The sequence below is a fragment of the Fulvivirga sp. M361 genome (assembly GCF_007097395.1).
Classification (GTDB): Bacteria; Bacteroidota; Bacteroidia; order Cytophagales; family Cyclobacteriaceae; genus Fulvivirga.
The window spans coordinates 230,685-284,322 of sequence record NZ_VKDC01000003.1; the positions used below are offsets into that span (position 1 = coordinate 230,685).

56 protein-coding genes (1 of these 56 running past the window's edge) are annotated in these 53,638 nt (G+C 40.3%); 29 read left to right on the plus strand and 27 right to left on the minus strand.

The annotated features are described in order from the left end of the window. Both pbpC and FNH22_RS03425 read right to left on the minus strand, forming a co-directional pair. Window positions 1-847, minus strand: the start of a protein-coding gene (gene pbpC / locus FNH22_RS03420) for a penicillin-binding protein 1C (RefSeq protein ID WP_143396916.1). 1,484 nt of this gene lie to the left of the window's left edge; only the first 847 of its 2,331 coding nucleotides appear in the window; its start codon is at window positions 845-847; its stop codon lies off the left edge, out of view. A gap of 131 nt (window positions 848-978) precedes the next feature. Continuing rightward, complete coding sequence (locus FNH22_RS03425) at window positions 979-6,585, minus strand: alpha-2-macroglobulin (RefSeq protein WP_143396917.1); 5,607 nt, start codon at window positions 6,583-6,585, stop codon at window positions 979-981. Window positions 6,586-7,199: 614 nt separating this feature from the next. Between FNH22_RS03425 and FNH22_RS03430 the strand changes: the two genes are divergently transcribed. Then, complete coding sequence (locus FNH22_RS03430; RefSeq protein WP_143396918.1) at window positions 7,200-7,448, plus strand: DUF6520 family protein; 249 nt, start codon at window positions 7,200-7,202, stop codon at window positions 7,446-7,448. 290 nt (window positions 7,449-7,738) lie between these two features. After that, window positions 7,739-7,861 (plus strand): T9SS type A sorting domain-containing protein, encoded by a 123-nt coding sequence (locus FNH22_RS32840; protein WP_143396986.1) that lies wholly within the window; start codon window positions 7,739-7,741, stop codon window positions 7,859-7,861. 117 nt (window positions 7,862-7,978) lie between these two features. Here the strand turns inward: FNH22_RS32840 and FNH22_RS03440 are convergent, their stop codons facing one another. From FNH22_RS03440 to FNH22_RS03455, 4 genes are all read right to left on the minus strand, one after another. Beyond that, the gene (locus FNH22_RS03440; protein WP_143396919.1) at window positions 7,979-8,404 is read right to left on the minus strand and encodes a hypothetical protein; all 426 of its coding nucleotides are present in this window, start codon (window positions 8,402-8,404) and stop codon (window positions 7,979-7,981) included. Window positions 8,405-8,747: 343 nt separating this feature from the next. Then, the gene (locus FNH22_RS03445; RefSeq protein ID WP_143396920.1) at window positions 8,748-9,686 is read right to left on the minus strand and encodes a PorP/SprF family type IX secretion system membrane protein; all 939 of its coding nucleotides are present in this window, start codon (window positions 9,684-9,686) and stop codon (window positions 8,748-8,750) included. After that, a complete protein-coding gene (locus FNH22_RS03450) occupies window positions 9,628-10,206 on the minus strand; it encodes a porin family protein (RefSeq protein WP_143396922.1) in 579 nt (192 codons plus the stop codon). Before FNH22_RS03450 ends, FNH22_RS03445 begins: the two co-directional genes overlap by 59 nt. A gap of 176 nt (window positions 10,207-10,382) precedes the next feature. After that, window positions 10,383-10,877 (minus strand): DUF3788 family protein, encoded by a 495-nt coding sequence (locus FNH22_RS03455; RefSeq protein WP_185154066.1) that lies wholly within the window; start codon window positions 10,875-10,877, stop codon window positions 10,383-10,385. A gap of 324 nt (window positions 10,878-11,201) precedes the next feature. Between FNH22_RS03455 and FNH22_RS03460 the strand changes: the two genes are divergently transcribed. After that, on the plus strand, window positions 11,202-11,474 hold the full coding sequence (locus FNH22_RS03460; RefSeq protein WP_143396925.1) for a hypothetical protein: 273 nt from the start codon (window positions 11,202-11,204) through the stop codon (window positions 11,472-11,474). Window positions 11,475-11,534: 60 nt separating this feature from the next. Next, window positions 11,535-11,825, plus strand: coding sequence for a hypothetical protein (locus FNH22_RS03465; protein WP_143396926.1), 291 nt, complete (start codon window positions 11,535-11,537; stop codon window positions 11,823-11,825). A 128-nt stretch (window positions 11,826-11,953) separates the two neighbouring features. Here FNH22_RS03465 and FNH22_RS03470 read toward each other — a convergent pair whose 3' ends face one another. Beyond that, window positions 11,954-12,586: a hypothetical protein gene (locus FNH22_RS03470; RefSeq protein ID WP_143396928.1), complete on the minus strand. Its 633-nt coding sequence runs from the start codon at window positions 12,584-12,586 to the stop codon at window positions 11,954-11,956. A gap of 321 nt (window positions 12,587-12,907) precedes the next feature. On the opposite strand from FNH22_RS03470, the gene FNH22_RS03475 reads away from it, so the two are divergent. Beyond that, complete coding sequence (locus FNH22_RS03475) at window positions 12,908-13,729, plus strand: hypothetical protein (RefSeq protein WP_143396929.1); 822 nt, start codon at window positions 12,908-12,910, stop codon at window positions 13,727-13,729. 96 nt (window positions 13,730-13,825) lie between these two features. Here the strand turns inward: FNH22_RS03475 and FNH22_RS03480 are convergent, their stop codons facing one another. Then, the gene (locus FNH22_RS03480; RefSeq protein WP_143396931.1) at window positions 13,826-14,701 is read right to left on the minus strand and encodes a bile acid:sodium symporter family protein; all 876 of its coding nucleotides are present in this window, start codon (window positions 14,699-14,701) and stop codon (window positions 13,826-13,828) included. Between the two features lie 602 nt (window positions 14,702-15,303). Here FNH22_RS03480 and FNH22_RS03485 point away from each other — a divergent pair. From FNH22_RS03485 to FNH22_RS03520, 8 genes are all read left to right on the plus strand, one after another. Beyond that, window positions 15,304-16,431 (plus strand): P1 family peptidase, encoded by a 1,128-nt coding sequence (locus FNH22_RS03485; protein ID WP_143396932.1) that lies wholly within the window; start codon window positions 15,304-15,306, stop codon window positions 16,429-16,431. Window positions 16,432-16,821: 390 nt separating this feature from the next. Beyond that, entirely contained in the window at window positions 16,822-17,445 is a 624-nt protein-coding gene (locus FNH22_RS03490; protein ID WP_143396934.1) for a hypothetical protein, read from the plus strand. A gap of 272 nt (window positions 17,446-17,717) precedes the next feature. Then, window positions 17,718-18,146, plus strand: coding sequence for a hypothetical protein (locus FNH22_RS03495; protein WP_143396936.1), 429 nt, complete (start codon window positions 17,718-17,720; stop codon window positions 18,144-18,146). Beyond that, on the plus strand, window positions 18,143-18,451 hold the full coding sequence (locus FNH22_RS03500; protein ID WP_143396938.1) for a hypothetical protein: 309 nt from the start codon (window positions 18,143-18,145) through the stop codon (window positions 18,449-18,451). The genes FNH22_RS03495 and FNH22_RS03500 overlap by 4 nt, the downstream gene beginning before the upstream one ends. Beyond that, entirely contained in the window at window positions 18,427-19,983 is a 1,557-nt protein-coding gene (locus tag FNH22_RS03505) for a reprolysin-like metallopeptidase (RefSeq protein ID WP_143396940.1), read from the plus strand. The genes FNH22_RS03500 and FNH22_RS03505 overlap by 25 nt, the downstream gene beginning before the upstream one ends. Further along, window positions 19,955-20,353, plus strand: a complete 399-nt coding sequence (locus FNH22_RS03510) for a T9SS type A sorting domain-containing protein (protein WP_185154067.1) — start codon at window positions 19,955-19,957, stop codon at window positions 20,351-20,353. Before FNH22_RS03505 ends, FNH22_RS03510 begins: the two co-directional genes overlap by 29 nt. 545 nt (window positions 20,354-20,898) lie before the next feature. Next, window positions 20,899-23,718 (plus strand): T9SS type A sorting domain-containing protein, encoded by a 2,820-nt coding sequence (locus FNH22_RS03515; RefSeq protein ID WP_143396943.1) that lies wholly within the window; start codon window positions 20,899-20,901, stop codon window positions 23,716-23,718. 513 nt (window positions 23,719-24,231) lie between these two features. Further along, window positions 24,232-24,846: a hypothetical protein gene (locus FNH22_RS03520; protein WP_143396945.1), complete on the plus strand. Its 615-nt coding sequence runs from the start codon at window positions 24,232-24,234 to the stop codon at window positions 24,844-24,846. A 206-nt stretch (window positions 24,847-25,052) separates the two neighbouring features. Here FNH22_RS03520 and FNH22_RS03525 read toward each other — a convergent pair whose 3' ends face one another. Together FNH22_RS03525 and FNH22_RS03530 are read right to left on the minus strand one after the other, a co-directional pair. Beyond that, window positions 25,053-26,000: a GyrI-like domain-containing protein gene (locus FNH22_RS03525; protein ID WP_143396947.1), complete on the minus strand. Its 948-nt coding sequence runs from the start codon at window positions 25,998-26,000 to the stop codon at window positions 25,053-25,055. A 112-nt stretch (window positions 26,001-26,112) separates the two neighbouring features. Continuing rightward, entirely contained in the window at window positions 26,113-26,532 is a 420-nt protein-coding gene (locus FNH22_RS03530; RefSeq protein WP_143396949.1) for a hypothetical protein, read from the minus strand. A 345-nt stretch (window positions 26,533-26,877) separates the two neighbouring features. Between FNH22_RS03530 and FNH22_RS03535 the strand changes: the two genes are divergently transcribed. Next, a complete protein-coding gene (locus tag FNH22_RS03535; protein ID WP_143396950.1) occupies window positions 26,878-27,462 on the plus strand; it encodes a hypothetical protein in 585 nt (194 codons plus the stop codon). 152 nt (window positions 27,463-27,614) lie between these two features. Here the strand turns inward: FNH22_RS03535 and FNH22_RS31935 are convergent, their stop codons facing one another. Further along, window positions 27,615-27,776 (minus strand): hypothetical protein, encoded by a 162-nt coding sequence (locus FNH22_RS31935; protein ID WP_185154068.1) that lies wholly within the window; start codon window positions 27,774-27,776, stop codon window positions 27,615-27,617. Between the two features lie 721 nt (window positions 27,777-28,497). Between FNH22_RS31935 and FNH22_RS03540 the strand changes: the two genes are divergently transcribed. From FNH22_RS03540 to FNH22_RS03575, 8 genes are all read left to right on the plus strand, one after another. Then, window positions 28,498-29,814: a TolC family protein gene (locus FNH22_RS03540; RefSeq protein WP_143396951.1), complete on the plus strand. Its 1,317-nt coding sequence runs from the start codon at window positions 28,498-28,500 to the stop codon at window positions 29,812-29,814. Window positions 29,815-29,816: 2 nt separating this feature from the next. Further along, window positions 29,817-30,893 carry an efflux RND transporter periplasmic adaptor subunit gene (locus FNH22_RS03545; RefSeq protein WP_143396952.1) on the plus strand — a complete coding sequence of 359 codons (1,077 nt, stop codon included), beginning with the start codon at window positions 29,817-29,819 and terminating at the stop codon, window positions 30,891-30,893. Window positions 30,894-30,911: 18 nt separating this feature from the next. Then, window positions 30,912-34,103, plus strand: coding sequence for an efflux RND transporter permease subunit (locus FNH22_RS03550; RefSeq protein WP_143396953.1), 3,192 nt, complete (start codon window positions 30,912-30,914; stop codon window positions 34,101-34,103). A 1-nt stretch (window position 34,104) separates the two neighbouring features. Then, window positions 34,105-34,410 carry a hypothetical protein gene (locus FNH22_RS03555; protein WP_143396954.1) on the plus strand — a complete coding sequence of 102 codons (306 nt, stop codon included), beginning with the start codon at window positions 34,105-34,107 and terminating at the stop codon, window positions 34,408-34,410. Window positions 34,411-34,425: 15 nt separating this feature from the next. Further along, window positions 34,426-34,611 (plus strand): DUF2892 domain-containing protein, encoded by a 186-nt coding sequence (locus FNH22_RS03560; RefSeq protein WP_143396955.1) that lies wholly within the window; start codon window positions 34,426-34,428, stop codon window positions 34,609-34,611. Window positions 34,612-35,294: 683 nt separating this feature from the next. Next, complete coding sequence (locus FNH22_RS03565; RefSeq protein WP_143396956.1) at window positions 35,295-35,789, plus strand: DUF302 domain-containing protein; 495 nt, start codon at window positions 35,295-35,297, stop codon at window positions 35,787-35,789. Between the two features lie 22 nt (window positions 35,790-35,811). Continuing rightward, window positions 35,812-36,015 (plus strand): hypothetical protein, encoded by a 204-nt coding sequence (locus FNH22_RS03570; protein ID WP_143396957.1) that lies wholly within the window; start codon window positions 35,812-35,814, stop codon window positions 36,013-36,015. Beyond that, window positions 35,978-36,541, plus strand: a complete 564-nt coding sequence (locus tag FNH22_RS03575; protein WP_143396958.1) for an AraC family transcriptional regulator — start codon at window positions 35,978-35,980, stop codon at window positions 36,539-36,541. Before FNH22_RS03570 ends, FNH22_RS03575 begins: the two co-directional genes overlap by 38 nt. A 186-nt stretch (window positions 36,542-36,727) precedes the next feature. Here FNH22_RS03575 and FNH22_RS03580 read toward each other — a convergent pair whose 3' ends face one another. Beyond that, complete coding sequence (locus FNH22_RS03580) at window positions 36,728-37,258, minus strand: transposase (RefSeq protein WP_143396959.1); 531 nt, start codon at window positions 37,256-37,258, stop codon at window positions 36,728-36,730. Window positions 37,259-37,716: 458 nt separating this feature from the next. On the opposite strand from FNH22_RS03580, the gene FNH22_RS03590 reads away from it, so the two are divergent. Next, complete coding sequence (locus FNH22_RS03590) at window positions 37,717-38,493, plus strand: SDR family NAD(P)-dependent oxidoreductase (protein ID WP_221420209.1); 777 nt, start codon at window positions 37,717-37,719, stop codon at window positions 38,491-38,493. Between the two features lie 172 nt (window positions 38,494-38,665). After that, window positions 38,666-39,082 carry a hypothetical protein gene (locus tag FNH22_RS03595; protein WP_143396960.1) on the plus strand — a complete coding sequence of 139 codons (417 nt, stop codon included), beginning with the start codon at window positions 38,666-38,668 and terminating at the stop codon, window positions 39,080-39,082. A gap of 20 nt (window positions 39,083-39,102) precedes the next feature. Here the strand turns inward: FNH22_RS03595 and FNH22_RS03600 are convergent, their stop codons facing one another. The 4 genes from FNH22_RS03600 to FNH22_RS03615 all read right to left on the minus strand — a co-directional run bounded on the left by FNH22_RS03600 (window position 39,103) and on the right by FNH22_RS03615 (window position 42,466). Beyond that, the gene (locus tag FNH22_RS03600) at window positions 39,103-39,945 is read right to left on the minus strand and encodes an ankyrin repeat domain-containing protein (protein WP_143396961.1); all 843 of its coding nucleotides are present in this window, start codon (window positions 39,943-39,945) and stop codon (window positions 39,103-39,105) included. A gap of 141 nt (window positions 39,946-40,086) precedes the next feature. Then, window positions 40,087-41,136, minus strand: a complete 1,050-nt coding sequence (locus FNH22_RS03605; RefSeq protein WP_255517977.1) for an aldo/keto reductase — start codon at window positions 41,134-41,136, stop codon at window positions 40,087-40,089. A 43-nt stretch (window positions 41,137-41,179) separates the two neighbouring features. Beyond that, window positions 41,180-41,746 carry a Crp/Fnr family transcriptional regulator gene (locus FNH22_RS03610; RefSeq protein ID WP_143396962.1) on the minus strand — a complete coding sequence of 189 codons (567 nt, stop codon included), beginning with the start codon at window positions 41,744-41,746 and terminating at the stop codon, window positions 41,180-41,182. A gap of 528 nt (window positions 41,747-42,274) precedes the next feature. Beyond that, window positions 42,275-42,466 (minus strand): SymE family type I addiction module toxin, encoded by a 192-nt coding sequence (locus tag FNH22_RS03615; protein ID WP_143396963.1) that lies wholly within the window; start codon window positions 42,464-42,466, stop codon window positions 42,275-42,277. 95 nt (window positions 42,467-42,561) lie between these two features. Here FNH22_RS03615 and FNH22_RS03620 point away from each other — a divergent pair, with 95 nt between their 5' ends. Then, window positions 42,562-42,777, plus strand: coding sequence for a helix-turn-helix domain-containing protein (locus FNH22_RS03620; RefSeq protein WP_143396964.1), 216 nt, complete (start codon window positions 42,562-42,564; stop codon window positions 42,775-42,777). Window positions 42,778-42,784: 7 nt separating this feature from the next. On the opposite strand, the gene FNH22_RS03625 is transcribed toward FNH22_RS03620, so the two are convergent. Next, window positions 42,785-43,324 carry a DNA cytosine methyltransferase gene (locus FNH22_RS03625; protein ID WP_221420210.1) on the minus strand — a complete coding sequence of 180 codons (540 nt, stop codon included), beginning with the start codon at window positions 43,322-43,324 and terminating at the stop codon, window positions 42,785-42,787. Between the two features lie 6 nt (window positions 43,325-43,330). Next, window positions 43,331-43,540 (minus strand): helix-turn-helix transcriptional regulator, encoded by a 210-nt coding sequence (locus tag FNH22_RS03630; protein ID WP_143396965.1) that lies wholly within the window; start codon window positions 43,538-43,540, stop codon window positions 43,331-43,333. Between the two features lie 171 nt (window positions 43,541-43,711). On the opposite strand from FNH22_RS03630, the gene FNH22_RS03635 reads away from it, so the two are divergent. From FNH22_RS03635 to FNH22_RS03645, 3 genes are all read left to right on the plus strand, one after another. Next, complete coding sequence (locus FNH22_RS03635; protein WP_143396966.1) at window positions 43,712-43,903, plus strand: hypothetical protein; 192 nt, start codon at window positions 43,712-43,714, stop codon at window positions 43,901-43,903. A 529-nt stretch (window positions 43,904-44,432) separates the two neighbouring features. Then, complete coding sequence (locus FNH22_RS03640) at window positions 44,433-44,873, plus strand: helix-turn-helix domain-containing protein (RefSeq protein ID WP_143396967.1); 441 nt, start codon at window positions 44,433-44,435, stop codon at window positions 44,871-44,873. 153 nt (window positions 44,874-45,026) lie between these two features. After that, window positions 45,027-45,551: a hypothetical protein gene (locus FNH22_RS03645; RefSeq protein ID WP_143396968.1), complete on the plus strand. Its 525-nt coding sequence runs from the start codon at window positions 45,027-45,029 to the stop codon at window positions 45,549-45,551. A gap of 183 nt (window positions 45,552-45,734) precedes the next feature. Here the strand turns inward: FNH22_RS03645 and FNH22_RS03650 are convergent, their stop codons facing one another. From FNH22_RS03650 to FNH22_RS03680, 8 genes are all read right to left on the minus strand, one after another. Then, on the minus strand, window positions 45,735-46,802 hold the full coding sequence (locus FNH22_RS03650; protein ID WP_143396969.1) for a serine hydrolase: 1,068 nt from the start codon (window positions 46,800-46,802) through the stop codon (window positions 45,735-45,737). A gap of 104 nt (window positions 46,803-46,906) precedes the next feature. Next, a complete protein-coding gene (locus FNH22_RS32585; RefSeq protein ID WP_255517978.1) occupies window positions 46,907-47,080 on the minus strand; it encodes a hypothetical protein in 174 nt (57 codons plus the stop codon). 83 nt (window positions 47,081-47,163) lie between these two features. Beyond that, the gene (locus FNH22_RS32590; RefSeq protein WP_255517979.1) at window positions 47,164-47,436 is read right to left on the minus strand and encodes a transposase; all 273 of its coding nucleotides are present in this window, start codon (window positions 47,434-47,436) and stop codon (window positions 47,164-47,166) included. A 253-nt stretch (window positions 47,437-47,689) separates the two neighbouring features. After that, on the minus strand, window positions 47,690-48,244 hold the full coding sequence (locus FNH22_RS03660) for a hypothetical protein (RefSeq protein ID WP_143396970.1): 555 nt from the start codon (window positions 48,242-48,244) through the stop codon (window positions 47,690-47,692). A gap of 1,061 nt (window positions 48,245-49,305) precedes the next feature. Then, the gene (locus FNH22_RS03665; protein WP_143396971.1) at window positions 49,306-49,779 is read right to left on the minus strand and encodes a hypothetical protein; all 474 of its coding nucleotides are present in this window, start codon (window positions 49,777-49,779) and stop codon (window positions 49,306-49,308) included. Window positions 49,780-50,326: 547 nt separating this feature from the next. Continuing rightward, a complete protein-coding gene (locus tag FNH22_RS32845; RefSeq protein WP_143396972.1) occupies window positions 50,327-50,476 on the minus strand; it encodes a JAB domain-containing protein in 150 nt (49 codons plus the stop codon). A 3-nt stretch (window positions 50,477-50,479) separates the two neighbouring features. Continuing rightward, complete coding sequence (locus FNH22_RS03675) at window positions 50,480-51,130, minus strand: toxin-antitoxin system YwqK family antitoxin (protein ID WP_185154070.1); 651 nt, start codon at window positions 51,128-51,130, stop codon at window positions 50,480-50,482. A gap of 103 nt (window positions 51,131-51,233) precedes the next feature. Beyond that, window positions 51,234-52,013, minus strand: coding sequence for a YHYH protein (locus FNH22_RS03680; protein WP_143396973.1), 780 nt, complete (start codon window positions 52,011-52,013; stop codon window positions 51,234-51,236). A gap of 713 nt (window positions 52,014-52,726) precedes the next feature. Here FNH22_RS03680 and FNH22_RS03685 point away from each other — a divergent pair. Further along, entirely contained in the window at window positions 52,727-52,936 is a 210-nt protein-coding gene (locus FNH22_RS03685; protein WP_143396974.1) for a hypothetical protein, read from the plus strand. A 272-nt stretch (window positions 52,937-53,208) separates the two neighbouring features. Here FNH22_RS03685 and FNH22_RS32595 read toward each other — a convergent pair whose 3' ends face one another. Beyond that, the gene (locus FNH22_RS32595; protein ID WP_255517980.1) at window positions 53,209-53,334 is read right to left on the minus strand and encodes a hypothetical protein; all 126 of its coding nucleotides are present in this window, start codon (window positions 53,332-53,334) and stop codon (window positions 53,209-53,211) included. Between the last annotated feature and the right edge of the window lie 304 nt (window positions 53,335-53,638).

Consider the following 53,638-nt stretch of genomic DNA (forward strand, 5'->3'; position numbering starts at 1 on the left):
TCAGTATGCGCTGGGTCTGTCTTTGGAGATTGGGTTTAAGGTTACTTTGTATTCTTTGCCCTCTGTGCCTGCTATATATTCTGTCCAATGCGTGAGGGGCTACCTGTGGCAGGGGATAGGGACGTTCTGGAAGGGGCTCTAACTTTGCCAATCGATTGGTTTCATCATCCAGGATATCTTTTGATAATAGCCTGTCGAGTAGGAAATCCCGCTTTTGTTTTAACAGCTCTTTATTTTTACCCGGATAGATCAGCGAGGGAGCATTCGGCAATACTGCCAATACCGCATATTCTGCCCAGGAAAGCTCATAAGGAGATCTTCCAAAATAGCGCCAGGAAGCGGCTTCCAGTCCTACTACATTTCCACCAAAAGGAGCATTTCCTGCATACAGGTTAAGAATTTCATCTTTGCTCAGGTTAGTCTCCAGGTGAAGTGCGATGAACGTTTCCAACAGTTTCTGCCAATAGTTTCGTGGCTTTCCGGCACGAAGCAGACGTGCCACCTGCATCGTAATCGTACTACCTCCCTGCACGATCTTACCTTCGCGAAGGTTTACGAGCAGCGAACGTAGTACCGCTACAGGGTTGATGCCAGGATGATATTCAAAGTATTGGTCTTCAAACTGAAGAATGCAAACTTTGAAACGATGTGGCACTGAGTCAGTAGCTGGGAAACGCCACTGCCCGTCTTCAGCTATACGAGCGCCAAGCAGGTCCCCATTTGATGCTTCTAATACAGTGGATGTAGGTGTTGTAAAAGAGGGTTCAGGAAGTATAAACCGAGAGATCATCAGCAAAGTCAAAACGACAATGCCAAACCACTTTATACTCTTTTTCCAATTTACCATAATATTGCTCTATGCTCCATGCCCTAAGCCCTGGCTCAAAAGCAACAGGCAAAAAGCAGTCGACAAGCACCCAATGTCAAAAACCTATACCCGGCACTTGCCCCCATGCTCCATGCCTTAAACCCTATGCCCTACTCCCCGGGCCGCACCACTTCCACCCATTGTCCTGCGGTACGTGCGAATATCTCGTTATCATACATAGATTCTGCCGATACGGCTGACAGGTAATATTTCCCCAGGTAGGCAGCATTAAGCATCACCCGAAAAGTTTTTGTATGGTTACCTGAATTATAGGTAGTATACCTGTACAGATCGAAATAAGTAAGCACTCTGTCATCACGAATATCCTGGTAATCAGGGATGTCAGCTGTATGTACGGATTGAGTGCCATCCATTCGCGTATTCAGTATTTCCCAACCTGATGGAAATATCTGGGTCAGGGCCATGTTTTCCAGTCTTAGGTTTGGATTGTTATGACTTACCGTAACCTCTGCCATGAAATCGGTTCCCTGTTCAATCTTAGTGGGGTCCAGATTTTGGTCATCCATCGTTAAGTAATTCACATATATTTCCAGGTTGCTCTGTGCGCTGGTTTCATTGCCCATAGGTGGTACGCCTGATATCGCCATTCGTGCAAAAAGTACACCCTCTCCTTTATTGGTAATACTTGCAGTTCCCTGTTTCGTTTTCGTGTTTTCAACCTGTATGAGTCTTAAAGGCAATGTAGAAGTCAGGTTGTCTTTTTGCTTCCCGATTTCATAGCTGAATTTCATCGCTTTGGAAGTACCATCCGACCCTGCAAACTTTACCATGGCCATCAGACAGTAAGCAGTAGATTGAGTACTTAACCATCGCTTGCCTGAGAGGGCAGAAGAAATACTTTTTACCAGAGTGATAGCTTCGGTGCGCCGATCCATAACACTCATAGCTTCCAGCACCATGGCATTGTCACGATCTATTGATCCGTAGGTGTAGCTGTCATTGCCTTTGGTAGGTACGTAAGTATGTACATTGGCAATCATTTTTTGAGCGGTTTGCTGCTGTCCGGCCAGGTGGTACGTCATCGCCAGGCGCCATATGCCGGTGGCACCAAGTTTGTTATCCGCTTTTAACCGGTTCATGGCCCCTATCTCCGGTTTTCCGGCAAGGGCCAGGGTGTACAAACGATAGACCTGTGCAAAATCATACCTGTAGTTGACATGACGGCCCCTGGAGTCAGTGGTTTTCACCGGGTTGTAATTTCGTGCGGTACGTTTTTGATATTGGATCCATTTGTTTTTCATGCCAATGGGAAGCGTAAAGCCCTTGGCTTCGGCCTCTAACATAAAATGACCTGCATAGCTGGTGGCCCAATCACTTGAACGCGTGCCGTTTGGCCAGTAGCTGAATCCACCATCACTGTACTGAAAAGAATTTAATTTTCGAAGCGCTGATTTAATATTGTCTGACATACGGGCCTCTACACGGCTGTCCACCTCCATTACATCCCCAATGTATAACTGAGGGAAAGCTTTGGAAGTAGTTTGTTCAATACATCCATGTGGATAGCCGATGAGGTATTTGAGCCTTCGTTCGAAGTCAATGGGTGGAATGTTGGAAAGCTCCAACGTGGCAGCATTAGTGCCATCCACGCCAAAAAAGCTATAGGCCAGCTCTGAAGTTTTGCCTGGTTCAATAACAGTTTCTACAAAATCCGTGGCTTCCGGGTTGGGGTTACGGACTTCCAGCTCTATCTCATGACTTGCTTTTTCACGGCCACTGCTTACTATGACTTTTACCGTTCCCTTACCTATAGCTGAAGCCACGTCCAGTTCAAAATTTACCACCTGATCACCTGGTTGGTCAAAACGAATGGTCTGTGTATGGGTATACCCTTTTTTGAAAAGTGTATTGGCCTCTACCTGTACTTTTACCTCTTTGATCTTTTTCTCCATAGCAAATACAGTGACCGGCAGTTTTACAGACTCTTCGGGACCAAGCACACGTGGGAGCGTAGCCAGTACCATGAGCGGTTTTTTCACCGGAGTGGTTTTTTCCGCATTTCCATAAGCCCCATCCTGACCGGCTATGACCATAGTACGGACAGAGCCTACGTAGTTAGGAATATCAATTTCATGGACATTTTTATCACCACTTTCCAATTCATAGGGGCCTAAATAACGTACCATGGGCTTAAAGCGATTCACACTTTCTTTTTCATCAGCAGCTGCTTCTTCATCACCACCAATACTTAGCAAGCGTTCCAGCTTTCCGCCATAAGCCCCGATGACCTGGTCATACAGGTCCCATGTTTTTACCCCCAATGCTTCCCTGGCATAGAAAACCGGGTGTGGATTTGGTGTGCGGAAACGAGTAAGGTCAAGTAAGCCATCATCTACTATGGCCAGAGTGTACGTCATGGGCTTACCGCCTTTTTCCGATATTCTTACCTTTATTTTGGATTCGGGCTCCAGTTCGTCGGGCATGTTTATGACCGGTTCCAGGTGGGTCTGTGGATCTTCCACCAGTAGTGGGATCACCCCATACAGTCGGATAGGCAAGTTATTTTCATGAACATGAGGCTGTAACATGGTAACACTGACAAAGGCATTAGGCGCCATATCGGGAGTTATGGTTAAATTGTGAGTAATTTCACCTTCACTCACTTCCAGCCAGCTGGCTTCTATCACTTTTGATCCCGATTCCACCGTAAGTAATGCGCGCCCATTGCCGCTGGAAGGAATGGATATTTTAGCTGTTTCCCCAACGCTGTATTTTTCTTTATCAGAAGAAAATGAAAGCATGGAAGCCCCACCGGGATTTTCGCGCTTTCCTCTGCCTGCCCATCCGGGCCAGTCCACATAGACAATTTTTCCGGTGCTATGCCCGCTTTTTCGGTCCGTAACACGGATCATATATCTTCCCCAGTCCGGGTATTCTATTTTAAAACTGAATGTTCCTTTGCCGTTGACGGTTTTAGCTTTAAACTTTTGGAGCCAGTTTTTATAGGAACTACCTACATAATTTGCCAGGTATTCATCAGAGGAATCCCACCACCATCTCCAGTTAAGTTTATACACGCTTACGTCCATGCCGTCTACACTGACGGGTTTGCCTTCCGGGTCAACCGTTACTAGTTGAATAGTGTGTAAGGTATCGGTTAACAGCATTCCTCTACGGTCACCTTTAGGAGTTTTAATGCCTACATAATGTTCATAAGGTGAGTAGGGGATAGAGAACCGGTCGATGCTGAAATCCCCACTTTCCTCGAAAACGCGTGTTACGAAGTTGGCCCGTAGCTTTCCGGGAGCGGCGTCGTTTACCCTGATATTTGCTTTCACTGTAGCTGAACCGTTCTCATCAATGTTGTCGTCAAACAATATTTGTTCATCTGCTTCAAAACGTCTGGCAGGGTCAGTGAAAGTGTATTCAGGATACTTATCAAAAGAAGTAGTACCGGGCGTCAGCGTTACGGCCACTTTAGCCCGTAGGTTCCTTGCTACGGCACCATGCAGCCAGGTGACATTCATTTCACCTCGTACATCCGGTCGATGCACGGAAAGCATGTCTACGCCAAAATCCATTTTTACTTTGAGGCGATTGGGCTTAATGGCTTCAATTTTCAATATTTTGGTAAAAGTAGCTCCACCTACTTTGGCTTTCATCGTCCAGTTGCCGGTAGGAGCTTCGGCTTCCGTTTTTACCGTAAAATTGAAAAAACCGTTCAGCCCGGTATTTTTCACCATCCGGTGAGTGATCTGACCTAATGGATTGGTCATTTCAAAGATCACCGGATGACTTTCCGGGAGCAGTTGGGCTTTATCTTCCAGCATCAGGTTGAGAAAAAGTGTATCTCCGGGACGCCAAACGCCTCTTTCTCCATAGATGTAGCCTTTTAATCCATTTTGCACGGTCTGACCACTGACATCGAACTGGCTAAGAGAAAGAGAAGAGCCGTGGTCCAATTTCAGGTAGCCTCTTTCAGTGCCATTACGGGCCACCAGCAGAAAGGGTTTGGTAGACAGGTCCACTTCCACCATACCCTGACCATCTGTTTTGCCTGAAGTGATCAGCTGGTTTTGGAAATTGTAAAGTTCAATGTCTATTCCGGACAATGCATCTGTAGTGCGAAGGTCAGTGGCAGCCACTAAGATTTTCCGGTTTTTACCTCCTTTGGCAATCAGTCCGATGTTGGACGCCAGTATGTTTCTGCTCACTTTTCGGTTTTGACGATAATACGCCTGGTGACAGGGATTGTCACGTTCATTCCAGTCATAATTGTAGCCGTACCCATAATCGTCATAATAGTAATCCTGGTAATAGTCCCATTGAGAACTCTCCTGGTCCTCATACGTATCCCAGTTTTCTTCTGTCTCAGTGTTATCTTCTTCATCACTCTCACCTTCGCAAGCGTACATCGAGTAGGCCTTTCGGAATCCCAGTTCTATCCGGTAGATAGCGCCGGGTTCTTCTTTGATGATCTCAGCAAGGTCTAAAGTGAATTTGTTCCATACCCCATAATCTATGGGGGTGTCGGAAGTAAGATTGATCTTCTTTTTAAGGATCGGCCGGCCTACGCGTGTCATTTGCGCATTACCCCCTAGTCGGTTGACCTGTAAAAACTGTTGGATATTACTTTCATAGATCTTAATGATCTTCACATCTACAGCATTCAGGTTGACGGCTTCAAATGGAAATACCATGCCGTCTGTGCCTGGCAGAATGATGCCGTTACCCGTTAAACGTACGGCAGGTTTAACTTCTACAAATGCCAGTTCTATTTTCTGGGCCTCGGCCAGTCGGTTACCCCGTATATTTTTCACCCCTTGTTCTACGATCAGGTTTTTCGTTCCTTTTTGGCGTGTGCTGGTGTATACTTTGACGGTATTTTCTTCTATTACATAACGAAGGTTAGAAACTCCATCGATACGAATGAGTCCCTGCAGGTTCTGGTCTTTTTTCAATGGGTCTGAAAAACGGACCTGTATATATTGTTCGGGCGATTGTATTACAGTAGCTTCCATCATGACAAAATCACTCAACGAGGGGATCTCGTATTCCAGATTGCCTTCTACTTCTACCTCTACAGGGTCACCAGACCACTCCAGTAATACAATGCCGGCACTTTCCTTTCGCTCTACGCTGTCTATGGTGAACTCATGGTATTTTCCGGAAGCGTAATGCGTCCATCGTATCTTGAGGCGCTGCTTGTTTTGCTCCGCATGTAAGAGTTTAACCACTTCTTCTTCTGTCATATAATCAACAGAAGTCAACTGGCCGGTAAGGCTATTCCAAACCAGGTCATTTTCATCGTACAATTGTGTGCCTTCCACAGAAAGATCAAAAGATTGAGTAGGCGTCTGGATCTGGTAGTTAAATTCATCAAATTCTGAGGTCACGTCCAGCACCTTACCTAATTCAAAGGTCACATCATATTGTGTGCCTGAGGCTAAGAATTCTTCAAAGCGAAACGCTATGGTTTGATTGTCTATCCAAAAGGCTTTTCCTTTAGCTTTGGGTGAGAAGTCAAAGAGGGTTTCTTCAATAACCCCTTCAGATTCCGTAAACTGCTGGCTTGCACTGGCCAGTCGTATGGTTAATTCTGAGTTTTTTGAGATAAATCCCGAAGTAAAGCTGCTGATGTATTCGCTGAACGCCGGATCAGGGTCACCCATTTTTTCTTTTTTACAGCTGGTAAAGGGTAAGATAAAGGCCAGAAAAAGAAAGAGAAATGGCCGGGGTAAGGGCAAAGCGATCATCAGGAATGTTAAGGTTTATATACAGTCCCTAATATGGTCATATTATTTGAATAATGGAATGATGAAAGATAGCTTTTGGCTTTTTTCAGTGGTTGGACTTACCATGAAGTTGAAATAGGCAGGACCTGTAATTTTACGGTTGCCTCTGATATTTTTGGATGGGTTTCTAACTGTTGTATCTTATAATAAAAGCAATATTTTGTACCATCCCCATAGAACACCCATTGAAAATAAAGAGCTAACAAATGTTGAAACAGGGTAAATTTCATTACGCATGATAGCCGTTCGTTTCTATATCTTTATTATTCGCGGCACGGACACAAACTAGTTGGAGTATGAATTAAAATCAACTGGCTATAACATTTCTCAACTCATTTAAATTGCTTAATTTCATTCTGGAATTTAGAAAAAAGTTCATCTCTTAGCTGCCCGTCTGTTTATAATTATTTTCAAATTCTCGGACTAATTACCATGGGTGCATCAATGATTTCATAGTAGTGATTAGCTGATATTATAGATAAGGATATTGAGATATTCCATTATGTAGTACTGTCACAGGCGACGCCGAAAACCTGTTAATAGAGTAGGTCTGAATAGTTCATTAAATCAAAATCATGAAAAAATTAAAAAGAATTTTACCGGTATTAGCTTTTTTATTTGCGATAGGTTTAGCTTTTGCTGACCCAGCCAGAGACTTTATTATTACTCCATCCGGGCAGGTTGCAGTTGTTTCTGAATTAGGTCCTGAATGTAATATAAATAACGTGGGACCAGCTTGTACAGTTTTTGGCTTGACAGTATATGATGCTGTAGATGCAAATGGAAATCCAATAAATATAAAAAGACTAGGCCTACTACCTTGACCGGGTAGTAAGTTGAGAGGCCGTCTCAAAAGTAATTTTGAATAGCCCCAGCTTTTGTATAAGAGGTACCTGAATGCATTTACCTTTTTGAGACAGCCTCTTCAGTTGTAGTTTTCACTACGCTCCAATTGCCTTAAGCTTCATAAAGCTACTGGTTACCACTTGTTTCAGGAGTAATTCAGTATAGTAATGCATTGTTTTTATAAAATAATGTACTGAAAGGAGTAATACGACAAGTGCTGGAATAAGATGGTTTTACCTTACAAAATCAAGCTAGAGTGAAATACTAAATTTCATATCGATTAGAAAATGATACTCTTCAGATTAGTGTAAGTGATCTGGGTGCAGGGGTGTATTTTGTACGAAAAATAAACGAAGAAAAAGTGGTTAGCAAAAGGCTTGTCAGACAATAGCGTATTATTAGCATGTGTCGCTTTATCAGATCTAAAACCTTGTTGAGGTTTAGTGCGGCGACCTCAAGACTAGTGTGAGGTTATATTTTATAAACAGATACTCAATAGAAAAAACTTTCAAGAAGATGATATTACTTTAACATTAACTAACCAATTTCTTGCCTCTTCCGGATCATGGAATTGTTTTAATTCATAATTAGAAACTTTTTTAATAGTATCCCTGGCAGAAAGTTTAGCAAAGATATTATTGGGAAGTACTATGGCTTGAAATAGCTCACCATTCTTAATTAATTTGGACATGATTTCCTCGGCGATCCAATCTTTTGACCCATCAAAAGAACCTTGCATATTACGCAGATCAGCCAGCCATTTTTTAATGTTCCTGGCAAGTATTTGTTCTTGTACGTAGACCAGAACTTCCTTGAAATTGTCCTGACTGCCAAATACACCGTTCCAGACATCAGAAATAATGTCTGTCTCTTCCTCGTAATGAACGATGGCATAAGCTTTACCTGAGGTGTCTTTAAACTCTTTTAGTAACATATTCTTTTGTTAAATACCAAAACTGAAAATTCAATACTGTCGTCATCATAGATGATTTGTTTTATTGATGCAGTATTAACTAAAAAAATACGAATAAGTTTTTGAAAAAAATAGATTAATTTTTACACTAACACATTCATTATCAGATTTTAATGTTAAGAGTGTTCTTTATATTATAATAGATTTTCGGAAGAGAAAACGGATCTGTTATTTGTGATATAAGCAACTTTTTAAAGTAGCCTGAATCGATCCTCCTAGCTCCTGTACTTGGAGGTATTATGCTAAACTTAATATCAGGCGAGAACTGTGGTTGGCTTAGGTTACGATCTGATCTATTACAGCTTCATTTATTTTCAATCGCAATACTGAGACTAAATTCATAATTATTCCCTGGCCCTTCATAGCCGGAGGAATAAAGAATTCCCATTAACCGGATGTTGTTTTTCCATTTAATCCCACCATTTAAATTCAGGAAGTTGTTACCTTCCGTGACCCTATAAGATCCACCTATCAACAAGAGATCGCGTATTTCGAATAAAGTATTCAGATCTGCAAGCACATTGTCATAATCTGTTTGCAAGTATAGGGAAGGGTTGATCACGACATTCGAAACTTTGAAAGAGTGATTCACATAAGCGTTCAGGAACTGAATGTTAGTTCGATTTAACCTTGAAAATTCATTGTCGTGAATTTCTGACTCCAGAACGTTACGAATGGAAATGCCAGCCTGGGTGTTCTGCCATATATACGCTATTCCAAAGTCAAGATCAAAAGCCGTGGTGGTAGATGATCGTTCAATGAGTATAGGATCATCGGGGTCAATTACTTTATACAGGTACAAGTCGTAGGAATCTGAAATCAAACCAATACCTGTCCCTATGACCAAAGTTTGATCATCAAAGGCGAATTGATAATTGTAAAGGGCTTTACCGGTGACCCTGGTGGATATTCCAGCTTGTCGGTTTTCCAATATAAGACCGATCCCACTGTTTAAGCTGGTCAACTGATTTTCATATGAGATCAATGCAAAAGAAGGATGAAAATCGACTTGGGTATTATTGGCCCGAAACTGGATATCAAATTTCTGCTCATCGAAGATTCCTGCTGCTGCTGGGTTTATGGTTTTGAAATTGTTAAAATACAATTCAAAGGGAATAACTTCCTGACCTTTAATATGTCCGGTTATCATTATGCCTATTATGACAAAAAAAACTTTTGTGATGCTATTTGGTAAGAACATAAGCCAAAGACAGTTGGAATACTCTATTTTGAAATTTATCATCGCCTGGAATCACGTTCCTTGAAGCATTTGAGATCCCGTAGTTGTACCTGGCTTCCAGACTAAGTGAGCTCGAAAGTTCATACTCTATCCCAATCACAGCTGAAAAATCAATGTTTTTAAGCTGGCTGGTTACATCCTGATCTCCGTCTGCACCTTTGGTCTTAGCGTTTAAAACCGTTCCAAATTGGACTCCAATATTGAATGCGACCGGAGTTGCCCTTTGATATTGAAGTAGTACCGGAGCATTCAGGTACCAGTACGTAAATTTTACGTCGCCATTACCTGAATTCCTGGCTCCTTGATTTGACGCGATGATCTCCGGCCGTAAACTCAGCTTTTCGGATAATTTGAGTGAGCTAAAAAAACCTCCGTGAAATCCCCATTTTGTGCTAAGGTTTTCAGTATCACCTCCGAGGCTGGAAATGTTTGTGCCTGCCTTTAACCCTATGACAGCGTTTTGTGCCTGGCCTGATTGTGAAAAAGCTACTATTAAAAAAAATAAAGTTAGGATTCTGGTCATGCGCTGAGCCTTTATCGCTGGCAATGGTAATACAGTTCTCTATTATAATCCATACTTCTTTAGTCTGAGATTTTATTAAATCATGGTAGGTGAAAATAACTAACTTTCATAACAGAAATCATGAACATTCTCACCTTTTTAATGCAAAAACAGTCATTCACTTTATTATCAATGTTTTAGTATATTAATTTTAGTTGGATCAATTTCAATACATTATCCAGATCACCTTGAGTATTAACCTGGGTCTGAATGGTTCGACCTTCTATATATTTTTTGGCCTCAGATAGGCCCTTTTTTATGGATTCAGGCAAATCACTGTTGAAGACCAGGTCAGCTGCTTTATCTCCCAATGTGAAGGCTACTCTGAAATAGTGAGGACATGGAACGATAAACAGCACATTCCTCTTTTTTGTGAACATTTTAAGGATCCAACCTGATTTCTTGTTATAAAACTTCCATTCAGGTTTAAAATCACCGTATTCACGCTCGATGAACGCAGCTATTTTATCTAAATATACCTTTGTATCAGCCAGGTCATGCGTTAGCATTTTGTCGTCAGGCTGGACTGATTTTTCCGTGTAAATACTGGCAGACATAATGTCATGACTTAAGGTTAGAAGCTCAGTGGCTTTAGCGTCTGTTTTGATCGGTGGGGTGGATATAGCACCCATACGATCAGGCTTGTAAAATAACGAAAAGAAGAGCTTGAGGCATATGATAAGCATCACTAGAAATGCTATATAATAAAGCTTTATGGCAGTATTCCTACGGACTTACTTACTATGAAGGACGTATAGAAAGAATTGATATGCCAAATAGGTGAGTGGGCCATTGGTTCAGCGCGACCGGACTATTAGGAATATTGGTATTTATGGCCACCTTAATTGAGGTGGACATTTGTGCAAAAATGATAACCTAAAAGCCTATGCTAACGTATATCCATTATCTTAAAACAAAACACGTTGAACGCAAGGCTAAGGATATTGGCAAATTTAATGAAGCACTTAATGTTTAGCACATTGGTGTTAATATTGGCGTGTGCTCCGGCCATTGCAGAGGAAACCAGCGCTGAAAAGAACGAAGCCATAGAACGGTATGTCCTTGTAGAAGAGCAGGTTGGCATCAGGGCGAAAGCCAATGGAAACAAAAAGTTACTGTTCAGGCCATTTAGCGTTTTATCCTCTTCTTTCCAGTGTGTTGATGCCTTTAATCACCTTAGTCGCCCCAAACTGTTTATTCTCTATCGAAACCTGAAATTATGTGACTGAGTAAATGAATGTTCCTTTTAGTCTTTAAGTAATTATTAATCATTAAAACATTCATTTATTATGCAGGTAAACACTATCACAAGAGTGGATAAATCGAATATTAGCCACTTGTCCTTTCGAAAAGAAGAAGTACTTTATAACACTTCGGATCAAGCCATTCGTCAATACAACCTCAACAGGGGCCTCAAGTTAGGCAACCTTTATAAAAGGAGTGTGTTAATACGATTTGAGACCGTCAACTATGAGCCCATGGAAACAGAAGCCACCATCTGGGCAGTAACGGAGAAATACATTATGTTAAAAGGTGGGGCAGTGATCCCTATTAAAGCAATAATTAACGTTATATTATAAATGATTTACACAATAAAAGGGCTGTTTCGAAAGAGACAGCCCTTTTATTGTGTTTTAGAGCATCTTTGTAAGATTTGGTTTAGCTGGGTTCATTAGAGGCTTATTTTGTGTAAAGATGTAGCCCGGTATTAAATACTTTCTTTTATATCCCGTCCTATGTCCCTGCCAATGCGTTCAAACGTCCTTGTCATTTTTTTGAATTTGGAAGTGAATTTTGGTCTATAGAAATGACGACCACCTGTAACTAACCTTGCGTTCTGGTTGTAAACTTCAAAATCAACCTCGTGCACATCTTGTGGAGCATTAGAAATACCTCCATTGGCTGAGGGTACAGGAGTACTTTCGTATGAAATTCGGTAGCGCGTTATGAAGAATACGTAGTCTACCTTTTGCTGTCCGACAAATGCCTTTATAGCGCTTTGAGACGCCTCATTGATCACCAAACCATTGTATTTTTTCTTCTTTTTATCTTTTATGGTTTTGGGAATTATTTTATTCCATCTCCAGAAATATGTGGTGATAGTATCCCCTTGTCCTGCCTGGTGATAATGTACTTCTTGTGACGTGCTGTTGACTAAAGCATAAATGAGTTCTGTACGAAGTAGTGGGGCCAGCCCCTTTATGGAAGTTTTATTTTTTTTGGCCATTCTTTTCCCAACCTTTGTTGAAAATTGATTGTTTTCAAACCCAACAATAAGTACTTTTTGCGCTTGAGATTGAAAAAACAGCAATAAGAAAGCGATAAGGAATAGTATTCTCATTTTTTAATTCTTTTTGCAAAGCTAGGAATTAAAGTAAGTCTCGTATTATAAAGAAATTATGATTTTTGGCAGTGTACCTTTGAAAGACTGACTCAAGTAATTGAATGATACACATCTACTCTTCAGGACTGACTAGTTTGGAGCTAATAAACCTTAATAGAGTATTTAAATAGTTAAAAATACCCGGAAGCTGGTATTGTGATTAATAACTCGCTGCACTAATTTCCATACATTCAAGATGCGTTAAATAAGTCATGAGAAACAAGCTTCTTATTTTCAGGAAATTTCACTTTTTTTGTTTGAAATTTAAATTTTCAGATAATGGAAGAAACACCAAAGTCAAAGGACTGGATATCCGTTTCGACTGTAAGTTCCGTTAGTGGTCTCTCAGGTTCAATTTGGCTGGTAACCAATTTTAGCTACTCTTTATCTAACTACATTTATACATTTTCATTTGATGGAAAGATTGATAAGACGCTTTTTTGTCTTTTACTTTCTCTTGGTCTTGCAGTAGTTCTCGTTCCGAAAATTATCCATAAGTTTTTCCCACCCATTGAAGACCGAACAATAAGGTCATTTGTCATAGCGCTCAATATTATTCTGGTCATATCAAGTGCCAACGGACTGCAAACAGGGTTTAGCGCTATTTCAAGTGGAGGTGATCAGTCTGTTAAGAAAGCTGAATTTTTTCTGTTCGACTCAGACCCCTGGTTAAAGCCAAAAGGAATGAAAAAAGAAATTGAAATTCTTAAAACTGAAAAAGAAGTGGTAAGACAGCAATTGAAAGCGGCAAATCAAAGAATAGACTCGTTGAATAAAAAAATTGGAGTAGAAACAGACCTTGGCGCCATAGAAGACTTTGACGATCGGAATGAATTTCTTCTACAATCTGTAACCGCACTGGAAAAGACCAACCAGAGATATTTAGACCTTATAAATGATAAATCCGATTCAATCACAACGCTTTTAATGTCATTTTCAAAGATCAAGCAAGAATATAAAAAACAGTTTTCTATCAATAAATCTTATGATAGTCTGCTGCGACTGTTGAAAAGAGACATAGAATTGGAAAAGTTAAGAAAGAAACAAATAAACGATAGGATGAGAAAAATAGATTCTTTAGATCGATTAAATGAACACTGATGCGGTGGGATCTTAACTTACGACAATCTGACTCTTAACTATATTTTCTGCTTCTTAGTTTTACCGGTTTAAGGTTTGTAGGCTCTGTATAGTATTTTACGACCGGTCGGCCAGAGCAGCTTTGCTTCGCTTAATACCCAGGTATACAACGGCTCCACCTGTGAAAAACATAAGCAAACTATATATGGCAGGTGCAATTGCAAACGTTGCGTTTCCAAGTAAGACTACTGCGATAGCGATGGCCATAGTGCCGTTCTGAATGCCAGATTCAATGGAAATGGAAATCGCACGGCGGTCCGTGATTTTGAAAAGTTTTGCTGAATAGAACCCAACCATCATGGTGGTTACATTTAGAACCAGTGCTGCAAAGCCGGCTTGCTGAAAATAGGGGACCACATGGTCTTTTTCTTTGATGATCAGCCCTATAATGACAAGAGCAATGACAACTCCTGAAGCTTTTCGGACAGGTTCAGACATTTTGTTGGCAAATGCTTCTCTTTTTCTTCTGATGAACATCCCTGTGCATACCGGGATCACAATGATCACAAAGTTTTGTACAATGGTCTGGACCACATTCAGTTCCACCATTTGTCCCTTTTCGAAAAATTGTACCATTCCAAAGTTTACCACAAAAGGGATAGTGATGATGGTTATAAAACTACTGATGGCAGTCAGGCTTACCGAAAGTGCTGTATCTCCTTTTGCAAGATGTGCAATTAAATTCGAGGTTGGGCCGCCGGGACACGCTGCAAGGATCATTATTCCCACCGCTATTTCCGGGGCAACAGGGATAAGCGATGCTACTCCAAACGCAAGTAAAGGTAAAATGAGTAATTGATTTACTAATCCCACCATAATAGCTTTGGGGTATTTTAGTATCCGTCTAAAATCATCTGTCTCCAGGGACAATCCCATTCCAAGCATGATAATGATCAATGAAATAGCTAAAATGGCTGTAGATATACCGTCCATAATTTCCTGGCAGGTTAAGTATTAGTTTTGTGTTTTATACAAGTACCTGTAAATAGATAAGCGCGGCAAAACTACACAAAGCGTGAGGCTTTAAACTATTACAAATACGACCTATATAGGTCATTTTCCGACATAGATAACTATCTGCTTGCATCACTATATCTAAAATAGTTCTTCAATACGTTAGCCAGGACCGGAGATTTAGCATTTTGTGAAAAGACGAAGTTAAGGAAAAAGTCAGTTGCACCTGTATCCTGGCCTGGGCCTCCTGCAACCAACGACAAAATAAGAGATGATACAACCTTGTCCAATAGAATACAGCAAGACAGTGGTTGACTTAAGATCGCTGTGATCTTTTGAAATAGGGTTATTAAGAAACAGGCTCACAACTCATCCCAGAATTACCTGTTTCAGATCGGAAAAGAAGTGTAGGATGTAAGGCTGTAAAACAAATGTTCAGCCTGACATCCTAAAATGATGAACCAGTTTTTTTAAAGAGCTAATAGGGATAAAATCGTCGATCAAATAATTTTTGATAATCAGAAACTTGGCTTACGTTAGCCGGAATAAAACCAGACCAGAGATTTCCAGAAATAAAAAGAATGATTGTACAAAAAATAGTATTGATAGCATGTATACTGATTTCAAACCATTTATTCTCTCAGGACAAGAGAGCAAGAGATTATGGTATAGAGATCGGTATATTAAAAACCGGAAAATACAATGCCATTACAGATGTAAAGGGTGTTAAAGTCGGTCATACAACGATAATAGAAGGTGATAGCGTCAGAACAGGGGTTACTGCTATATTACCACATTCAGGAAACATTTACCAGTTGAAAGCGCCGGCAGCTATTTACCTGGGAAATGGATTTGGAAAACTAGCGGGTTACAGCCAGGTAAAGGAATTAGGAAATATTGAAACCCCTATCGTTTTAACGAATACGTTAAGCGTTCCTGAAGCTTCTAATGCATTAATTACCTATACACTGGCACAAAAAGACAATGAACATGTTCGCTCTGTTAATTCCATTGTCGGAGAAACCAATGATGGATGGCTTAATGATATAAGGGGCAGGCATGTCAAAGAGAAACATGTTTTAGATGCTATTCATAATGCTAAAAGCGGAAAAATAGAAGAAGGTAATGTAGGTGCAGGAACAGGGACTATCTGTTTTCAATATAAAGGAGGAATAGGAACCTCTTCTCGCGTTATACCAAAAAAATTGGGTGGGTACACAGTGGGTGTATTGGTACAGACCAATTATGGCGGTGTGCTTCAGATCAATGGCGTACCTGTAGCAAAAGAATTTGGCAATTACCCCAGACACTATTCCTATGATGTTGATGGTTCATGCATGATCGTAGTAATGACTGACGCTCCTTTGGGGGCCAGAAATTTGGAAAGACTTGCTAAAAGGGCCATGATGGGACTGGCCAAAACCGGCGGAATAGCTTCGAATGGAAGTGGGGATTATGTAATCGCGGTGTCTACGGCAGAAGACAATTTTATTCCACATAACAGTAGGTCACCATTTATAGCAACGGAAGAGTTGAAGAATGAAGCTGTTACACCTCTTTTCCTGGCGGTGATAGAAGCGACCGAAGAGGCCGCTTTAAATTCTCTGTTTGCTGCAAAAACTATGACCGGACGGGAGAACCACGAAATAAAGTCCATTCCTATTGATGAAGTCATTAAAGTGATGAAAAAATACAATGGAATTAAATAAACGGTAAAAAGCATTATGCCATAGGTTAGATGCATCAGTGCTCATTGGCTTAGGTGAGAACCTGGGTAGCCGCTGTTACCAGGATATCTTTTTATAAAACAATCCTTTCATAGCATAAGCCAGACAATAGTAAGACCTCGTTACTGCTGAGTAGTTACTATTCCCTACTACCGTTGTAAATCCAAAGGCGGGTACGCCTCCTTGTAAATCTTCATTACGTCAAGGTTCAGACGCAGGTAGCGCTACTTGCAATGGTTGACACAATGGATTAGTTTTAGTATTGATGAGAGAACTATAACTCATTAAGTTTAGTCAGATATAATGGACAATGGACAATCGAACGATACGTAATGTAAATAGAGATGCGTTTTGATGCCGATAACCTTCACTATGCTAAAAAAGACCATCAGATTGAGACTGGTTATTGTCGCAATCATAGTATTCTATGCAAGCTTAATTACCGCTGCTGCCATTCGACTTCGGGACAGTGTATTCCTTCCGGACCGGGTACTTATCTCAGATATTCTTTCAAAACACAATAATCCTGAAGGGGCCTGGATCGCTATATTGGGCATCAACATCTGTGTCATCCTTTTGTATCCTGTTACACAAGCCCTTCAAATAAATCAGGGTAAGCGTCTACGAACAGCGTCACTCACAGGGAGGTGGATGTTTTTCTTAGGAATATTGAGCATCATTGCGCTGAGCCTTACTTCGCTCTTAGATGAAGGAGGATATAGTGATTTGCATGTATGGATGGCTTACGCATCCTTTATGGGAGTGGTAGGTGGTCTGACGATCGGGTTTACTATCAACTTTCTCTCCGGTTATAAAAGATTACTTTCATTGACCTTAACCATGATTCTTCTGGCCACTTTTTCCTATCTGGCTTACCTATTTACTCAACCTGAATACTTCAATGGCAGGTTATGGTTATTGGCTGTATATGAATGGATGCTTAGTGCTATAATTTCAGCCGGTATCATTCAGATAGTATGGATGGCAAAGCACTAACTTACGTTAGGTGATCAACAAGAACATCTTGTTTTTGACGCAAAATCCGTATTGATATGTATTCGGCAAGTAACAAGCGCTGTCGGATTATTACAAGCATTTGACGGAATTGTCTTGCCACTTTCACTCAATAACCAACCAACTTTACTGCAGAGATAAACCTCATCGAATACTTTAGTTATTGACCATCATCTGTTCAGCTATTGTCATGACTACATCTTTCGATTAGCGGGAAAAAATTGAAAACCGTAGGATTTAAAACCATACTAAGCATGAAGGCAATCTTATTTTTTTTGTTGGTACTTCCACAACTGATTTTTGCACAAAATAGAGGTCTTTGGAAGGAAGGAAGCCCAAATACAAGGGCTTCCGTCCGCTGGCAGGATGTCAAACTCAACAGGAAAGAATTGAATAGCGAGGCCCTGAGTGTCATTTTGAGTGACATCAAGAAAAACGGAAGGGCTAAATTTTCAATCCCCTATCCATCAGGCGGTGAAATGACCTTTGACGTTCGCCCCTCCAATCTTTTATCTAAAGCAGTTCAGGAAAAGAATCCGGACATTCAAACCTTTAAAGGATATAGCAAAAACGGAGAGCTGGCCCGTATAAATTTGACTTCGGCAGGTCTGCATGCCATTGTCTTTTCAAAGGATGATACCATTTACCTGGATCCCGTGAGCTACGGAATGATCTGTATGTGAGTTACTTTGAGGCTGATTATAGAAGCGCCCATAAAGACGATCAACGAGTTCCTTGTGGAAACGAGGAGCTGTATGAAAGCTACGACCGGGCGATTCATAATGGCAGGATATTAAATACAACATTTCAAAAAAGGACGGTCGGTCGTCAATTCAAAAAGTATCGCCTGGCGCTTCTTGTTAAAGCGAATTATACCAACGAAAGAGGAAGAGGTAGTGTAGACAAGGCGTTTGATGAGATCCTGACCATAGTAGACCGTCTAACCGGAATTTATGAACCCAGTTGGCCATTACTTTTGAGCTGGTGACGGGTAAAGAAACGGTTTTTTCTAATAGCAATCCCGGACCATATGAAGGTAAAGAAACTAATCGTTTAAGTGGGGAAAACAATGATCGTATCCTGGCCATAGCATATTTAAACAATGAGGAAAATTTTGGTGTTGACAAATACGATATCGGGCATGTAGTAGCAGCTGGCCAGGAAGGAGGCAAAGCCGCTCTTGGCTGGGTATGCAGAGATAACCTGAAAGCGGGCGGGATGTCTACGTTTCCTTTTCGCCGGCCTGTTGATGTGTTTGCCACAGGAACTTTTGCGCATGAAATAGGACATCAGTTTGGTGCTCATCATACATTCTCTACTAATGAGGGCCCTTGCCTGGAGGGTTTTTCAAGTCGGGGCGCATATGAAATTGGAAGTGGAAATACCATTTTGTCATATGCCGGTGCCTGCGGAAATAATGACTTACAGGGACGGCGTGATGATTATTACCATGCAATATCTGTTCAACAGATATTGGGATACACCACAAACGAGCATGGAAGCGCATGTCCTGTTTTGGTAGAAACAAATAATACTCCTCCTACTGTAACCATTCGGGAAGGAGGATTTGTAATCCCTGTCAATACTCCTTTTACATTAGTAGCTAATGCAAATGATGAAGACGGCGATGTCCTCATGTATAATTGGCAACAATTTGATAACGCTGTAACGCAGGAAAATATGATTGGGACCGTGGAAGAGGGAGAACCTATGACGAGAGAGGAATATGCCAAAAGACTGCCCCCGAATACACCAGAAGTACATATCGATTTACTATATCAAAATTATTTACAAGGGTTTGAGAATAGCTTTAGAGGAGATGGTCCTCTGTTTCGAAACTTTCGTCCTACTACGAGCAACAAAAGGTATTTCCCTCAGCTTGATCTCGTATTATCTGGTGATACCTCTAACAAGGAAGTGATGCCCTTTACATCCCGGGAATTGAACTTTGTTATCAATGTACGTGATGGAAGAGGAGGGGTAACCCATGACCTGCTTTCATTTTCCTCTACAGAGGATGCAGGCCCCTTTGTGGTGACCTCTAAGTTTTCTGCACCAGAGTATGCAGGCTTTAGCGATCTTTTGATAGAATGGGATATGGCTAAAACGAACATAGCCCCTGTCAATTGCCAAAATGTTAGCATCCCGTGTTCTACTGATGGCGGGAAATCCTTCGACATTACCCTGCTTGAACGCACAGCAAATGATGGATCTGAAACCGTAAGACTCCCTAATATCGCAACATCTGAGGCGCGGATCATGGTAAAGGCCGTGGATAATATTTTCTTTCATGTGAACGATAGAGATTTTAATATCACACAATCGGAAGTAACTGCTCCGGAAGCCTCTACACGGCTTATTGCCCGTAAAGTAACCGCCAGGGAAATAAAGTTACTGTGGACGGACAATAGTGAAGTGGAAGATGGATTTATCATTGAGAAACAATCAGCAAATGAAGTGGATTTTGTAGAAATTGGCAGAACGGTAGGTATTGGATGTTGCTTCTTACACGGATCGTGATGTGGAAACAGGCAAAACCTATTCTTATCGCGTAGCCGCATTCAATGCTACCGGTATGGCAGACTATACAAATGTAGTTTCCGTTACCATTGATGGCGTGATTGATCCAACCTTATCTGTTTCTGATCCATATGAATTTGAGATGCTCTATCCTAACCCGGCAGTGGATGAAATATACCTCCCGGTTACTTTATCACAAAAAGCTACTGCGATCAGCATCTATGACATGAGCGGGGAAATGGCAGAAGGCTTTCAACGCAGCAACACCTCGATAGAAAAGATCGATGTTTCCGATTTAAGCCAGGGCGTGTACCTGATCCATGTTTCTACCCCAGGCGGGGAGGTGATCCGGAAATTCTATAAAGAATGAATAGGTTTTATCCCAAAGTTCAATAACCTCAAGACTTTATGGGTGATGCGCATTTTGAGAGAAATACGCAAGAGGGTCGGCTTCATTACAGGACTGACCCTTTTTGCATCACCGAGTACAGCTTCGAAATATAATCCTGGTAGTTCGTGATGTGGGACATAAATAACAAGGCGTGGGATTTGTTGCAACATTTGGCAGGATCAGACCTTCCATTACTACGAATTAGACTGAACATTGTAGCGTCAATTCCAACTATTACCTTACCCTGTGTCTTAGGTTTAGCGTAATGATTCTAAGGCTAGGGTGCGTAGACTTTTCATCATAATTTTTGTAGTTCTTATTTCTTGAAATACAAACAAAATAGGCCCTCTTCTGGCGTAAGTTGGTCACAGCCGGGCTTATGCCTACTAATGACGTAAGTCCTCATCCGTAGCAAAAACGGCAGTCTGTTTGTTTCTGTATTTTATCCATTAAAACCTATTTGATTCTTTAAATTTAAGATAAATACATCTCAAAATATTACTCGTAATTTAAAACCAATAACTATGTTTAAGCAAACATTTAAGTACAATACCCTCATTTTCCTAATCCTCTTTTTTAGTAGAACTAATGTGTTTTCTCAATGGCAACTAGATGAATTTATTATAGCTACGTGGACTGAGGATGCACTGAGCATTGGTAGCTATTCGCAATTAGATTATCAAAAAATGCAACTTGTTAAAGATGCACACTTCAATTTAATTTCTGGCCATCATTATATTAAATATAATACAGTTCAGGACTTTGAACATAACCGTTATTATCTTGAGATGGCTTCTCAATTTGGATTAAAATACATGACCAGTGATGTTGCTTACCGTGGTATTGATAGACGTCCCAAAAATTTGAACCTTTTTGATTCTAACGTTGCCTTATCAATAGTAGAAAATTATCAAAGTGGATTAACAATACCCCAAAGAGAGGCTTTCTTTGGATATAGTCTGGGTGATGAGCCTAGGTTTAAAGTAGTTAATGATGAAGCTGAAGATGGTCGTAGTGTTGATGAAGAACAATCAATACTAAGGTCATGGACTAGAGCTTTTAATCAAATAGATCCATTCAAAGCTACATTTGTTAATCTTTTCCCCTATTACCAAAGTAATATTAATTCCATTCCAAACTTTGATGAATATATGGATTCATATTTACTAGATCCAATACAGGATGAGAATGTAAACATATATTCATTTGATCATTACCCTTTTGAAACTGCAGGAATAAGGACCTCCTATTTCTACAATTTGCAAGAAATAAGGAATAAAGCAAATGGAAGGCCATTTTGCTCTGTTGTGTTAACTTCACGCCTACCTAATGGGGTTCATGAAGACCCTGATGAAAATAAGCTGAGATTTATGACTTTCAGCCCAATTGCTTACGGAGCTAAAGGAGTTTTTTATTGGAAATACCAAGGAACACCGAAGGTAGGAAATTATTTAGGACAGTGTTTAGGCAATTTTAGGTCTGACGTAAATATTTATGGGGACAAAGATGCTATACCTGTCCCTGCTGACTACAATAATGATGGACATATTGATTTGGGTTTAAAAACTTCTGATGGCCGATGGTTGATCAATTATTGGGAAAATGGCGATGAAAATGGATATAACACCGGTTATGATTGGGACTTTGTATCTGACTTCAATGTATATGGAGATAAAGATGCAATACCTGTCCCTGCTGACTATAATAATGATGGACATATTGATTTGGGTTTAAAAACTTCTGATGGCCGATGGTTGATCAATTATTGGGAAAATGGCGATGAAAATGGATATACCACTGGTTATGATTGGGACTTTGTATCTGACTTCAATGTATATGGAGATATAGACGCTATACCTGTCCCTGCTGACTATAATAATGATGGATATATTGATTTGGGTTTAAAAACTTCTGATGGCCGATGGTTGATCAATTATTGGGAAAATGGCGATGAAAATGGATATACCACCGGTTATGATTGGGACTTTGTATCTGACTTCAATGTATATGGAGATATAGACGCTATACCTGTCCCTGCTGACTATAATAATGATGGATATATTGATTTGGGTTTAAAAACTTCAGGTGGTCGATGGTTAATCAATTATTGGGAGGCAAAGGATACTGTTGAGTTAGGATTTGATGGGTATACCACCGGATTTGCCTGGGACTTTGAATCTGATTTTAACGTGTATGGAGATGTGAATGCAATTCCTGTTCCAGACGATTATAATGGAGATGGACGTATTGATTTGGGTATAAAATCCTCAACTGGCACATGGTATATAAATCACTGGGAAAATGGCGATGCCTTTGGTTATACAACTGGTGATCAATGGGATTTTATTTCTGATGAAGGTATTTATGGTGATGTAAATTCAATTCCAGTACCTGCAGATTATAATAATGATGGAAACATAGATTTGGGAATAAAATTAGCGGACGGAACTTGGGCTATTGATTATAAGGTTAAGGAAGGCCTTGTAAATGTAGACGCTGATAATAACCCTACACCAACATGCAAATATTCTATTGTTCAAAACAATAATCTTTATATTAAGAACATTCTTGGGCCAATTGTAATGAACTCTGATTATATAGGGACTTTTCATGTGCAGAATACACTTATGAATCAAGGTTTTGATTTTGAAGTTGAGAATTTAGTTAATCCAAATACACCATTGATTCAAAGCATGAATCATAGTACGGATGAAACGTACAATCATTTATTTGCAGGATTATTTATTCAAACAAATGAATTGAATGATATATATTATGGATTGGTCACAAATAAAGCCCTCACCCCAATTCAAAGTGTAAATGTTGTTTTAAAAGGCGATTTTAGAAATGTAACATTTCTATCACCTCGTTTAAATGGTTATGATACAAATCCAACTATGGATTATACTCTCGTCAATAATATTTCGTATGACGATCAGAATGATTTGACTACTGTCACAATTCCTGAACTTAAAGGAGGTGAAGTCAGGGTGATCAAATTAGCTCTTAGAAAAGGATTAATAGGAGGTCGAAAGAAAAATGATTCAATTCTAAAAAACACTGCATTAGACAATGAAGATATCAATTTTTATTCATTAACTAATTACCCCAATCCATTTAGTCTGACAACTGAAATACATTTTTCACTTTCACAGGATAGTTACACTAAACTTACGATCTATGATATCAATGGGCAAGAGATAGAAACGGTGGTTGATTCCTACAAAGATGCTGGTTCATATTACTTTGGTATTAATTCACGCAATATGAAAAATGGGATTTACATATGTAAACTTGTTACAAATTTAAGGACATTAACTCGTAAACTGGTCGTGAATAAATAATGTAAGCAATACATGTCACATTGGTCTAATTGTAATATGCATTTAATGGGCTAGGTGGACGTTCCTCAATGCACATCGTTTTCCGGTGATCTTGGTCGACTAATTGAAGGTCCTTTATTGGGCCTTTATCTTTGAATTACACGAATTAAACCAATAGAAAAATGAAACCATTTTTTTGCTAAAATAAATACTATTTTTTCAGATAGCATTGAGCATTAATATCCATGTTAAATATCTAATGGCGAGAAGTATTGTCCTGCTACAAGAGTGCTTGCCTGGTCCTCCTTTGGCATAAGTTCAGGATGATATAACGTATGCCACTGACTTCAAATTCAACATCTGCCTCGGAAATATTAGGTCGTTCGTTCCTTTTGATATTTTCATTTATTTGCCAGATAGAAGTTGATCAGGGTTTGAACCTATTAAAAGCCCATTGAATTCTTTAAATTTACTGAAAATACATAGTGAATTTATACCCAACTGAGCATCTATATGTTAGCGTCAAAGAGCACTATGAAATCAAAAGCTTTCTTCCTCTGCACATTCTGTCTGATAGGTTCATCCATTGTTTCATGCCTCCATGAAACATGTGATCCGGCACCTCCCCATTTTGAGATCAAAGGTATAACATCATCTAATAGGAGGTTTACCAATTCGGTAAGGGGTCCGTCGGTAACTTTTGAAGATAACCTGCCGGTGAACTGGAGCAGTTTTTTAACCAGATTCGAATTCGAAGTTAACTATATTGCAAAAGCAAGAACAGGTTTGAACGGGACACTAATGGCCCTTTCGTGCCTGGGACCAGGCGAGGCCGGAGATAAAATTGGCGTGGATACGGTCATTGTGCGAACTACCAATGACTACAATAAAGACTATCTGAAAGGAGCTGTTATAAACGATATTATTTTAGCGAATGACTGGATTTTTCATACAGATGATTTTGATCAATTTATACCGTTAGCCGATTATATAATGAATAATTCTGAAGGTGTACTGTGGCATACATTTGAACTTAAACTGACGGAACCACCGGCCCGGGACACTGAATTCTCTTTTGAGCTAACGTATAAACTGAATAACGGAGATGAGTTCACGCATACTACTCGATCAGTCAATCTCACGGAATAAAAGATGTGGACCGGTATAGTTTCCATAAATTACTAAAAAACGAATACCCTCCGGGCCTGTACGTGTTTTGAGTATACTCCATACCTATCCAAATGGCTTTTGGTAGGTGTTTTTACCGCAGAGGCGCAAAGACGCAGAGGGAATTTCCACGCGCCTAAAAGCTTAGCGCCTCTGCGGTGAGAAAAATCGCTTTATTCAATCGATGTTTACAAAGGTTTTACCGGTATACAAATGTCCACCGGTGATTTGCCATCCTTTTGTTCTTCAGTGTACATTTCGAAGCATGGTCCGTCATCCGGCTGGTAGCCGCTGGCCGGGAGCCAGGTACCGAAAAGCCAGTTCCAGGCCTTTTCGTAGTCCTTTGCTGTCAGAATAAACCGGGCTACGGCATACTTACCGGCGCTGATCTTCATTTTACCAATTTCTCCATCCACCTTTGTATCCGGAGGTATGGTCATGCAGGCGCTCGTTCTGAGGTTTTGCTCCTCGGTCACCTTCAGGTCATCGTGATATACGGCGAAAAATGTCAGCTCTTTGCTTTCCATCAAACCGCGTGGACCGGCCCAGGCGCAGAGTTTGTTGAACAGCTGTTCAAACAGTTTTTCATTGCCTTTGTAAGCCCCGGTGTGGCGGATGTAAGCAACCGTCACCTCTGGAAGGTTTTTTACTTCAATACTTTGATTTAGTTCCATAGTAGATCTCCATTTAATTGTTTTTGATTCGTCACAAAAGTACATGGAGACCTCTTCGGGCCGTTGATGAAAATTGCGGTGTGTTTGACTTATATTGCTATTTTCAGTGGACGATTTACGCCATGCCGATGGCGATACTTTAAAGTAGGTTTTAAAGTTCCGGGAAAATATCGAAACATCACTAAAACCGCACATCATGGCGATTTCAGAGATGGTATGGTTGGGATTGTATTTTAACAGTGTTGCAGATCTTTCAATTCTTACCCGGTTAATGAATTGAAAGGGCGTTTCCCTCACCATAGCAAAAAAAATACGATTGAAATGATATTTGGAGAAATTAGCTTGAGATGCTAATTCTTCCAATGAAAACGATTTATCGAGATTGGCTTCTATGTAATCAAAAACACGATTAATACGCGACTTGTATTCGGCCACAAGGTGTTTGTTTTCGATTGGGTTCATGTTTTTTAAGACTAATTTCCGGTTAGTCAAAAGTACATATTACCACAAAAGAATGACGAACGAATACATTTTATGACAGACTAAGTTTAGGTTAGCGGTCCTGGTGGTGGGTTTATCTTTCAAATTCAGTAAGAAAACCATCGACTGCAACTCCGTCATCGATTTTCAAAATATTATCCTCTATTTTTAAAATTCCTCTTTCTGCACCATCAATGTATAGAACTTGATGGTCATCTTCATGCTGTATTTTGTAATCGTAAGTTCCACTTTCCAATCCGGCATAAATATCTTCAGGGCCGGTTGATTCTATATTATTTTCTATTATCAAAACCTTAGTATTTTCATTGAAAACCCAGGATACTTCACCAACATTATAATCGATATTGATCCCGGTAAGCCCACCACTTACATTACTAAGGTTCCAGGTGCCATTAATGGTTTGTGCCTGAGTGGTAGGATCATCGTCCTGCCCACAACCCGTAAAAAGACCTATAACAAACGCAATAATCAAGGTGAAAATGGTCGATTTCATGGTGGTGAGTATTTTTAATGTTGTCTATAAGACGCTTAATCCATAACCATGGTTGGAATGTGATGGTAATCGATATGCCTGGGAAGGTTTAATAACACTCGTTAATAGGTATAGAGAAACATATCTCACCCTGGTCTTAGGTATAGCGCAGCGATCCTAAGACCAGGGTGGGAATAGTGCAGATGATAATTATCTAAGGACATTGAAATGTCACTTTCTGTAAGAGAGAATATTTAAAAATAGATAGTAATAATTATATGTTTTTTAGAGTATTGTTGATCATTGATAAAGTAAGCGTTTTTAAGTGATCAACAAAAAACGCTTGCAATACTAAATCCTTTTAAAATGTATTGTTTACGAGCGGCCTTTTTTGTAATTCTAATTACTTCATTAAGCTCATACGGACAAACTCAGCTTTCTAAACAGAATGATTTTATAGACGGTGTTTACCAAACATTGGACGAATTTAAGACAAACAACCCGTCGATACCTTCAGTTGTTATTATTCAAGACAAAGAAAGATATGCGTTAAGACAAGTTATATGCGAAGAAAATATAGTTTATGCCTCAAAAGAGGGTACCAGTAAAATAGCTGCTGTTCATATATGGGGGATATGTGTATATGGAGATCCATATATTAGATATAAAGGGTGTTTTATTAAAATTGCCCGATTCGGATTGATTTCTACGTTTGCTCTTCCACTAATTTTGTATACAGGACCTGATCTTCCAAACACTCCTGATATTGACGTTTTTGCTGTAGATTTATCAACAGGTAGTATATTTCATCAAAGAAACGATGCTTCGAAAATAATCGACATCATCAAAAGAGATGAGTTTTTTAAGAATACAAGAATTAAAAAGAAAGACATTGGTTTTTATATAAATCAATATAATGCAAGGCATCCATTTAGCTTTAGTAATGATTAGACCTATAATCTGGTTTTAGGTTTAGCGCAGCGATCCTAAGATCCTAAAAAGCCGAGAACATCTGCTCGGACTACTTTAGAAAAATACCTTCTATTATTTACAACATTCGCCTTACAGAATGGACATTAACACGCACAAGTCGGAAGTCGTACCTATACGATAAAAACGATTTCCAACTTAGCCTCAACCTGTCTTTCATAACTCATACAACTACTCCATTCCCAGGCTGCTGGATCATCTACAAAACCAGCTTTTATCGGGTTGTGGATATAATCCATCTGCTGGTCAATCATATCGATGGTAGACAGTTCCATAGGGTGGTTATACTGTTGCCATCATTGGAAGTCCAGGTTGCGTTTGTTCTTTTTGTCAACTCTTTCAAACATCCGCAACAAGCATTCCTGCCTGCTTTCACTTGGATTTGCTTTGATACATTGCCTCAACTGCCTGGAAGTAAAGCTTTTAAAATCACGAATGATCGCCGATGGTTCCTTACCTTCTGCTGACTCACCATTAAATGGACATGGCTGGCCATGATACACCAGGCATGGATCATTAATCTTTTATGCCGCTGACAGTAAGCCGGGCTGTCTATCAGGATTTCCCTGTATTCATTCCGTATGAATAGATCGATCCATTTAATTACTGTGAAGGTGACGAAATAGTACCCTTGTTGATCGTTGATGGTGTATTTTCTTCCTACAGATTGTAAAGTTGTTTACAGTGAGGTAAACCGAGCGAGACACTCTATCCGGTTATAGGTCTTAAGATCGCTGCGCTAAACCTAAGACCAGAGTGGTTACGAATCCTGGCGTTGGGTTAACGCGGGAGAGGAGAAGTAATCTCCTAATCGCCGGACCTGGTGGGTCGATTTATATCTTCGCAAAATGTTCCGACTCGAAGGAGGTAATAATCAGGTTCATCCGAGCAATGTTATCTTTAATGCAGCATAGTAATGTTGCAGCCTTAGTAACTTATGTCACGGACTGCCAGGTAATACCAGTCTACTTTTGCTTCATCAAAATAAGATGAAGCATGAACAAGGCATTGTTTTTCAGAGTGGTCTTTTACTTTTTGGCCATATCTCCATCGTTATGGGGCCAAGAAGTGGTACCCATTACCAAAGAGGAAGTACAGCAGGCAGTTGCGGAGCATAATTTAGCCATAAAAATATCAGAGCAGGATTTTTATAAGGCTGAGGCGGATTACAAACAAACCACGTCCGTGGTGCTGCCTCACATAGGGGTGTCTTACACCGGTTTAACCACAACCAACCCCTTGATGGCTTTTGGCAGTAAGCTAAACCAGGAGATCCTGACCGAAGGGGATTTCAACCCGCAGTTGTTAAATGACCCTTCCAGCATTTCTAATTATGCACTGGCCATAGAGGTACAGCAGCCGCTGATCAACCTGGACGGGATCTACCAGCGTAAAGCGGTTAAAACGAAAATGGAGGCAGTGGCCCTTCGTACTACCCGGACGAAAGACCACCTGGCTTTCGAGGTGGAGCAATACTATATGCAGCTTCAGTTGGCCTATAAAATGGTAGAAGTATTATCCAAAACCAAAGAAAGCGCATTAGCGAACCAAAAACTGGCAGAAGATAATTTCCGACAGGGCTATTTGCAAAAAGCGGATGTGCTGGCGGTTGAGGTGCGGGTAATGGAAGTGCAAAATCAGCTGCAAACAGCCGGGAGCAATGTAAAGAATATCTCGGATCATCTTTCCCACTTGATGGGAGAAAAAGGGAACGTCGTTTTTAAACCGGCTGATAGCCTGTCTTTAAACGTGTCTTCAGAGACGGAGAGCTACCAGGTGTCGAAAAACCGGGCTGATATCAAAGCTTTGCAATTGTCCACCGAGGCACATGCTACGGTCCATCGTGCCAGTAAGATGTCTTTCCTGCCCCGATTGAATGCTTTTGGAAGTTACCAAATGTATGACGATCACCCTTTTTCTGCGGACGCCAATGGCTATGTGGTGGGTGCACAGCTAAGCTGGAACATTCTGGAAGGAGCAAAGCGGGTCGGGTTAGCTCAAAAAAGTAAAGCTGAATTCAAACGGTCTGAGCTGGAATACGCGCAATATGTATCTCAAAGCAATGTGGAAATGGGTAAAGCCCGACGTATGCTTACAGATGCCGAAAGCCACCTGGTGCTGGCCCGTCTGGCCATGGACCATTCCCGGGAGTCATTACGTATCCGTACGAACCGTTTCCGGGAAGGGCTTGAAAAATCTGCTGACCTACTATTGGCGGAAACACAATATGCCCAAAAACAACTTGAATATTATCAAACCGTTTTCAAGTTCAATTACGCACTTGCATACATTCAATTTTTGACCAAGGTATAATCATGAAAAAGCATAACTATTCATTAGTTCTTTTCGCCGTCATCATCCTATTTACAGGTTGTAACGAGGGTAAGGAAAATACATTACAAGACTCCTCTTCACTAATAGCTGTGAATGTCAGCAGCGTAGGCCAAAGTCCTGAGGTTTCTTATTTTACGGGGAGCGGTAAAATTGAGGCTATGAACAGCGCTAACCTCAGTACCCGCGTGATGGGCCTGGTAGACAGGTTGCATGTGAAGGTAGGAGAAGCAGTAAAAAAAGGACAGGTACTTGTAGTACTCAATAATGCAGACTTGCAAGCTCAACTGGCTCAGGCCAACGCCAGTATTGCAGAAGCTTCCGTAGCTTTTAACAATGCTGAAAAGGATCATAACCGATTCAAAAACCTCTTTGCTGATAACAGCGCCACACAAAAGGAACTGGATGACATGGCCGCACACTTTGAAATGGCCCGGGCCCGGTTGGAGGCTGCACGTCAGCTAAAAAACGAGATCGTCGCCCAGTTTTCGTATACGAATATTAAAGCGCCTTTTGATGGTGTAGTGACCCATAAATTTATTGAAGCCGGGGACATGACCAATCCTGGCATGTCACTTCTTTCAATAGAATCAACCCATCATTTCCATGTTATGGCAATGGTACCTGAAAGTGAAATAGCCGGGGTCCAAACAGGCGGACAAGTCACAGTCACTATAAAGTCCATCGATAAAATGATGAAAGGGAAAGTGACAGAGGTGAGTGCGTCTGCAAAAAATACCGGAGGGCAGTACCTGGTAAAAGTGGTGATGGAAGAATTCGATAGCCAGGTGCGTTCGGGAATGTTTGCCTCGGTTGATTTTCCTGTCGAAAGGGTGACCTCCAGTGTTCCAATGATCTCAAAGGCAGCTTTAGTCCGTCATGGGCAGCTTACCGGGGTGTATACGGTGAGTGAAAGTAATACCGCAATGTTACGCTGGCTTCGACTGGGCCATATGGATGGCGACGAAGTGGAGGTGCTGTCAGGGCTTCGGTCAGATGAGCAATACATTCTGTCTGCTGAGGGTAAATTATACAATGGAGCAAAAATTACGATCCAGTAGGCGTCAAGTGATTTTATTATGAAGGAAGGATTAGCAGGAAAAATTGCCCGGGGATTTATAAGTTCCAAACTTACCATACTTCTCATGATCGTGTTCATGATCGTGGGAGTCTATACCTCATTTTTAATTCCAAGAGAAGAAGAGCCCCAGATCAATGTGCCCATGGCAGATATTTTCGTGGGCTATCCCGGGGCCAGCCCTTCTGAGGTTGAGTCACGTGTGATCAAACCATTGGAAAAACTCATTTCCAATATTAAAGGCGTAGAGTACGTGTATTCCACCTCTATGAAAGAGCAGGGGATGGTGATCGTACAGTTTTATGTAGGAGAGGACATTGAGCGGTCTTTTGTAAAGATGTACAATGAGATCAATAAGCATATGGACATCATGCCGCAAGGAGTAACAATGCCTCTCGTGAAAACACGCGCCATAGATGATGTCCCGATGCTGGCCCTTACACTTTGGAGTGAGACGTATGATGACTACCAACTACGACAGATCACGGAAGAACTAAGAAGTGAAATAGAAAAGATAAAGGATGTGTCGGCAACTAAAGAGATCGGAGGCAGGAAACGCCAGGTAAGGATAGTGCTGGACAAAGATAAGCTGGCAGCCAGTGGATTAGATCTTTTGTCGGTATCGGAAATGATAAAGGTCAATAACCAGCAAATGGCGGCCGGGAGCTTTAATAAAAATGATACGGAGTTCCTGGTAGAAACCGGTCACTTTTTACAGACTGCTAAAGACGTGGAAAACCTGATCGTAGGCATCCGGGATGATCAGCCGATCTATCTGAAACAGGTAGCTGCTGTGATAGACGGGCCTGAACTTCCCGAAAACTATGTGGCCTTTGGTTTTGGGCAGGCAAGTGAACAGGCGGGGCAATATCGGTCCTCTTATCCGGCCGTTACATTGTCCATAGCTAAAAGGAAGGGTGCGGATGCTATGCGTTTGGCGGATATCATTCTGGACAAGGTAGAACGATTAAAAGCCGGTTTGATTTCGGAGGACGTACATGTGGAAGTTACCCGGAACTATGGTGAAACAGCTTCACAAAAGGTATCTGAATTATTGTTGCATCTGGTAGGCGCTATCGTAGCCGTAACCTTTGTGGTGATGTTGGCCATGGGATGGAGGGGAGGCCTGGTGGTGTTCTTATCTGTGCCGGTCACTTTCGCATTGACGCTGCTTAGCTACTACATGCTGGATTATACCCTTAACCGCATTACGCTGTTTGCCCTGGTCTTTGTAACGGGGATCGTAGTGGATGATTCTATCATTATCGCTGAAAATATGCACCGTCATTTTAAAATGAAGCGTTTGCCCTTTAAAGATGCGGCTTTGTATGCCATTAATGAAGTAGGTAATCCCACCATTCTGGCTACGTTCACCGTGATTGCCTCTGTGTTACCTATGGCTTTTGTGTCCGGGCTTATGGGGCCTTACATGTCGCCTATGCCTATCGGGGCTTCTATGGCTATGCTATTGTCCCTGTTCGTAGCGCTTACCATTACGCCTTACCTGGGGTATTTATTTCTGCGAGAAAAAGAAGACAGTAACAAGAAGGTGACGTCTAAAAAAGTAGAAGACACGCTCATTTACCGGTGGTATGAAAAACTGGAGCGGCCGTTGATAGAGCGCAAAGCCCGTCGCTGGATCTTCCTGGGCATTACGGGTGTGTTATTATTAGGGTCGCTGGTCATGTTCTTCACCAATTCAGTGATCGTAAAGATGCTCCCGTTTGATAATAAGAATGAATTCCAGGTAGTGATCGATATGCCGGAAGGAACTACCCTGGAGCGTACGGCTGTGGTGACACAGGAAATCACCCAATACCTGGCTTCAAGACCTGAGGTGGTAAACTATCAAAGCTATGTGGGTACTTCGGCGCCCATTACATTTAACGGCCTGGTGAGGCACTACGACCTTCGCGGAGGAAGCAACATGGCAGATATCCAGGTGAACCTCGTAGATAAGCATGACAGGAGTGCACAAAGCCACGATATTGCAAAATTGTTAAGGCCGGGGATCCAGCAGATCGTGCGTAAGTATGATGCCAATGTAAAAATCGTGGAAGTTCCCCCGGGACCACCGGTACTGTCCACCATTGTGGCAGAAATATACGGACCGGATTATGAAGGACAGATAGCCGTGGCAGACCAGGTCAAAAATATCCTGACCAACACCCAGGATGTGGTAGATACGGATTGGATGGTCGAGGATGACCAGGTGGAATATACCCTGGTCATTGATAAAGAGAAAAGTATGCTTTACGGGGTGGCACCGCAGCAAATAGTACATACTATGCATATGGCGCTATCAGAAAATGCCATCACTACCCTGTATGACGAACGAGCTTCTCACCAGGTAGGATTAGTCTTAACCCTGGATGAAAAAGAGAGGTCTACGATAAGTGATATAACAGCGCTCAAAGTGAGATCAAAAATAGGTAAAATGGTTTCTATCAGCGACCTGGTGGAGGTACAGGAAAAGAGCCGACCCAAAAATATCTACCGAAAGAACCAAAAACGAGTGGTATATGTGATGTCAGATATGGCGGGTGAACTGGAAAGCCCGGTATACGCTATCCTGGGGATGTCGGATAAGTTGGCTGCCATTGATTTACCACATGGGTATAGTATCAATGAGTTGTACATTAAACAGCCGGATTTTGAAGATGATTATACGGTAAAATGGGATGGAGAATGGCAAATAACCCTGGAAGTTTTCAGAGACCTTGGCATCGCGTTTCTGGGGGTGATCGTGATCATTTATATCCTGATTGTAGGCTGGTTTCAAAACTTCAAGGCACCTTTTGTTATGATGGTGGCCATACCGCTTTCCATGGTTGGGATCGTCCTTGGGCATTGGTTATTGGGTGCTTTTTTCACGGCTACTTCCTTTATAGGTATGATTGCCCTGGCCGGGATTATGGTACGGAATTCCGTGCTGTTAATTGACTTTGTTAACCTGAGACTGTCTGAAGGAGTTGCTTTGAAACAGGCGGTTATCGAGGCGGGAGCTGTGCGTACCACTCCTATTTTGTTAACGGCAGGTACAGTAGTGATCGGTGCATTTGTGATCCTTTTCGATCCTATTTTTCAAGGCCTGGCCATTTCATTAATGGGGGGTACCATAGCCTCTACCGTATTGACACTTTTAGTGGTTCCATTGGTATATTATTTAATCGAACGTAAAAACCATAAGTAACATGAAATTGCTGATCATAACGGCTGTAGCACAATTTCAGCATGAAGTTTCCAGGTTGTTGAAAGAGGCAAAAATTGACAGCTTCAGTAGCTCGGGCATTGATGGCTATAAAGAGTCCACCCTGCAATTGATAAACTCGGGTTGGTTTGTAGGGGAAAGGGGAGGGGTCCGGTCCCACCTTTTCTTTTCTTTTACTGAGGAAGAAAAAGTGGAAAAGCTTATGCAGTTGATAAAAGCATTCAATGAAAAGCTGGAGACAGATAACCCGGTGAAAATGGTGGTCGTGCCCATCGAAAAATATATTTAACTAAATCTTTTAAACATGAAAAACAGGATAGTAAGAGCTGTTGCAGGGTCTTTTGTATTGATAAGCCTTGCGCTGGCGATGACAGTGAACATTAACTGGTTGTGGTTTACCGCTTTTGTAGGTGCTAATTTGTTACAATCGTCCATGACCAGATGGTGCCTGATGGATATTATTTTAGGGAAACTTGGAGTGAAGGATTGAGGAGAAACTGTTTTACGTTTTTTGGCATTGGAAATATACATGTAATGTGGTTTTCAGATCAACCTATTTTTAACGTGGATTTTTCCTCTTTTAATTACTCTTTGATCTTTAGAAACAAGATCAATAGTTCAATGACCAGACGTATTGATCTTGGGTAAATTTTATCTTTGAGTAGGGAGTAGTCAGGTTGTAATACTTTCTCCGAGGTTTTATGAAAATTAAAACAGGCATGTAACAATGTCTACTTTGAATACAAGACGTATTGGGTGACGATTGTGGAAGACATAAACTTCAAAAATGAGTGTTGACTCCGGGGTCTTGAAGTTTTTTGGTTTGGTTTTCATTCTCCCTTTGCCCTCCATTCTTGCTCTCTAAACCATAATAATAAGGACAGGGCCTTGTCTGTAATGCCTGATGAAGTTGCCATCATTCCCTCCCAAACCAGCTTTACCTCATTTATCAGCGTCCGGCACCAAGTACTCCATTTGTGCTCTTTGCACTTGTTCAGTCAACCCCCTGACTAAAAGTGCTTGCGGAAGTCATTTTAGGGTAACAAATGAACTCGAATATCGTCAGATCGGTTTATAGGAAAACCTGAGTTGAAACACACTCTATATGTGGGTTTTAACATAATTAACTCAGGAGGATTGTGAAAACCTATGAAACGATTAAAATGATGATCAATGAGAACCTTACAGTACTTTGTATGCCTGGTTATACTTTCACTGAACGCTTGTAATACATCACAAAAGGATAGTATAATGAATACGAATGATATTTTGAACAAAGGCTTAGTGACCAAAACCAGCAATGTTGATTTTGAGACTACCTATCGAAACCTTAAAAACGCATTGGAGGCTAATCCAAATCTTAAAATACTATTAGAACTGGACCATAGTAAAAATGCCGGGTCTGTGGGACTGGACTTGGACCCCACACGCATTATTATGTTTGGTAATCCTAAATTGGGTACCTTGCTCATGCAGCATAAGCAAACTGCAGGAATTGATCTCCCGCAAAAGATTATTGTTTACCGGGAGTCGGATGGCCAGGTTAAAGTAGCTTATAATCATCCCATTTACCTTCAGGAAAGACACGAACTTAACGACCATGAAGAAGTGCTGAATAAAGTAGGTACGGCGCTTGACAACATAACAGAGATTGCGATAGGTAAATAACCAACGATCAATCCGGGTAGGTATGAAATTTTTAGGGAACACCAGCGAATACCTTCAGCTTGAAACGATAGGTAAAGACAATTGCGAGGTATTAAAAGAAACGGTTGAAAGCAGTTTAACGATACTGTGGTTTGAGTATGATCACAATGTGCTGGCAATAGATGGACAGGAGTATATTTTCAATAAGAATGAGATCGTTTTTTTTAACAGAATTTCATACCATTAAAATCATCAGTACCAAGCGCATCAGGTTTCTGAGGTTCAACCGTCCTTTTTACTGCGTTTTGGACCACGATGATGAGGTGAGCTGCAAAGGAGTGCTCTTCTTTGGGGCATCACAACTGCCTGTGATCACCCTGCCGGAGGAGGAAATAAAGAAATTTGAGATCCTTTGGGAAATGTTCAGCATTGAAATGGAATCCAATGATAATTTGCAAATTGACATGCTGCAAATGATGCTGAAGAGGTACTTAATTTTATGTACCAGGCTTTTTAAACAGCAAACACAGTACCCTGAAGACAAAAAAGAGGTGGATATTGTGCGGCAATTTAACTTCCTGGTAGAGCAGCACTTCAGGTCAAAACATACAGTAGCCGAATATTCCGGGTTACTAAACAGGTCCCCCAAGACTCTTTCCAATCTATTTTCAAAGCTCGGATCAAAAACACCTTTACAGTTCATACAAGATAGGATAATGCTGGAGGCAAGAAGACTCTTGCGCTATTCAGAGCTTCAAATACAGCAATGTTAGCCTATTTATGGCAAAGATGACATTTGAAGTTTTAGTTGGTGAAGCCGGCCGGAGGCCTCAGCAATAGGCGTCACTCGGAAACCCGAGCGACTGTTGAGGCAGCAAAAGATAACCGATGATTAAATTCAACTTCAACAGTCGCTTGGCTCCGCCGAGTGACCCAATATCACTTCCGGCCTCTGGCCGTTACACCGGCTCAATTTGTAAGGGAGAGCAATTGCCCACACTGCTGTAAATCCATGAAAAGGGATCAGAAGTATAACCAGCTTCCACAGGGTTACTATGTATATACTCAACCTTTTGGTCAATAATATCAGGATAGTTTAATTCTATGGGATGATTGGTCTTCTGCCAAAACATAAACCGAGCGTTTTGTTTTTGGTATTTGGCATAATATTTAAACATGTGGATAAGCCATTCCCTACGACTTTCCCCCTGTTCGTTTTCAATTGATTTCATTATTTCTTTGGCAGTGTAGCTTTTAAAGTCCCTTATAACACTATTCAGTTTGTTCTTATCATGGCGTGCTACCAAGTGCATGTGGCTTGGCATGATCACATAAGCATACAATAGTAGTCCTTTGTTCTCTATACAATATTTCAGACTTTTAATGATTATGTCACAATACCGTTGCCGGGTAAAAACATCTATCCAGCCAGCTACGGTCAACGTAAGAAAATAAGGATAATCGGTGTTAGCTTTTCTCAGTTCTGACATGGGAGCAATGTTAGCCTATTTATGGTAAAGATGACATTTGAAGTTTTAGTTGGTGAAGTCGGCCGGAGGCCTCAGCAATAGTCGTCACTCGGAAACCCGAGCGACTGATGAGGACTGATGAAGTTACTCGGCTCCCAGCAGAGCGACCAAATATCATTTCCGGTCTCCGCTCATCATCATATCTCTTAGTATAATCAACGTCCATTTCTCTCCAAATACTTCTGACGAGAGGTTTATGGGGCATAACGATTTTGGATCTTGCGTAAAATTTCAATTTTCTTTTGCACAGTTAAAACATTTTAAACATGTTTGCAACCAGTTGTTAAATAAAACTGGTTTTAATTTAGATTATTTTTGCAGCTCGTTTCTGGAGAGAAAGGTCTATTAGATAGAAAACAATGAGTTTCAAGCAAAGACAATTAAAATCAATACATAAAACGATTAAAAATAAATTGAAAATGAAATTATTAGCTAACAAAAATGCCGTAATCATCGGTGCAAAAGGAGGAGTAGGTCAGGAAATCACCCGTCAGTTCAAACAGCATGGAGCAAAGGTTTTCTTGTCAGACATTCATGTAGAAGGCACAAAAGAGAAGGTCGAACTTGGCGAAATCAGACAATTAGATTCATTGAATGAAGATGCTCTTAAAGGATATTTCGATTGGTTTGATGAAGAAAATGTAACTATCGATATTTTAATCAACTGTAGCGGTGCAAACCCAGCATCGCACCAACACGGAAAGCCAGCAACAGAAGTGTCTTATGAAGATTTTATGAGTCCGCTGAAGTCTTCATTAGCCTCTCATTTCCTGAGTGCAAAATATGCTTATCCGGTAATGAAAAAGCAGGGTAGCGGTACGATTATTTTCATCACTTCAACACTTGCGCATGTAGGATGTCCTTGGAGTCCTGCCTTATCTGCTACTCACGCCGGAGCAGAAGGTTTGATGAAAAGTTTAGCCAACGAATGGGGCCCTGATGGAATTCGTGTATTAGGTGTTCGCTCTGAGGCAATGTTAGATACACCAACCATTGACTATACTTATAGAGCAATGGGTGCCAATATTGGCCTGAATTATGACCAAATGAAAGAGTTTGTTGCCAATAAAACATCATTGAAAAAACTAACCAATTCATCAGAATTAGCCGATGTCGTTGCTTTTGCAGGGTCTGATATGGCAAGTTATATGACGGGTACCATGTTGAACCATTCCGGTGGGCATATTTTAAACTAATCTGTTATGGAAAAACCGGAAAAAGAACCAACTGTGGGTTTTTTACATAAAGATCTTGTGCCTTTAGCAAATTATTATGATGTCTGTTCTTCGGGTTGAGATTTTTATTTAGAAAAAGTGTGAAAGAATTTATTGAATGGAACAAAGGACAACTAAGTGAAAAATAAGGATAATGAGTAAAAAAGTTTTAATCAGCGGTTTGTTGTGTACCATGTCCATTGCTCTGGTGGGGGTGACGTGGCACGTAGTACTATTCAAAGGGCAATACATTTACCTCGGCGTTTATAACAGAATGGATGACCCAATATATGCATTTGGGTTTTTAGCTTGGATTTTGGAAGGTTTTGGAATTGCTTATTTGTTTTCAAAATCTTCTTATGCCAAGAAAGGTTTGTTTTCAGTTTTGAAGTTCGTTTGGTTAGTGGGTATGATAGTTTCAGCAACAGAAACCATCGGATCGGCGGCTAAAAAGCATATTCCGGACATGGTTCAGTGGATTTTGCTTAGTGGCGGATTTATTCTGATTAACTATTCCATTATGGGGATTGCTCTATGGATGGTTTATAAAAGGAATGAGAAAATTGTATAATGCTTTTAAGGAAATCGTTTTTATTTCCACAGTTTTCCAAGTTTCGATAAAATTCCTTTTCCGCTTTCTTGTTTCGGATTTTGGTCAATTAAGCCGGAAATAAATGAGAATATTTCAGAATTCTTTTTTTTAGCAATATCTTTTGCCGTTTCACCGCTGGTGTTTTTCAGGTTGGTTTTAATTCCTCTCCTGATCAATACCTCAATAACTTTTTTATTTTCTCTTTTTGTTGCTAAATGCAAAGCAGAATTTCCTTTTCTGTTTTGATAATTTATTTTCGCTTTAAAATCTAATAACAGATTTACGTGTTCAGGAAAATCATGTTCCGAAACTCGTCCTAGAGGTGAATTTCCATTGGCATCAATATGATTCGTATTCGCTCCCGCGTTTAGAAGTAATTTAAGAGCATCGGGTTTCTTTTGATGTAATGCTCCCATTAAAGGTGTAACGCCGGTTCCTCTACAAGTAAGGTTTACATTTGCATTATTTTCGAGTAATAACTCAACTATTTCGGTTCCGTAATATGAGTTAGAGCTTGCCATATCGAGCGGGTTATATTCACCGCTTATATTTATTTCTGCTCCTTTAGAAACCAGTGTTTTTACGGAATCAAATTTATAATCACAACAGGCCAGGTATAAGGGTGTTCTACCCTTATTATCTAAGCTGTTAATTGCAATTCCTTTTTCAATCAAAAACTCAATCAGATCTGAATGTCCTTTTTGTGAAGCGTGATGAAGTAAATTTCTTTTATAACCATCTCCTACAGTTGTATTCAAATCAGCCCCGGAATTTATCAATTCCGAGACTTTTTCCAGATCTCCATTTTTCGTTGCTTTGACTAAATCTGTGTTTAAACTCATTGGTTTTTTAATGGGGCTAACGTCTGATTATTATCGGTAATTTGAGCTTTTCAAATTTCTATAAAAGTATCCTATCACCCAAGTCTTTGCAAATAGCCCAGTTAACTTATGAATGATAGTGTTTGTTCCGTGAAGTCGTCTTTACCTTTCACCTACCCAATGCGGATAAAGTAAATTAGGTTGTGTTAAAGTGTTTAATTCTTCCATGTGGTGCGGAGCTAATGACCAACCAACCGAATCCAAATTATCTATAAGTTGCTTTTCGTTTCTTGCACCTATCACTATACTGGAAACCGTTTCGTTTTGTAACAGCCAGTTGATAGCGACTTGTGGGATGCTTTTATCCATTTCTGTTGCAATGCGTTTTAATACATCAACAACATTATACAAAAATTCGTTATCAACAGGTGGGGAACCAATATCGCCTCCTGATTTTATTCTTCCTTCGCCCATTGGCTCATTTCGTTTGATTTTACCGGTCAACCTTCCCCAACCTAAAGGGCTCCATACCATCAATCCCAATTCCTGGTCTTTGATTAAGGGCATCAATTCTTGTTCGTAATCCCTACCAATAAGAGAGTAATAACCTTGATAAACTATGTACTTCTCCAAATTCAACTTTTCTGAGACAGTAAGAGATTTCATGAGTTGCCAAGCTGCAAAATTGGAACATCCAATGTAGCGTACCTTGCCACTATTGATCATCCTGTCCAGGGTTCGTAATGTCTCTTCTATCGGTGTATTTGCATCGAATCCATGCATAATGTACAGATCAATATAATCTGTTTGTAAGCGTTGTAGACTGGCATCTAAAGCATTAATTAAGTGAAAGCGAGATGCACCTTTGTCATTTGGTGCTTTTCCCATTTGGAATGTTCCTTTTGTTGAAATAATGCAGTCTTGCCTTTTTCCCGATAAAGCCGCACCGAGAATAGCTTCGGAATCACCCTGAGAGTAAACATTTGCAGTGTCAAAGAAATTCACACCTCGCTCCAGACAAATAGCGATGAGCCCGGAGGCTTCTTTCACATCAGTTTTACCCCAGCGACCAAAGAACTCGTTCGTGCCACCAAATGTGCCTGTTCCGTAACTTAATACAGGCACTTTTAGTCCTGACTTTCCTAAATTTCTATATTCCATATTTTTTTCACTGAGTTTATTTTCAGCAAAATTCGGGTATGAAATACTCAAACCACAGGAGGGTTGTCACAGATATGATGTGCGGATTGTCACACTAAGCAGGAATGAGACGACTAAGTGTTTCTCTGGAAACGCCTAAGTACGAAGCAATCATTGTTTTTGGAATTCGTTGGATCAAGTCAGGGTATTGCTCTAGCAAGTTATGATAGCGCTCGCTTGACTTACTACTAATAAAACACATTATTCTTTTCTGTAATGCTATATATCCAGCAGTTGTTTTCTTACGGAAAAAATATTCCATTTTTTGTAAGTCATGGCACAGTTTCTCTTTATTCTCCAGTGATAAAGAAAAAACGATTGAATCTTCCAGGCAGTCTACAGACAAGCTTGCTTTGGTGCCGTAATGAAATGCTTCCGGGTCGGTTATCCACCAATTTTCCATTGCAAAATGAATTATGTGCTCTTTCCCTTCAGAACTTATACGAGAAGCTTTCATCAATCCTTTTACAACAAAATAGTCATGTCTTACATAATCGCCCTGTTGTATAATGAGTTTATGTTTTTTAAATGCTTTTTGTTCGAAGTGAGATAATACAAGTTCAAATTCTTCATCAGTAAGAGAAACAATTTCTTCTATCTGTTGTCTAAGTTTTATTTTCATTTAAACTATGGATGAGTTTCAGTGTAGTGATTACACAACCAGCAAATAACATCCATTTCGTTTTTAAACGTTTACAAATATTTACAAATAATATTCAAATGGATTAAGCTAAATTAACCATAATCAAATATTTCTTGGAAAATGCTTAGCAATATACCGGGAGTATCCGGATCATTTAGCATAGGTTCTCAAAAACAATCCTTAAGCTTTTTTTGGAAACTGCGCCTTGAATTCAGGTGTTTTAAAACGAATAGCTTCTACCTGTTGTCCTATGAAAGTTTTAACCTGAGCGACTGTTGAGGGATCGTCAGGTGTGAGCCCTATGGCTATCTACGGCCTGATTTGTAGGAGAGATAGAAAATTAGAATAATCCGTGTTCTCTCTTCTCAGTCTGACATGGAAGAAGTGGTGACAATTCATTCACAGGAAAGATGACATTTGAAGTTTTAGTTAGTGAAGCCGGCCGGAGGCCTCAGCAATAGTCGTCACTCGGAAACCCGAGCGACTGATAGGTGATCTAAAGCACTTTTATTCTCTGTCTTCTATGTTCAAGGTGATGATCAGCCTATTCTTTTGCGATTTGATTTTGATTTGACACCCTTCTTTAAACCCAAGTGCATCAAGCCATTTCCCCTCCAGCCTGATTTCAGGAACGGTGATATGATCCCACCTTCTTGATCTGTACTTTGAATGGATTTTCAATTTTCTGAAGCTGTTCATTTGTCATTCAATTATATGACAAACATAATTCAAAAATCTAATTTGTCAAACTTTAATATGACAAAATTGTCGTACAGTTAGTTGACATTTGTTTCGTGACCAAAGAAGAACTCAAAAAGAAAATTGGCAAGCGGATCATTGAGCTAAGAACGCAAAAGGGGTGGAATCAGTCTGACCTGGCAAGGGCTTGTGAAAAGGATCGTCAGGCGATAGAGAAGTTGGAGAATGGGAAGGTGAACCCTACGCTTTATTCGATTTACGAGATTGCAAAGGCACTTGGCATACCTCTATCTAAACTGATTAATTTCTGAAATAGCGTTATAGTTGAAGAACCACTAATATCCCAAATAGTCTGGCTCTCAGCCGAGCAACTGATGAGGTCACTCGGAAACCCAAGCGACTGATGAAGACAATAAAATCCTCCAAACCACTTTCTTTTTTCTTGCGCAGTACACCGGGTACGTTTTCAACGATTACGTATCCAGGACGGAAGTATTCAACAAATCGCCTAAATTCAACCAGTAAGTTTTTAGACTTTTGAGATTTGGTTTTGTCTGTATTTATAATGCTCCAAAATTGACATGGACTGCAACCAATTAAAACAAGATTTTTATCTCTTCTTTTTAGTCCAAGTTGCTTTTGAAGGTCTTTTTCTTTTAAATCAAATACATCTGCTTTTATAAAAGATGCTCCTTTGATATTTGCTTCATAGGTTTCCTTACAATTTTCATCATTGTCAACGCCTGCGAGAACATTTATTCCTGCTTCTTGCATTCCGTAGCTCATTCCACCTCCTCCACAGAAGAAATCCACGGCTTTGAGAGGTGTTTGGCTTGATATGTCTTTAATGTTTTCCAATTAAAACTATTTTGTTGAAATAAGCAGTTCTCTAACATCTATATCCAACGCCTCCGCAATCTCCACTAATGTTTCCAATGAAGGTTGCATATCATTAGTACACCATCTTGAGACCGTGGTTCTATTCTTTCCAACTTTTTCAGATAACCATTTATTGGTTCTGTCTTTTTCGGCAAGGACTACACGGATTCTGTTTATTTGCTTTTTAGAGGTCATTTGAATCGTTTTACACTATACAAATAGCAATTAGGGCAAATTTAATTGATTTAAAAATTTTGATTTTGTTCTTTTAAAGCTATATTTGTTTCGTAATACGATTCATTAATTATCTAAAAAGATGTTTTAGATCCTTTTTAAGAATCAAGTGTAATTTTAAACTTTTACTAAATGAGCAGGAGATATACCAAAGCCGATTTAGAGCAAATCGTATCGGTTCAACTGGAAAACCTTAATGCCATGCATGACCTTTTGAGCATCATGAAGCATCAAAACGAGCTATTGAATAGTGCAAACAAGAAGTTGAAAGATGAAATCACAGATTTTAAGCAGAAGTTATATCCAACTCGAAAACGAAATTAAAATTCTTAAATCTGCGGATGGGGAGGCAAGCTCTTTGTGGCTGTCCCGAAGGGCAGACGCAATGTGCTTGTCCGTGTGTTGGCAAAATCAAATAAAAATCTCTTGTGCGGTGGGGAAACTACCACTGACCTTTCTTAGGGCTATTGTAGCTAACTATTGAATAACATCCATTTCGTTTTTAAACGTTTACAAATATTTACGAATGACATTCAAATGGATAAAGCTAAATTAACTATAATCAAATATTTCTTGGAAAATACTTATCAATATACCGGGAGTATCCGGATCATTTAGCATAGGTTCTCAAGAACAATCCCTAAGCTTTTTTTTGGAAACTACACCTTGAATTCAGGTGTTTTTAAAACGAATAGCTTCTACCTGTTGCCCCTATGAAACCAACAGTCGCTTGGCTCCCTTAGCGACTGATGATGCAGGATGTCGCGTACGGGCAGTTTGTGCTTTACAACCACCGTTTGTATTTTACCAGCGCAATATCCGGAATGTGTAAAATCTTAATAACTTTAAGCCTATGGAAAGTACTACAACACCCCGACCAAAACACCTGGGCAGAAAGATCCGCCGCATGCGTGAGATCCTGGGCGTAAAACAGGATACCGTGGCCGATGGACTAGGTGTAACCCAACAAACCGTTTCCAATATTGAGAACAACGAAGAAGTGGAAAACGACACCCTGGAAAAGATCGCCGATGTACTGGGTGTGAACCCTGATGCCATCCATAATTTCGATGAAGAGCAGGTCGTTTACAATATCCAAAATAATCATGAAGGGGCGAATCAAGGTGTCTCGAATGTTAATGTAGGAACAGAAGTTCAAAACTATTGCACCTTTAACCCCATCGATAAGTGGCTGGAGGCCATAGAGGAAAACAAAAGACTATATGAGGAGCTGCTGAAAAGTGAGCGGGAGAAAGTAGCCCTATTAGAGAAAGTGTTGGCGGGTAAAAAATGATACTTCCTGGTAAGACGCTGGTGTAGCAAAAAATAGACGCTTAGGCCCGGAAAAACATCGGGCCTCTTTTTGTTGTATTTTGTACACTTTTTTTATCGAAAAAAAATTGAAGTGTACAATCTTGTACACCATTTTATAAAAACTTTTAAAAAAGTGTACAAAACCTCTTTTCTCGATACGCTAAAAATGTGCTTTGGCGTGGGTAACACATCCATAGCCAACCTGATAGGCACTTCGATTGATTTTGTAAAATCGGTATCTGCCGGCAGGCGGTCTTTTTCCCTGACTCATTACCAGCCCTTATTAAAACTGCAGCAGGCGCTTTCGCTGGATACACCACTGGAGGAACTGGCTCATGCCACCCATGCCTGTCTCCAGGATAAAACAGAAGCGCTCAATGCGGAGATCAAAAAATTGGAACAGTCCATCTTACGAAAAAAAGAAACGTTGGAAGACTTGGAGCAGGAATTGGCCCCGTTACGTCGTGGCCTGCATGCCTGCCAGGTGCTACTGGCGCAGGAGGGCCTGACTGAGCATGAACAAAAATGGATAGCGCTCCGCCGGCGCCACCTTACATCCAAGATCAATGATCGCTACCCTCTTAAAATAAGCCTGATAAAAAGTAAGTTAGCAGGCCTTCAGGCTGAGCTGCAAGTACTGAAAGGCATTAGGTGGTGATTTTTCGCTTTTCGTATATGACGTCTCTTGAAAGGGAGGTGGATTCCGAGCTTTTAAAATCTTAATCAAACTAAGTCCATCAAAAGTATCCGCATTAGAAATGCTACATGCCCGATCTTACGAGGAAAATGGGAACGCATTGCGCTTTGCTAAATGCGCTCCAGGGGGGGTATTGCATCTAATCTATTTTTTTGATTCAAATAAAATTTTTGCAATTGGATCTGTCAAATCAACTCTTGATTCTGTGAATTCAAAATTACTCAGCACTATGATACAAATACCGTTATCAAGATATCGGTCAATACATGCTGAGAATCCATCAATTCCTCCTTCATGAAAAGTTCTATAGTCCTTAAACTGCCAGTGATGATCAACGAACCAACCAAATCCGTAAAAACTAGGGTCAACAGTTTTATTTTGAGCAAAAATTTTATCTAAATTTTCTTTTTTCAAGAGTTGGTCGGTGAGTAGTGCCTTGTGCCATTTGTAAAGATCGACTATGCTCGAATACATTCCTCCCGCAGAATAAGCAATTGCAATATCAGCTATATCTGTTTCTAATAACTGGTTATCTATTTTGGTATATCCTTGGGCAAAATTTTCAGAATTTTTGTTTAGGTAACCTGTGTTATTCATTTGGAGCGGGTCTAAAATATTTTCTTTTAGAGCCTTTTCGAAAGTTGTTTTCGATATTTTTTCAATCAATATGCCTAGAAGGAAATAATTTGTATTGCTATAGGACCATTCTTTACCCGGTTCAAAATCTGACTGTAGTTTCTGAAAACACTTGGCAAATTCTTTAGGGGTATCTGACATCTGCTTATCGATATTACAGCCAATTTCAACTTCGGTATAATCTTGTATCCCTGATGTATGATGTAAAATTTGTTCAATAGTAGCTTTACTATCAAGGTTAAGTTCAGGCAGATAATTCCTAATTTGTCCTTCTAAACTTATTTTTTCCTGCTCAACGAGCTGCATTATAAGCATTGAAGTGAATTGCTTTGTCAATGATCCAATTCTAAATTTCGTCGTAATCAGGTTGGGTTCTTGCTTCTCAATGCTTGCAAATCCGTAAGCCTTTTGAAAAATGATCCTGTTTTGATCAGCCACCAGTACAACACCATTGAACTTACCACTATCTACTTGATTTAAAATAAGTTGATCCAACTCATAATTGGTGCTCTGAGCGTAGGTAAAACGGATAACAATAAGACATCCAATAGTAAATAGAATAAAAATCTTATTCATAATTCAGTTTTAATGAAAAGACGGCAATCCTTTCAAATGGTTGCTTTCCTCAACAGTCGCTCGGCTCCGCCGAGTGACGAAATATCACTTCCGGCCTCTGGCCGTTACACCGGCTCAATTTGTAAGGGAGAGCAATTGCCCACACTGCTGTAAATCCATGAAAAGGGATCAGAAGTATATCCAGCTTCCACGGGGTTATTATGTATATACTCAACCTTTTGGTCAATAATATCAGGATAGTTTAATTCTATGGGATGATTGGTCTTTTGACAAAACATGAACCGAGAGTTTTGTTTTGGTATTTGGCATAATATTTAAACATGTGGATAAGCCATTCCTTACGACTTTCCCCTGTTCTTTTTCAATTGATTTCATTATTTCTTTGGCAGTGTAGCTTCTTAAAGTCCCTTATAACACTACTCAGTTTATTCTTGTCATGGCGTGCTACCAAATGCATGTGGCTTGGCATGATCACATAAGCATACAATAGTAGTCCTTTGTGCTCTATACAATATTTCAGACTTTTAATGATTATATCACAATACCGTTGCCTGGTAAAAATAGCTATCCAGCCAGCCACGGTGAACGTAAGGAAATAAGGGTAATCTGTGTTGGCTTTTTTCAGTTCAGACATGGGAGTAATATTAGCGTATTTATGGCAAAGATGACATTTGAAATTTTGGTTAGTGAAGCCGGCCGGAGGCCTCAGAAATAGTCGTCACTCGGAAACCCGAGCGACTGTTGAAAGCACTAACCTCTCGTCTCGCACATAGCCACGCCCTGATTTAAATTTAAAGCTTGTGGCGGACTTTCCAATCCCCACCAAAATATCCTGACCGATAAAACCCCATTCATTCATAGCATATGTTATATGCCTTTCTAAAGACTCATTCTTTAATTAAGTCTTCATACAAAATATATCCTATGTAATCCATTAAATGGACTTGGTAGTTCTGTTTATCAGTCCTAACAGAGATTCGTTTTGTGTTGTAATCCACAACACCCTTAGGTAATGGATTTATGAATCTTGGTTTTCTTATAGTTACTCCTAATATCTTTATTGGGCGAGTAAAATGGCCTTCTGTAGATTTATAGTATTCTTTATAGTTCTTAAAAACATATATCGTACCGAGTTCTTTATCCTCGATTTTCCCTTTATCAATTCCAGTAATTACAATTTGACAATACTCTTGATGTAGGGAAAATAAACTTAGAGTGTCTTTACCATGTGAGTATTCAAGTTCAAAATACCCGTCTTCATTTGCAACAAACCCTTGTTTTAAACTATCAAAACTAAAGAAATGAAATTCACGATAGACGTCAATTGGTTTTTTTGTCTCATAATCCAACAATCTACCGCTAACTTTATAAGTCTGACTAATTACGCTACTGTAAATAGATAGACAACCAAATAAAACTATTAGTTTAATTACGTTTTTCATCGCCTCTCTCAATATGGCATATAACGCTCAACTAAAATGAGTATGCGCCCCAGTTCCCGAAAGCACTGAATTTTGCTATTTGCAATGCTCTTTCAAATGGCTCAGTTCGCATATTCATTTTAGTGTTTGTGTGTGCCTTGAATGGTGAATATAGCTCATGAAGTTGAGCGTTCCAAAGGGTGAAAGTCCCGTACTCGCTGGGGTCGTGCCCAGAAGCGAAGCAAGTGGCACGCGTGTCGCTGAAGCTTTAGCGTAAGCACAAGGTGGTTTGGAGTGATCCACGCACTGAAGTAAGCCAGACTGCGGTGTCTGTACTGACGAACAGGAACCACATACAGAGGCTATGAGGCCGGATGAGGCAGCACATCATGCCGAAGTCCAACTCCTCGAAAGAGTCTGGTGCCGAAATAGTAGATGTAGCAGCGATAGGCACAAGGATATTCACCTTACCGAGGGAGGTCTCGAACCGTACGGGGTACGGATTGAGAAGTCAGCAGAAGTCATAGTAGCTACTGGTAACGAGCCGATCAAAATCGGAGGACTCACTGGGCAGCGAAGGACTGAACGTATTGTGAAGCGAANGCCAGACTGCGGTGTCTGTACTGACGAACAGGAACCACATACAGAGGCTATGAGGCCGGATGAGGCAGCACATCATGCCGAAGTCCAACTCCTCGAAAGAGTCTGGTGCCGAAATAGTAGATGTGGCAGCGATAGTCACAAGGATATTCACCTTAACGAGGGAGGTCTCGAACCGTACGGGTTACGGATTGAGAAGTCAGCAGAAGTCATAGTAGCTACTGGTAACGAGCCGATCAAAATCGGAGGACTCACTGGGTAGCGAAGGACTGAACGTATTGTGAAGCGAAAATTCGATAAGGAGTCCCGAAAGTTTTCGGGATAGCCTTATCTTAAAAGTAGCGGAAAGAGGCTATTGGTGTAAAGAGCGATAGCCTTATACTTTACGAACCGCCCAGTACGAGACCCGTACGCTGGGTGGTGTGAGAGGCGCACCGTGGGCTTATAGCTCACGGCCGTCTACTCGATTGGCATTTCGTTTTTCATGAGTATTCCAATCTGCCAATTAAGTTATTTTGAGTCTTCCGCAGCAAGAACGGAATTATTGCAAGTGGTATACTAAACACAAGTGTTGCTAAAACCGGAGAAAGGTCAGATGGGTTTCTAATTAGGAAGTATCCCATTAAGCTAAGAAATGCTGCCACAAAAGTTCCGTAAAGGATGTATGCCAATGTTGTTCCAGTAAAATGGACGGTTACAATCGTTCCTGATTCAATGGGTTCAAAAGTTACTGTTGTTCTCGGCCAGAAGAACATGCTATTACTTTTAACATTCACCTTGTGCTCATAAGGAATGCTGAACCATAATGATTTAGTTGTTTCCAATGCCTTGTTGAATTCAGCAAAATAGGTGAAGTCATTGCCTGAAAACCCTGGTTCTGGACTCATGTTTCTTCTGATGTTCCTATATAGATCATCGGTTGTTAACTTGGTTCTATATATGCGCTTGAGCTTCATTAACTATCGTTAGTTCGGTCCAACACACCCGTAGCTGCAACGGATGTTCCAATAGCCCAAACTGTCTCAAAAATTGATTTTAATCCCGTCATAAGTCTATCGTTCATGTTATTTACTTGTTCCATAATTGTCTCCTTTCTTTTTATTGTTAATTGGTCCATGACGAACCTAATTGATGTTAAACAAAATACTAAAAAGGCTACTGGAACAAAACCGTCGCAGTACAAAGTGGCTACCCCTAAGGATTTCTTAATGTCTTCTCATCAAATTTACGTTTTCCCAATGAATGCCAACAAGTGAATAACATCCATTCCGTTTTTAAACGTTTACAGATATTTACAAACGACATTCAAATGGGTTAAGCTAAATTAAGCATAATCAAGTACTTCTTAGAAAATATATAGCAATATACCAGAAGCATCCGAATCGTTTTGTGTGGGGTTCCCAAGAACAATCCGTACGATTGTTTTGGGAACTACACCTTGAATTCAGGTGCGTTTAAAGAGAAATAACAGGTAGTTTTAGTGATAGTACTTTAAGATAAATTCTATCTATCCAAAAGCGTATCGTCAATGATGCTTTTATAGCTTTCTTCTGAGATTATCAAATGGTCAAGAATATCAATTTCAATGACCCTGCCAGCTTTCATAAACTTTTTGGTCAGGTCTAGATCTTCCCGACCTGGGGTGTTTAGCAAGGATTATTTATTGGATGCAATCTTTTCCTCTTCGTTCTTTTTGCGTTTGATTCTTCCATCCTCTAATCCAAAACAAAGGGCCGCTTTTTTTAATCCAAAAACTCTACCTTCCCGGGCTTCGTAATTGGCAAATAAAGCACCGTTTTTTCTAAATGCCTGCTGTATGCCCTCTTCTTTTCCTCTGTTCAGGTTCAACTTTTTGAAAAGCTCACCCGTTGGATACCACTTCTTTTGCTCTCCATGTGCTTTACCGGTATGATAATTGAGATGGGCAATCAGGACATGGACTGAATCTGCAGACCATATTTTTTTCTCTCCATGTAATTTCCCTTTATGATAATTTGCCACATTTTTAAAATGCCCGTCAGGGTACCATTGAATAGCTACGTTTTGCTTTTTTCCGTCTAATATCCCAAACTTTTCCATCAGGTTCCTATCCGGATAATAACTTATGGCGAATCCGGAATAGGGCAGATCATTTAAAGTCCATAATGATGTGTTATGATTATATTCCAGAGCTGATTTTATAACTCTTTTTTCCGGCACTTCTAAGAAGATATCGACATTACTGCCTGGAGGTGATTTTCCTTTTTGTTCAGTACAACCCATCCATAGAAAGCTTAAAAGCAAAAGCGTGCAAAAAATTGTTTTCATTTTAATGATTTTAGCCCCGGTAATTAGTCTAAAAAAGAAACTACCCAAATCAGAAGAAAATGTGAATGATGGTTTCTTTTCAATCCATGATCTTGTGTATTGCCTACATGATAGTATTGGGAGTGCCCTTCAAATCACCACCGAAAAGGACGATTAGAGCTCCTAAATAATATTCATTGATGATGTGATAATGATAAAACCCTTCACCGTCACTGTGTTGTGTTGAAGAACTATGTCCTCCGGACACATCCAGGTTCGTTGGGTGGTCTCCTGTCGAATTACATTTTCTACCATAAATTAAAAAGCCATCAGCCATGATCCCTACCAGTTTTTCATCATCATGAGAAAGTACTGTGTTTTCAGGGACATCCGAAGACTCTACATGGTAATGATAGCCTGAAGGGCCATTGTGGGCTCCGGCATAATCAAATGTTTCGGCAATTTCTTCTTCTAAAGGTCTGTTGGGTCCTTCCGTATCATTGAAAATAGGGACACCCGTTACAGAAATACCAATGGGACCTAATCCTGTAGCTGTGCTCGAAGAGGCTAATGCCGGTGCATCAGGAACGGTAACAATAAAGCTACGACTTCCAATCCCACCAGGAGTCAAACGCGTAGCCACGATCGGATCAATATATAGAGGTTCCGTTGCAGCCCAGTATGGAGAAGTGTGGTTAGGTAAACCATTTGATTCAATGGTAATTTCATCACCATCAAATGAAATGGTTACTGCATCAGGGTTAAATTCATCAAATGCAGCTGTGGGTGTTTTAACTTCAGTTGAAGTATCTCCATCAATAGTGTTTTCATCATCTTCTCCACATGAGATAAGCAGAACGGCAGTTCCGATGAGTGGAATGAGTAAAATTTTTAAATGTTTCATAGTTAGAAATTATTATGTTGAAAAAGAGGCATTCATTAAGTAAGACGTCTTTTTTTTAAATATCCCTCGCTCAATATTTTTTTAACTATTTGAAATACAGCTATAATTCTTTCAACAGTCGCTTTGCTCCCAGCCGGGTAACCGGATGTCACTTCCGGTCTCCGGCCGGTATACAGGCTCAGTGTTCAGGGGAGAGCAGCTACCTGCATTACAGTAGGTCCAAGAAAAGGGCTCAGAAGTATAACCGGCTTCTACCGGGTTATTATGTATGTACTCAATCTTTTGATCAATAGTGCCGGGGTAGTTTAATGCTATTGAGTGATTGGTCTTTTGCCAAAGCTTAAATCGGGAATTTTGTTTTGGTAGTTGGCATACTATTTAAACATGTGGATAAACCATTTCTTACGACTTTCCCCTGTTCGTTTCAATTGATTTCATTATTTCTTTGGCAGTGTAGCTCTTAAAGTCCCTGATAACACTACTCAAGTTTATTCTTATCATGGCGTGCTATCGAGTGTATGTGGCTCGGCATGATCGCATAAGCATATAAGAGTAATCCTTTGTGCTCTTTCAATATTTCAGACTTTTCATGATGATGTCGCAATACCGTTACAGGGTAAAAATGGTTATCCAGCCAGGGACAATGTAAGAAAATAAAGATAATCTGTGTTGGCCTTTCTCAGTTCTGATATGGGAGTAATGTTAGCGTATTTATGGCAAAGATGACATTTGAAGTTTTGTTTAGTGAAGCCGGCCGGAGGCCTAATGAATATTGGTCACTTGGCGGAGCCAAGCGACTGTTGAAGGAACTAATTCCTAACGCTTACCAAACAACTATTTCAATACTGTATGGACAAGAAAATAATGATACTTACAATACGGTGATTGATGCAGTTGAACAGTTACCTGAAGTAAAGGAATGAACGGAATATGTTCTTGAGGAAAGTGAAGGCGATAGACTCCTTTCAGTCATCGTTTATTTGTCATTTCCTTACCCATCGTACCAAAAATTATCTAGTTCATTAATGATGATATCAATGGAATCTCCAAAAGTGTCCCTGTCCCTTTCTTCTCTTCTATGAACTACAGAGTATACATTTTTATGGTATTCGTCAGGACTTGGAGCCAAAACGAAGCATAAATGTAACGCAACAAATTGGACTCACTAGTGCTGCAGACAAAATGAAATAACTTGTTACTTGGGTTGCCAGGTAGGAGGCATATGGTTCTCAGTGTTTTCTACGGGTAACACCTCTTCACTGGCATCACATGCTACAAGTAACACACTTAAAAGAACTAAAATGAAAGCTAGATTTTTCATAATGTAACTTTTTGTTTTTACTAAAATAAATCAAACCAATAGCCAATTTATCCTGTTGCGTCATCTTCTCCAACCATTTATCAAAATAATTACTCAACCAAAAGCAGAATTTTCGCTCGTATGTGGCGAGTGACCATTATTCTCAGGCCTCCTTTAGATTTAAGTAATATAACCATTCGTTTATTGTTGCTATTGTAGACTGAGGGGGGTGCAGGGGGGAGACTGATAACTTGTGGATAATGTGGATAACTTTTAGTCTGTCAATATGGCTAAATTAGAAAAGAATGGGGTGAACTTGTAGGCC

Coding starts and splice junctions, on each gene's coding strand:
- FNH22_RS03425 (WP_143396917.1), bottom strand. CDS start 6,585: ATGATCGCTTTGCCCTTACCCCGGCCATTTCTCTTTCTTTTTCTGGCC.
- FNH22_RS03430 (WP_143396918.1), top strand. CDS start 7,200: ATGAAAAAATTAAAAAGAATTTTACCGGTATTAGCTTTTTTATTTGCG.
- FNH22_RS03440 (WP_143396919.1), bottom strand. CDS start 8,404: ATGTTACTAAAAGAGTTTAAAGACACCTCAGGTAAAGCTTATGCCATC.
- FNH22_RS03445 (WP_143396920.1), bottom strand. CDS start 9,686: ATGATAAATTTCAAAATAGAGTATTCCAACTGTCTTTGGCTTATGTTC.
- FNH22_RS03450 (WP_143396922.1), bottom strand. CDS start 10,206: ATGACCAGAATCCTAACTTTATTTTTTTTAATAGTAGCTTTTTCACAA.
- FNH22_RS03455 (WP_185154066.1), bottom strand. CDS start 10,877: ATGGGTGCTATATCCACCCCACCGATCAAAACAGACGCTAAAGCCACT.
- FNH22_RS03460 (WP_143396925.1), top strand. CDS start 11,202: ATGAAGCACTTAATGTTTAGCACATTGGTGTTAATATTGGCGTGTGCT.
- FNH22_RS03465 (WP_143396926.1), top strand. CDS start 11,535: ATGCAGGTAAACACTATCACAAGAGTGGATAAATCGAATATTAGCCAC.
- FNH22_RS03470 (WP_143396928.1), bottom strand. CDS start 12,586: ATGAGAATACTATTCCTTATCGCTTTCTTATTGCTGTTTTTTCAATCT.
- FNH22_RS03475 (WP_143396929.1), top strand. CDS start 12,908: ATGGAAGAAACACCAAAGTCAAAGGACTGGATATCCGTTTCGACTGTA.
- FNH22_RS03480 (WP_143396931.1), bottom strand. CDS start 14,701: ATGGACGGTATATCTACAGCCATTTTAGCTATTTCATTGATCATTATC.
- FNH22_RS03485 (WP_143396932.1), top strand. CDS start 15,304: ATGATTGTACAAAAAATAGTATTGATAGCATGTATACTGATTTCAAAC.
- FNH22_RS03490 (WP_143396934.1), top strand. CDS start 16,822: ATGCTAAAAAAGACCATCAGATTGAGACTGGTTATTGTCGCAATCATA.
- FNH22_RS03495 (WP_143396936.1), top strand. CDS start 17,718: ATGAAGGCAATCTTATTTTTTTTGTTGGTACTTCCACAACTGATTTTT.
- FNH22_RS03515 (WP_143396943.1), top strand. CDS start 20,899: ATGTTTAAGCAAACATTTAAGTACAATACCCTCATTTTCCTAATCCTC.
- FNH22_RS03520 (WP_143396945.1), top strand. CDS start 24,232: ATGAAATCAAAAGCTTTCTTCCTCTGCACATTCTGTCTGATAGGTTCA.
- FNH22_RS03525 (WP_143396947.1), bottom strand. CDS start 26,000: ATGAACCCAATCGAAAACAAACACCTTGTGGCCGAATACAAGTCGCGT.
- FNH22_RS03530 (WP_143396949.1), bottom strand. CDS start 26,532: ATGAAATCGACCATTTTCACCTTGATTATTGCGTTTGTTATAGGTCTT.
- FNH22_RS03535 (WP_143396950.1), top strand. CDS start 26,878: ATGTATTGTTTACGAGCGGCCTTTTTTGTAATTCTAATTACTTCATTA.
- FNH22_RS31935 (WP_185154068.1), bottom strand. CDS start 27,776: ATGGAACTGTCTACCATCGATATGATTGACCAGCAGATGGATTATATC.
- FNH22_RS03540 (WP_143396951.1), top strand. CDS start 28,498: ATGAACAAGGCATTGTTTTTCAGAGTGGTCTTTTACTTTTTGGCCATA.
- FNH22_RS03545 (WP_143396952.1), top strand. CDS start 29,817: ATGAAAAAGCATAACTATTCATTAGTTCTTTTCGCCGTCATCATCCTA.
- FNH22_RS03550 (WP_143396953.1), top strand. CDS start 30,912: ATGAAGGAAGGATTAGCAGGAAAAATTGCCCGGGGATTTATAAGTTCC.
- FNH22_RS03555 (WP_143396954.1), top strand. CDS start 34,105: ATGAAATTGCTGATCATAACGGCTGTAGCACAATTTCAGCATGAAGTT.
- FNH22_RS03560 (WP_143396955.1), top strand. CDS start 34,426: ATGAAAAACAGGATAGTAAGAGCTGTTGCAGGGTCTTTTGTATTGATA.
- FNH22_RS03565 (WP_143396956.1), top strand. CDS start 35,295: ATGAGAACCTTACAGTACTTTGTATGCCTGGTTATACTTTCACTGAAC.
- FNH22_RS03570 (WP_143396957.1), top strand. CDS start 35,812: ATGAAATTTTTAGGGAACACCAGCGAATACCTTCAGCTTGAAACGATA.
- FNH22_RS03575 (WP_143396958.1), top strand. CDS start 35,978: ATGAGATCGTTTTTTTTAACAGAATTTCATACCATTAAAATCATCAGT.
- FNH22_RS03580 (WP_143396959.1), bottom strand. CDS start 37,258: ATGTCAGAACTGAGAAAAGCTAACACCGATTATCCTTATTTTCTTACG.
- FNH22_RS03590 (WP_221420209.1), top strand. CDS start 37,717: ATGAAATTATTAGCTAACAAAAATGCCGTAATCATCGGTGCAAAAGGA.
- FNH22_RS03595 (WP_143396960.1), top strand. CDS start 38,666: ATGAGTAAAAAAGTTTTAATCAGCGGTTTGTTGTGTACCATGTCCATT.
- FNH22_RS03600 (WP_143396961.1), bottom strand. CDS start 39,945: ATGAGTTTAAACACAGATTTAGTCAAAGCAACGAAAAATGGAGATCTG.
- FNH22_RS03610 (WP_143396962.1), bottom strand. CDS start 41,746: ATGAAAATAAAACTTAGACAACAGATAGAAGAAATTGTTTCTCTTACT.
- FNH22_RS03615 (WP_143396963.1), bottom strand. CDS start 42,466: ATGAACAGCTTCAGAAAATTGAAAATCCATTCAAAGTACAGATCAAGA.
- FNH22_RS03630 (WP_143396965.1), bottom strand. CDS start 43,540: ATGACCTCTAAAAAGCAAATAAACAGAATCCGTGTAGTCCTTGCCGAA.
- FNH22_RS03635 (WP_143396966.1), top strand. CDS start 43,712: ATGAGCAGGAGATATACCAAAGCCGATTTAGAGCAAATCGTATCGGTT.
- FNH22_RS03640 (WP_143396967.1), top strand. CDS start 44,433: ATGGAAAGTACTACAACACCCCGACCAAAACACCTGGGCAGAAAGATC.
- FNH22_RS03650 (WP_143396969.1), bottom strand. CDS start 46,802: ATGAATAAGATTTTTATTCTATTTACTATTGGATGTCTTATTGTTATC.
- FNH22_RS32585 (WP_255517978.1), bottom strand. CDS start 47,080: ATGTTTTGTCAAAAGACCAATCATCCCATAGAATTAAACTATCCTGAT.
- FNH22_RS32590 (WP_255517979.1), bottom strand. CDS start 47,436: ATGTCTGAACTGAAAAAAGCCAACACAGATTACCCTTATTTCCTTACG.
- FNH22_RS03660 (WP_143396970.1), bottom strand. CDS start 48,244: ATGAAAAACGTAATTAAACTAATAGTTTTATTTGGTTGTCTATCTATT.
- FNH22_RS03665 (WP_143396971.1), bottom strand. CDS start 49,779: ATGAAGCTCAAGCGCATATATAGAACCAAGTTAACAACCGATGATCTA.
- FNH22_RS03675 (WP_185154070.1), bottom strand. CDS start 51,130: ATGAAAACAATTTTTTGCACGCTTTTGCTTTTAAGCTTTCTATGGATG.
- FNH22_RS03680 (WP_143396973.1), bottom strand. CDS start 52,013: ATGAAACATTTAAAAATTTTACTCATTCCACTCATCGGAACTGCCGTT.
- FNH22_RS03685 (WP_143396974.1), top strand. CDS start 52,727: ATGGCAAAGATGACATTTGAAGTTTTGTTTAGTGAAGCCGGCCGGAGG.
- FNH22_RS32595 (WP_255517980.1), bottom strand. CDS start 53,334: ATGAAAAATCTAGCTTTCATTTTAGTTCTTTTAAGTGTGTTACTTGTA.